This is a genomic window from Chroococcus sp. FPU101 (assembly GCF_017312365.1).
Taxonomy (GTDB): domain Bacteria; phylum Cyanobacteriota; class Cyanobacteriia; order Cyanobacteriales; family Microcystaceae; genus Chroococcus.
Map to the genome: position 1 here is coordinate 115,344 of NZ_BLJI01000005.1, position 57,671 is coordinate 173,014.

The following is a 57,671-nucleotide window of genomic DNA, read 5'->3' on the forward strand; positions in this document are numbered from 1 at the left end:
GATAAGTAGGTAAGATGACTTTACGACAAGGATAATCTTGATATAGTTCTGACCAGTTAATTGATTCTCCTTGTAAATAAAGCTGTGCGATGGTTTGTAAATTATCTAACTGGTTTTCTAAAGTGTAACTAGCCGTTTTCTGTGTTGGGATTTGACCGTAAAAAACATCATTAGTTATCTGTCCATTAATAAATAAATTCAATTTTTGCTGTAATTCTTTTATTGAGGTGGCAATAATACATAAACGGTGTGAAAAATGCGATCGTCCTGTATTCACTGTATAACACATATCAGTAAGAGAATAATTTGGGTGAGAATTGAAATAAACTTGATATTTTCGGGCTAATTCGTTTAAAGCTTTCTCATTTTTTGCCGACAATGTAAAAAGATTTAGAGCAATATCGTTTGTTTCTGTTTCTTGTAATGGTGCTTCTTCGATGACAACATGAGCATTAGTACCGCTAAAACCAAAGGAACTAACCCCCGCAATACGGGATATATTACCGCGTTTCCAAGGGGTAAGCTGAGTGGGAATTGTAAACGGTAAATCGTTCCAATTAATATTCGGGTTTGGGGATTTAAAATGGATTTGAGGGGGAATTTGTTCGTGTTGTAGTGCGAGAATAACTTTGATTAAACTTGCGATACCTGCTGAAGCTTCCGAATGTCCAATATTCGCTTTTACTGCCCCTAATAAGACTAATAGATTTTGTTCAAAAACTGCTCCTAACCCCCCAACTTCGATCGGATCACCTAAAGCCGTTCCCGTCCCATGTGTTTCGATATAATTAACTTGTTCTGGTTCAATTTTGGCATTATTCAACGCTTGTCGTATCACTGCTTGTTGTGCGGGGCCATTGGGGACGGTTAAACCACTACTACGCCCATCTTGATTAATTGCAGAACCTCGAATGACAGCTAGAATATTGTCTTTAGACGCGATCGCATCACTTAAACGTCTTAGAACAATGATGCCACATCCTTCCGATCGTACAAAACCATTAGCCGACGCATCAAAGGTTTTACAACGGCTATCAGGTGACAACATTCGCGCTTTAGAAAAATTAATACTAACTTCGGGTAACAGAATACTATTTACACCACCCGCAAGAGCGAGATCACATTCTCCATTCCGTAAACTCGAAATTGCTAGATGAACCGCTACTAAAGAAGACGAACAAGCGGTATCTACAGCCAGACTGGGGCCTGTTAAACCTAAACTATAAGATAAACGTCCTGCCGCGATACTGTGGGTATTTCCTGTCGTTAAATAGGCATCAATGTCAGTGACATCTCGTTTAAGTAAGCGATGCCAGTTATCATTACCACAAATGCCAATAAACACCCCAGTTTGACTACCATTGAGATTTTCTGGGGCAATACCCGAAGATTCTAACGCTTCCCAACTCACCTCTAAGAGTAGACGTTGCTGAGGATCGAGACTCATCGCTTCTCGTGGTGCAATGCGGAAAAACTGAGCATCAAAATCTTGTAAATTAGATAAAAAGCCACCCTGACGGACATACATCTTACCGAGACTCGCCTGATTTGAATCATAATAGGTTTGGCTGTCCCAACGATCGCTAGGAATATCAGTAATTGCATCACCACTCTTTTCTAAAAGCTGCCAAAATGTTTCAGGATCAGACACACCACCTGGAAAACGGCAACCCATCCCGATAATAGCAATGGGTTCGTGTAAATTTTGTTCTAAACGCTCTATTTTAGCCTGAAGTTGTTGAATCGCTGCGATCGCTCGTTTAACGTTACTAACTTCTTCGATGGGGTTTGAGTTTAAGTTAGATATCATCCCTAATCTACAATTAAAATTTTCCGACAGTTATTAAAATGGAATCAAGATTATCAACAAACTGTCATGGTTAAGCTTAAGATCTATTGTTTGTTCGTTCATCGTCCTTTAAAGTATATAAGATAAAAAACACTGTTAGAGATCTAATAAGAACGTAGGTTTAGTATAAAACCAATGGTCGAGCCGACAAACCCCCCTCGTAGAGAAACCCAACCCTCTTTAGCCACCGACAAGGCAAAATCTCAGATTGATTCTGATCAGTCTATCGCTCAACCTTTAGCTATCAGCAATGGGGGTATTCTGCCCAAAAAACACGATATACCAACGACTTTACCCAAAATCTTGCTACAAGCGGCTTCAACAACAAGAAATTGTTTAATTTATCTAGATCGTCACGGAAAAGTCAAAACCGAGTCTTATCAGGAATTACTCGAAAACGCCTCAAAAATTCTCACACGACTAAGACAAGCAGGTTTACAACCGCAAGATCCAGTTATCCTACAACTCGAAGCAACAGATGAACTTTTAGCTGCTTTCTGGGGATGTATTTTGGGTGGTTTTGTTCCCGTCATTCTCGAAATGGCGACAACTCAACCTGTTAGAGAAAAACTAGATCATCTCTGGACATTTTTAGAACAACCTCTGATTATTTCTGCTCAATCACTGTCATATTCACGTATTTTGAGGATTGATTACTCAGTATCACCAACTACCGACTATTATCAAGCTCAGAGTGATGATATTGCTTTTTTTAATCTGACTTCTGGTAGTACGGGTGTTCCCAAATGTATTCAACTGACCCATCAAAACATAATATCTCGTGCTGTTGGGGCAAATTTACATAATCATCATCTCTCGGATGACATTATTCTCAACTGGCTTCCTTTCGATCATATTGGTAGTATTTCCGACTGGCATATACGCCCCTGTTTACTCGGTTGTACTGCTGTTTATGTCCAAAAAGAATATATCCTCAAACGTCCTCTAAACTGGCTCGATTTAATTAATCAGTACAGAGTTACTCATAGTTGGTCGCCGAACTTTTTCTATGCGTTACTCAATGACCAACTCAAAAATCAATTATCACAATGGGACTTATCCTGTGTGCGTTTTCTACTTACCGCAGGAGAAAATATTACTCAAAATGCGATTCAAGGATGTTTAGCACAACTGCAACCCTATCATTTATCTCAAACCGCCATTAGGCCCGCGTTTGGCATGGCTGAGGTTGGTTCTGGAATTACTTATAATACTAACGAAACTGAAGCGTTTAAATTTCATGTCGAACAAGGGGGAACATTTGCTGATTTAGGAACGCCAATCCCTGGTATTACATTACGAATTGTTAATGAGCAAAATCACGTTTTACGAGAAGGTGAAATAGGTTATTTACAGATAAAAGGAGAAGCAGTTAGTAAAGGCTATTATCAGAACACAGAAGCCAATCAAGCAGCATTTTTAGCGGATGGATGGTTTAAAACAGGCGATTTGGGTTTAATTCGGTTGGGTCACTTGGTGCTGACGGGTCGCAGTAGTGAAATCATTATTATTAATGGGACTAATTATTATAGTCATGAAATTGAAGCGATCGTTTCTCAAGTTGAGGGGGTAGCCGTTTCATATACCGCAGCAGTCGCGGTTACTGAAGATGAGGACGCAACCGAACGGTTAGCCATCTTTTTTAGTAGTGATTTAGAAAATGATCAACCCTTATTAAATCAGATTAGGCGAGTTCTTGTAACACACATGGGTATTAATCCAGATTATCTGATTCGGATTGAGAAAACCGCTATCCCTAAAACCGCCATTGGTAAAATACAGCGTTCTGAACTCGCTCAAAGATTTAAAACAGGTGAATTTAAACAAAATATTGCGTCTCTCGGTCAAAAAGTTAATCTCAGCGAAATTGAACAAGATCTTAAACGCATTTGGCAAGACATTCTACAAAAATCAGAAATTGGTCTGCATGATAACTTTTTTGAATTGGGTGGTACTTCTTTTCTCCTCGTCCAAGTTCAGCAACAAATTCAAGAATATTTAGGACGATCGCTATCAATTGCCAATCTATTTCGCCATCCCACTTTACATACGCTAAAAACGTATTTATATCAACCCCTAAACTCAATTTCAACCAAACCTAAAAAACAAATTATTCAGGGCGATATTGCTGTAATTGGTTTATCCTGCCGTTTTCCTGGGGCGAATAATATCGATCAATTCTGGCAAAATTTATGTAATGGAGTAGAATCGATCCGCTTTTTTGACACCACAGAAATCATAAAATCGGGTGTATCGCCTGAATTGGTTCAAAATCCTGATTATATTAAAGCGAGTCCTATTCTAGATCAAATAGAAAGCTTTGATGCTGAATTTTTCGGATTTTCCGCCAAAGAAGCCGAATTATTAGACCCACAACAACGACTGTTACTCGAATGTGCTTATGAAGCCCTCGAAGATGCCCATCTGAACCCCCAAACCTATACAGGTGAAATCGGTATTTATGCGGGTGCAGCGATGAATACCTATCTATTGAATAATATTTATCCCAACCGTCATCAACTTGACCCCAATGATTCCTTAAATGTCACTACACTTGATTCAATGGGTGGTTTTCAGATGATGGTGGCAAATGACAAAGATTATCTAACCACGCGAGTCTCTTATAAACTCAATCTGACGGGGCCTAGTATCAATGTTCAAACCGCTTGTTCAACTGGACTAGCTGCAATACATCTCGCCGCAATGAGTCTGAAAAATGGTGAATGTGACATCGTTTTAGCAGGAGGTGTATCGGTACAAGTTCCGCAAAAAATCGGCTATCTCTATCAAGAGGGGATGATTCTTTCAAACGATGGTCATTGTCGGGCTTTTGATGCACAGGCCAGTGGTACCATTTTTGGGAGTGGTTGCGGTTTCGTTGTTCTCAAACCCTTAGAAACAGCAATTCAAGATGGCGATCGCATTTATGCCGTACTCAAAGGATCAGCCCTGAGTAATGATGGTGGTACGAAAGTCGGTTATCTGGCACCTAATGGTGATGGACAGGCCCGCGCTGTTGCCCAAGCGCTAGAAAATGCAGGAGTCGATGCAGAAACCATTAGTTATCTAGAAGCACACGGTACTGGTACACTCCTTGGTGATCCCATTGAAGTCGCAGGACTAGAAAAAGCATTTCGTACCTATACTCAGAAAACAGGTTATTGTGCCATTGGTTCAGTAAAAACCAACATCGGACATTTACAAATTGCGTCTGGAATTGCGGGCTTTATTAAAACGGTTCTCGCACTGTATCATCAAAAAATCCCAGCTACACTGCATTTTGAAAAACCTAATCTGAACATCGATTTTAAACAGAGTCCTTTTTATGTCAATACAACGCTACAAGATTGGTCATCAGAAGGGGCTCCGCGTCGCGCTGGTGTAAATTCCTTGGGTATTGGTGGAACTAATGTTCATGTCATCCTCGAAGAAGCCCCAGTAGCCGAAAAGCCCCGCCAAAATCAAGATCGTCCGCTTCATTTGTTGACCCTCTCTGCCAAATCTGACATAGCATTTTGTAATTTAGTCAAGCAATATCAACAATTTTTAACAAAAAATCCGAATATTTCTTTAACGGATCTTTGTTTTAGCGCGAATACAGGACGATCTCAGTACAGCGATCGCATAGCCATTATTGCGGAATCTATCCCAGAGTTACAGAGAAAATTAGCAAACCCTACATCTTATCAGGTTAATAATGTTCCTTCTAAAATCGCTTTTCTGTTCACGGGACAAGGTTCACAATACATTAATATGGGGCGACAACTCTATGAGACGCAACCCCTATTTAGAGAAACGCTTAATTACTGTGCTGAAATTTTGCAACCGTTCCTCAATCAATCTTTACTCGATGTTTTGTATCCACCCTCATTTAAGCAAAATGGTCACGTCTTACCCATCGACCAAACCATCTATACACAGCCTGCTTTATTTGCCATAGAATACGCACTGTTTAAATTATGGCAATCTTGGGGGGTTGTGCCAACTGCGGTAATGGGTCATAGTGTCGGTGAATATGTTGCGGCAACTGTAGCGGGTGTTTTCAGTTTAGAAGATGGACTGAAATTAATTGCAACACGGGCTAAACTGATGCAAGCTTTACCCCAAGATGGTGAAATGGTCGCAGTAATGGCCGATGAATCAATTGTAAAAGAACTGATTCGTCCTGTAACGTCAGAAATTGCCTTTGCTGCGTTGAATGGTTCACAAAATACAGTTATTTCGGGGACACGGAAAACCCTGCAAAAAATCATCGATCTTTTAGCCATTCATGGAATTAAAACCCAGTTTTTGAATACTTCTCATGCGTTTCATTCTCCCTTGATGGAACCGATGATCGCAGAATTTAGGAAAGTGGCGCAAGAAATTCGTTATTTTTCACCGCAAATCGATCTTATTTCTAATGTAACAGGCAATCTGATCACAAATGAAATCGCTACATCAGATTATTGGTGTCGTCAGATAACCAAACCAGTACGGTTTGCTGATGGTTTTAAAGCGTTGTTGCAAGATGGCTATCAGGTGTTTCTCGAATGTGGTAGTAAACCTGTATTACTTGGGATGGGTCGCAGGATTTTAGCAGAAATGACACCAGACACGACTCAAAATTATTTATGTTTACCCAGTTTATCGCCTAATTCAGACTGGGAACAGATGCTAGAGAGTGTTGCCCAACTCTATCTTAAAGGAATGGTGATCGATTGGATTAGTTTTGATCAAGATTATCAGCGTCGTAAAATCAGTTTACCGTCCTATCCATGGCATAGAAAACGCTATTGGATTGATCCACCTTCTAAAATATTGGTTCCCCCTCGTCCATCGTCGAATGTTCATCCATTACTCGGACAACGTTTACCATCAGCCTTAAAGGAAATTATCTTTCAATCTTGTCTCAGTGTAGATACTCTAAGCGGTGACTTGTCGTCGCCAGAATGGTTTAAAGATCATCAAGTGTATCAAGTCCCCGTTTTACCTGCTACAGCATACATCGAAATAGCTTTAGCCGCAGGGTCAAAGGTTTTCAAAACAGCAAATTTGGTTCTAGAACATTTAACTATTTCTAAACCGTTAATCTTTGCTCTCTCAGAGACGCAAACAGTACAAGTTATTCTAAAAAAAGACGACAGACAAGCATCATTTGAAATTTATAGTTCACTTGATCAAGAAAATTGGAAATTACATAGTTTTGGGACAGTTACAACTCATCAAACTTCTTTAGATAAAACAAACATCGATCTTTCTCAACTTCAACAAGAACTCATCCCTGTTTCCGTCGAGACTTTCTATCAACAATGTCAAAAACAAGGATTAAAATATGGTTCTACTTTCCGAGGAATTAAAAAACTTTGGCGACAAAATGGTAAAGCTTTAGGAAAAATTACTTTACTGCTTGACCTAGAATCTTATTTATATCATCCAAGTTTACTTGATGCGTGTTTTCAAGTTATTTTAGCTGCTTTTCCAACTAGGACAAAATCAGAAACTTATTTACCTGTAGCTATCGAACAAGTTTGCTTTTACCGTCCCTTGAGTTCAAACATTTGGAGTTATGTTCAACTGCGTCCCCAAACTGAACAAAATCAAATCATTGCTGACGTACAATTATTTGATGAACAAGGAATAATCGCCCAAATCAAAGGAATTACATCAAAAAGAGCCAATTCACAAACATTACTCGGACAAGACCATAAAATAGATCAAGATTGGTTTTATCAGATTCAATGGCAACCGCAACCCCAAATACCCGTCTATAAATCGAAAAAAGAAGATATACACTGGCTTATTTTTGCGGATTATACAGGAATAGCTCAAGAATTAGCGAATTTGTTGGAATTAAAATCCCAATCTTGTACACTTGTATTTCCCAATGATCTTAACAGACAAAATCCCGAAGAGTATCAGCAATTATTGAACTCATTAGAATCACTAACAGGAGTTATTTATCTTTGGAGTTTAGACCCCGCAGACAGTTTAGAACTTAGCACTCAAAGCACTTTATATTTAGTGCAAGCCTTAGTCAAGCAAAACTACCCAAGAACTCGTTTTTATCTAATCACACGCGGCACACAAGCAGTAACAAATCATCTTCCTAATATAAATGATCTTACAGCTTCTCCTCTGTGGGGAATGGGAAAAACGATCGCACTAGAACACCCAGAATTAAACTGTGTCCGCATTGATCTAGATGCCAAAAATAACGATATTCAGGCTTTGTCTTCTGAAATTAACTCGTTTAGCCAAGAAGATCAAATCGCGTATCGAGATGGTATACGTTATGTCGCTAGATTAGTTCGTTGTTCTTTAAATGAAAAATCAACACAACCTTTACAGTTAGCCATATCTGAAAGAGGAACTATCGATCATTTAACATGGCAACCAAAAGAGCGTCATTCACCTCAATTTGATGAAGTAGAAATTCAAGTTTCAGCAACTGGACTCAATTTTAGAGATTTACTGAATGTGTTAGGACTGTCTTCGGTGGGGGAATTAGGTTTAGAATGTGTCGGTGAAATCGTCGCTATTGGTGAAGGAGTGCGACATTTAAAAATAGGTGATCCTGTAATTGCTGTTGCTACAGGTAGTTTTAGTCAATATGTCACTGCTAATGCAAATATAGTCACTAAAAAACCTGAAAACTTAAATGATTTTGAAGCAGCAACGATTCCAGGTGCTTTTCTTACTGCTTATTATACCCTTCATCATTTGGCTAAACTCAAAGCGGGGGAACGTGTACTTATTCATGCAGCAGCAGGGGGAGTAGGTCTTGCAGCCGTTCAAATTGCACAATACATAGGTGCGGAAGTCTTCGCAACTGCATCAGAGGGGAAATGGGACTATCTAAAAACCCAAGGTGTGAACCATATTATGAATTCTCGTACCCTTGATTTTACTGATGAAGTAATGAAGCTAACTCAAGGAAAAGGAGTCGATGTTGTTCTAAATTGCCTTAGTGGTGAATTTATCCCAAACAGCTTATCTATTCTCTCATCTGGCGGTCGTTTTCTAGAAATTGGTAAACAAGGAATTTGGCAAAGCGAACAAGTCGCACAAATTCGGGCTGATGTATTTTATACAAGCTGTGATTTACTCTCACTTGCGCAACAAAAACCCCATCTTATTCAAAAAATGCTCAAACAATTACTGATCTTGTTTGAAAACGAGCAGCTTCAACCTCTACCTTATCAAGTCTTTTCCTGGGAACAAGCTAGAAATGCGTTTCGTAAAATGCAGCGTTCCGAACATATCGGCAAAATCTTAATTACTCCCCCTAAAGGCACTGTTATTCGCAGTAATAGCACTTATTTGATTACAGGAGGAACAGGAGATCTCGGCTTAAAAGTCGCTCAATGGCTGATTACAAAAGGCGCATCACATCTTATTTTAGTCGGAAGACATCAACCTGCTACACACGTTCAGGAAACTATTACACAACTCACCAGTCTAGGGACAACAATTCAAGTCATACAAGCTGATGTGTCAAATAGTCATGATGTTGCTGAATTCCAAAATATTAAGACATTTCCTCCACTACGAGGAATCATTCATGCAGCAGGTGTTCTTGATGATGGAATTATAGAAAATCAAACTTGGTCGCGTTTTGAGCAGGTATATTTACCTAAAATTCAAGGGGCTTGGAACTTACACCAATTTAGCCAAAATCACTCACTAGATTTCTTTATCATGTTTTCTTCGGCAGCGTCCTTATTAGGGAGTACAGGACAAGCCAATTATACCGCCGCTAATAGCTTTCTCGATAGTTTAGCATTTGCCCGTCGTGGCTTGGGACTTCCTGCTATAAGTATCAATTGGGGAATGTGGGACGGAATGGGTTTATCTGCCAAAAATACTCATATTAGCCAAGGTATATCAGGAATACAAGCGATCGCACCCTCAGACTATTTAACCGTTCTAGAACAAGTTCTGGGTAGTGATTTGACCCAAATTGGTGTCATGTCGATTAATTGGTCAAACATCCAAAATTCTACATTTTTGAGCGAAATTAAACCAACAGCCCATAATGCTATCACTAGCACGTCTGTACAGAGTGTAGAAAAAAACGATTTAATGAAACACGTTTTATTACAAATCGCTACCGTACTTGGTTTAAAATCGATTAATACTATTGATCCAAATCAAGGATTGATCTCACTTGGTCTCGACTCCCTAACCTCAGTTGAACTCAGAAATCGACTCGCGATGACTTTAAATTGTACCTTACCTTCTACGATCGCTTTTGATTACCCAACTGCTACCGATTTAGTCAACTATCTAATGAAAACTTTAGATCCGAAACAGCCTTTAGAAAAATCAGAAATAACAAATTTACAACATCTCTCAGACTCCGAAGCAGAAGACCTACTCAATGAAGTATTAGAGAACCTCAATTATTAATCAATTATGTCAAGTGAACCGATCGCGATCATAGGTATAGGCTGTCGTTTCCCAAAAGCGCCTAACCCCGATGCTTTCTGGCAGTTGATGCGAGATGGCAAAGACGCTATTACTGAAGTTCCTCCCTCGCGTTGGGATCTCAATCTTTATTATCATCCCGACTTCAAAGAACCCAATAAAACTAATACGAAATGGGGTGGCTTTCTCGAACAAGTCGATCAATTTGATCCGCAGTTTTTTGGCATTGCCCCCCGTGAAGTCCCCACCATCGACCCACAACAGCGACTCATCCTTGAAGTTGCCTACGAAGCCCTTGAAGATGCGGGACTGATTCTTGAGCAATTAGCAGGTAGTAGAACAGGTGTATTTATTGGCATTGGGAGTCATGAATATTCAACAATGGTTTGGCATAAATTTCTAAATGATCCCTACAGTACGACGGGAACAGCCAATTGTCTCGCAGCGAATCGTATTTCTTATGTTTTTGATTTTAAAGGGCCTAGTTTAGCAGTCGATACGGCTTGTTCTTCTTCTTTGGTGGCGGTTCATCTCGCTTGTCAAAGTCTAGCCCGTGGAGAATCAACCCTTGCTTTAGCAGGTGGGGTGAATATTCTTTTATTGCCTGGTGGGGTAATTGGTTTTACGAAAGGGGGTTTTCTATCAAGTGATGGTCGTTGCAAGAGTTTTGATGCTGATGCTAATGGTTATGTTCGTAGTGAAGGCGCGGGGGTCGTTGTTCTCAAACCTTTAAAAAATGCCCTTGCTGATGGTGATCCAATTTATGCGACAATACGGGGGACAGCCAGTAACCAAGATGGACGAACTGACGGACTCGCGGCCCCAAATCTTCAATCACAGATCGAAGTTCTTCAAGAAGCTTATCAAAATGCGGGGATCTCTCCAGATCAAGTCCAGTATATCGAAGCACATGGCACTGGAACCAAAATCGGCGATCGTATTGAGTTAGAATCCCTTGGGACTGTACTTTCACAAAATCGTAATCTAAATGATGTCTGTGCGATCGGTTCAGTGAAAACAAATATCGGGCATACTGAAACCGCCGCAGGAATCGCAGGACTGATTAAAGCGGTACTTTGTTTAAAAAATCGCCAAATACCGCCGAATCTTCATTTTAATAAACCTAATACTGCCGTTGATTGGTCTAAACTGCCGATTAAAGTTCAAAAAAACTTAATCCCTTGGAATAATGCTAAAACGCCTCTCATTGCGGGGGTTAATTCCTTTGGTTTTGGGGGAACAAATGCCCATATTGTCATAGAAGAAGCCCCCGTACAGACGCGACATAATGTACAGATGCGTCATGGCGTGTCTCTACCAATTTTAGAACGACCGTTCCATTTACTAACGCTTTCGGCAAAAACTGAACCCGCGTTACGAGAACTTAGCTTAAAGTATCAAGAATATCTAGCGCAACATCCCGTAACATCTATTGCGGATATTTGTTTTACTGCTAATACTCGACGTTCTGTATTTAATCATCGTTTATCGGTCATTGTCGAGTCTAGAGAACAGTTACAAGAAAATTTAGCCGCATTTGTCCAAGGAAATGAAACAACTCAAGGCGCGGAGGTCGCCTCCGCACTTCGTTATTCACAAATTAATGATGGAAATGTAGACAGTCCAATTGTATTTCTGTTTACGGGGCAAGGCTCACAGTATATTAATATGGGGCGACAACTCTACGAAACTCAACCCCTATTTAGACAAACTCTTGATCGTTGTGCAGATATCCTAGAACCCTATCTTGATCAGCCTTTACTTGATATTTTGGCATCTAATGCGATCGATCAAACCATCTATACTCAACCTGCTTTATTTGCCCTTGAATATTCCCTAGCGATGTTATGGATGTCGTGGGGAGTGATGCCATCAGTCGTTTTAGGGCATAGTGTCGGAGAATATGTCGCAGCTTGTCTAGCGGGTGTTTTTAGTTTAGAAGATGGCTTAAAACTAATTGCAGCGCGGGGTCGTCTGATGCAATCTTTAAGCGATGATGGCATGATGTTAGCCGTTCTTGCAAGTGAGACGACAGTACAAGATGCAATTCAATCTTATGTTAAAGAGGTTTCCATTGCTGCGTTTAATGGTTATCAAAGCTTTGTCATTTCAGGCAAGCGCGAGGCTATTCTTACAATTCAAACTAATTTAACGGCAAAAGGAATTAAAACAACTCCGTTAAAAGTGTCTCATGCTTTTCATTCACCTTTAATGGAACCGATATTAGATGATTTTGCTCAAGTGGCCCGTGAAATAAACTATCATCGTCCTCAGTTAAGTCTAATTTCTAATTTAACTGGTGACTTTATTACAGATGAAATTGCTACATCTGAATATTGGTGTTTACATATCAGACAAGCAGTTAAATTTGCCCAAAGTATCGCTACACTGCAAAAACATAACTATAAAATACTACTCGAAATTGGGCCGCAACCGATATTACTCGGAATGAGTCGTACTGCTTCGAGTTCATCATTTGAACCTTTAATGTTACCCAGTTTACGTTCAGGTGTTCTAGACTGGCAACAACTATTACAAAGTTTAAGCGAACTTTATTTAAAAGGATATAAAATTAATGGATTGGGTTTCGATCAAGAATATTCACGTCGTCTAGTTTCTCTCCCGTCTTATCCTTTTCAACGTCAGCGATATTGGGCGCAAAATGCCGAAGATTTTATCGCTACATTTGCCACTCAAGTCCAAAAATCTAATCCCGCTATTCACGCTTTATTGGGACAAAAATTATCAGTTGCTAATAGTACCTCAATTCTATTTCAAACAAAAATTAGTCAAACATCCCCAATTTATTTACAAGACCATTGTTTAGGAAATACACCAGTTTTTCCTGCAGCTGCTTATCTAGAAATGGCAATTGCAGCAAGTTCTAGTCTTTATCCTAAAAATAATATTCAATTAAAAAATGTTAGGATTGAGCAACCATTAACTTTAAGCGAAGATGTTTCTAAAACAATTCAGTTAATTTTAGATCCGATAGAGTCACAATTTAAAGTTTTTAGCGTCAATGAAACTCAAGTTAGTACCCTTCATGCTCAGGGTGATATAATAATTTCCGAAAAGTATCAACAGAAGCCAGTTAATCTTCAAAAAATTAAAAATGAATGTCATCAAGTTTTATCCATTGCTGAACACTATCAAAATTGTCAAAAACAAGGCTTTAATTATGGTAGTTTTTTTCAAGGTATTCAAAAACTTTTATTTAGCAAAGGGCAAGCTTTAGGACTAATTAAACTTTCCGATAACTTACAACAAGAAGCCAAAACTTATCATCTACATCCGGCTTTATTAGATGCGAGTTTTCAAGTTATCGGGGCAATTTTAGAGCAAAAACAAGATATAATATATCTTCCTGTTGGCTTAGAAAGTATTGATTTTTATCGTCCATTAACTAATCTGTTTTGGAGTTTTGGAGAAATAAAACAACAAAATACTACAGAAATCAAAGCCGATATACAATTATTAGATGAATCAGGAAATATTTTAGCTGATATAAAAGGATTTACCTTAAAAGCCGTTAAACATCAATCATTAGAGCGTATTTTTCAAGATAGTCCTAGAAAAGAAGTTACACAAAAATTAGAAAATGCTTTATATCAAATTTCTTGGCACTTCAAACCGAAATCTGAGCTAATTCAAAAATTAGGAAGAAATTGGCTGATTTTTGCGGACGCTCAAGGAATTGGAAATAAATTAGCAGATGTAATCAAAAAACAGGGCAATCATTGTATTTTAGTTAGTATTGGAGATACTTATACTTGCCTTGATGAACAACACTATCAAGTTAATCCTTCAAAAAGTGAAGATTTTAAACGTTTATTCAATCAAATTCAAACTTCTGATTTAAAAATTGTTCACCTGTGGGGTTTAGGTGACGACAAGTCGCCGCTTGATGAATCAACTGATTTAGCTGAATCACAAATTAGAGGTTGTGGAAGTGTATTACATTTAATGCAAGCTTTGAATCAAACAAAAGTCACTCATTTAAACTTAGTTACAAGAAATACCCAAGCGGTAAAAAACGAAACTCAATTACAAGTACAACAATCGACATTATGGGGACTTGCCCGTGTTATTCGTTTAGAATATCCTGATTTATTTTGTCGCACGATAGATTTAGATTTACTCGAAGACAATCTTCAAATCTTACAAGATGAATTATTATATCCTGATAACGAAGAACAAATCGCTTATCGTGAATATATCAGATATGTACCGCGTTTAGTTTCGCAAACTTTAGATACTAGAAAAAATGAATCTTTTCAATTAAAAATATCTCAAACAGGCTCATTAGATAATTTAACACTTGCACCTTTAAAACGTCGTAGTCTAGCACCAGATGAAGTCGAAATTGCTGTCTATGCTGCGGGGGTTAACTTTCGTGATGTTTTAAATGCCCTTGGGATGTTGCAACCCTATCTAGAACAAATGGGGTTTAAAGATGCGTCAGATATTCCGTTTGGGGGTGAATGTGCAGGAAAAATTGTAGCAATAGGAAAAGCCGTTAAAGGGTTACAACTAGGTGATGAAGTCATTGCAGCATTCGCATTAGGTAGTTTAGCCAGTTTTGTCACCGTAAAATCATCTTTTGTTGTACTCAAACCCCAAGAATTAAATTTTGCTGAAGCGGCAACTATTCCCAGTACCTTTCTCACTGCTTATTACGGGTTACATTACTTAGCCAAAATTAAAGCAGGCGATCGTATTTTAATCCATGCAGCCGCAGGAGGAGTAGGACTTTCAGCAGTACAAATCGCTCAAAATATTGGTGCCGAAGTATTTGCCACAGCGAGTTTACCAAAATGGGATTATTTGCGAGGAATGGGAATACAACACGTCATGAATTCTCGCACCCTTGATTTTACTGAAGAGATTATGAGTTTAACAGATAATCAAGGTGTAGATCTTGTTTTAAATAGTCTCAATGGTAATTTTATTCCTCACAGTTTACAAGTTCTCAAAAAAGGTGGGCGGTTTGTCGAAATTGGTAAGATTGGCGTTTGGAACTCTGAACAAGTTAAACAGTATCGGGATGATATTCATTATTTTCTCTTTGATTTACTCGAAATTGCGTATCGCAATCCAAATTTAATTACGACTTTACTTAAGGAATTAATGCAGGAGTTCAAAAACGGTAGCTTAAAACCCCTGCCCCATAAAGTTTTTAAAATAGAAGAATCAGTTAATGCGTTTCGGTATATTGCAGGTGCAAAACACATCGGTAAGGTGATTATTACTTTACCTGAACCCACATCGTCTACACTGAGGATTAAATCTACTTGCACTTATCTAATTACTGGGGGACTCGGTGCGTTAGGTTTCAAGTTGCTCAATGGTTAGTACAAAAAGGTGCAAAACATCTAATTCTTATCAGTCGCAGTGAAGCATCAATCACCGCACAAGAAACCATTCAACAGCTAAAACAAGACGGTATAGAAATTACTGTCCAATACGGCGATATTTCCAAACTAGAAGACGTTAAACGAATTATTTGCAAAAAAAGAGGCAGAAAACAACCGTCACTAGCAGGAATTATTCATGCAGCAGGGATTTTAGATGATGGAATGTTATCTAATCTTACTTGGGACAGATTTAAGAAGGTGATGGAGGCAAAGGTACAAGGTTCTTGGAATCTACATCTAGCCACTCAGGAAATGCCATTAGACTTTTTCGTCTGTTTTTCCTCAATTGTTTCATTGCTCGGCTCTCTAGGCCAATCTAGCTATGTTTCAGCTAATGTTTTTATGGATACCCTAGCTCATTATCGTCGCAGTTTGGGTCTACCTGGGTTGAGTATTAATTGGGGGCCTTGGAGTGAGGCAGGGATGGCAGTTAATCTAGAACAAAATCTCTTAGCAACTAAAGGAATTACAAGTATTTCCCCAGACTTTGGTTTACAAGTTCTAGAAACATTATTAAATCAAAATATTACTCAGTTGGGTGTATTTTTAGTTGATTGGTCAAAATTCTTAACTCAATTGCCATCACAAAAAGACTATTCTTTCTTTGAAGCTTTAAAACCTGTTGTTAATAATCTTCCTGAGAAATCTGTCAAAAAATTAACTGAGTTCCTACAACTGTTTGAAGTTACACCTCAAAATGAACAAAAACAACTCTTATCTGAACATATACGCTATCAACTCGCTAGGGTATTAGGATTTAGTTCAGCCGAACAAATTGACCCATCACAGAATTTCTCTGATTTAGGGATGGATTCTTTAATGGCGGTTGAATTCAAAAATAATTTACAAGTTAGCTTAAATCTTACTCTCTCTAATAATGTCGCAGTTGATTATCCTACCGTAGAGTCATTAACGACTTATATTCTTTCAGAACTCAGGCTAGACGAAACAATAAATATAGAACCTATAGCCGTCACAAAAACTTTCGATACCAATGGTCATAAACCTCCAGTAGAAACTCCACAAATCAAAACTGAAGTTCAAAATATTCCAGAGCAATTTTATAAATTTGAACAATCAAGCGAATATATTGGTTTAAAAACAGATATTAATCGAGCCAATCAGCTGGGCAACCCATTTTTTATAATTCGTGATGGTGTTGCTAAAGATGTAACTACGATTAATGGACGAGAATTGATTCATTATTCAAGTTATAACTACATTGGAATGTCTGGTGATCCAAGGGTACAAGAAGCTGCAAAAGAAGCAATTGATCGCTATGGGACTTCGGTTTCTGCTAGTCGTGTTTTATCGGGAGAAATTGCCTTACACCAAGCATTAGAAAAAGAAATTGCAGATTTTTTAGGAACAGAAGATTGTATCGTTTATATTGGTGGTCATACGACGAATGTAACAACAATTGGTCATTTATTCCGTAGAAATGATCTGATTTTATATGATGCCTTGAGTCATAATAGTATTCGTCAAGGGTGTCAGATGTCGGGGGCGACGTTAATGGAATTTCCCCATAATGATTGGCATTCTTTAGAACAGCTTTTGAGTCAGCATCGTCTAGAGTACGAAAAGGTTTTAATTGTTATTGAAGGAATTTATAGCACTGATGGCGATATTGCTCCTTTACCCCAAATCGTTGAATTAAAGAAACGCTATAAAACCTTTCTAATGGTCGATGAAGCTCATTCTATAGGGGTACTCGGTGTAACAGGTAGAGGAATTGGTGAATATTTTGGCATATCGGCTAATGATGTTGATTTATGGATGGGAACCCTGAGTAAATCTTTTGCCAGTTGTGGGGGATATATTGCGGCTTCGAGAGCGATCGTAGAATACTTAAAATATAGTGCGCCTGGTTTTGTTTTTAGTGTAGGGATGACTCCCGCTAATACTGCATCTGCCATAGCAGCATTACAATTACTTAAAAAAGAGCCAGAACGTGTAGAAAAGTTACGCGATCGTTCTCAGTTATTCCTTTCTCTTGCTCTTGAATATGGTTTCAATACAGGAATAAGCCAGAATACTCCGATTATACCGATTATTATCGGTGAACCTGATGCCTCTGTCGAAGTCTGTAAAGCACTTTTTCAACAAGGAATTAATGTACAGCCAATGGTTTATCCTTCTGTACCTTATGATGCGGCTCGTTTGCGATTTTTTATTACTTCTTCTCACACCGAAAAGCAAATTCGTTTTACTTTAAAAGCTCTAGCCGAAGCAATGATGTTATTATCTATTTGACCTCACCCCCATCTCCTCACCTACTTTTGAGAGGGAAGTCAAGAAATCTCTCATAATGAGAAAAATGCTATCAGAGGCTTTGTTTTTTTGGGTAAACTGGATTTGGTAGCGTTTCGGACAAGATGAAGGAGTAATGCTTTGAGTCACAGTTTTTTACTGGAAGCAGGACGCTGGACAATCGAAGGGAATTGGTTAGAAAGAAATCAATCACCTCTTTCAGTTAAAGGGCGAACCATTATTGTTTGGACAAATGATAATTGGTTTACGATGGTGACCAAATTGGCTTTTATCGGTTCTGAGCGTGAAGAAATCTCATATCAGTATCGAGGTCGCATTGATGGGGATGAGCGACAGTATACTTATGTACTCCAACAAAGTGACTTAGGACAAATTGAGGGTGAGGGATGGGTTGGCAGCAATTCAATTATACAACGTTACTTAGTTTTAAGCGATCGCCAACGTCGCAGTGGTTTTGAAACTTTTTATCGCGTCAATCATCATACTTATCATCTCTCCAGTGGCATTTTATCGGGACATTACCTAACTAGCACGATGGAAGCCGTCTTAGAATTACAGTATTAATGTACTAAATTGAAATCTTCTGTGTAGATTGTTGATTTACGGTCTAAAAAAGGGAATCTTTATACTAAAGTCTTCTAAATAACCAAAACACATCCGCTTTGAAAAACAAAAAGTGTGACTATTCATGGTCAACAGAAGACCCTTTGACCTTATTTCAATCCAAGTCCACTTATTAAAACTATAGTCGCTTAAGCTATGTCGGCAGAATCTAGACATCGTCGCTTACTCGCAAACCGATACCAACTTTTAGAGTTAATTGGTAGTGGTGCCATGGGACAAGTATACCGAGCAGAAGATAAATTACTAGGTGGGGTAACCGTCGCGGTTAAATTCCTCTCTCAAGCCTTGCTAAATAAAAAAATGCGCGAACGTTTTGAACGAGAAGCGACGATTTCTGCCCTGTTAGGTGAACGTAGTATCCATATTGTTCGGGTGCGAGACTATGGAGTAGATGAAAAAGAAATTCCGTTTTATGTTATGGAATTTTTGCAGGGTGAAAGTCTCAGCGAAATTGTCAAATTTCATCCTCTACCCCTATCACGTTTTTTTAATTTAACTCGTCAAATATGTTTTGGCATGGAATGCGCCCACAAAGGAATTATTTTTCAGGGTGAACTGTGTCCCATTATTCATCGAGATATTAAACCGAGTAACATTTTAGTAATTCAAGACTCTGGTTTAGGGGAATTGGTTAAAATCCTCGATTTTGGGATTGCTAAACTGATTCAATCGGGTGAATCACAAACACAGTCTTTTATGGGAACTTTGGCTTATTGTTCTCCAGAACAGATGGAAGGTAAAGAACTCGACAGCCGTTCCGATATTTATAGTCTCGGCATTATGATCTATGAAATGTTAACGGGTGAAATGCCTCTGTTTCCAGATAATTCCTCTTTTGGGGGTTGGTATGAAGTGCATCACTACGCCGAACCGCGACCCATTAACCCATCACTGAAACTCCCACCATCTTTAGAACAATTAATGATGCGTTGTTTGGCTAAAGCACCCTCAGACAGACCGCAGACGATTGGTGAAATTTTACAAACATTAGAACGAATTGAACCACTGAGTAAAGAAACACAACAACCTGTCAAAGAAAAAGTTGTAGCCAAGGATAGCAAAAGTAAATCAACAATTACGCCGACGACAGATACCGCCATCACTCATCTTAATCCTACTGCGGTTAAAGAAGTTTGTCTAAAGTCTATTTGGCCTGCTGATAAACCCCGACAAAAAATTGTTTTTCCGCGTTGTTTAAATACGGGAGAGGGATCTTTTGCTAGTTTGTGGGTGATGTTAGATCAAGAAGATATCGGAAATCGAGTGGCTAGTCTTCGTTACAGTCAATTTCTATATTTGCCTACTCCCCATCCAATGTTACTTTGGATTACTGTTCTCTATCACAAAGAATATGGGCCGAGATGGCTACCCTGTTATTTAGATTTAAAAACTCCTATTGGTCAACGCACAGCCCGTACATTAGGCGAGTCGGGACGCTATTGGATTCTCTTTTTTCCTCTCGATGGTTCTGAACAGTGTTTGAATGTAACGACTGCTTCTATTCCGCCCAATCAAGGTAAAATGCTTCAAGAATGGGCTAATGCTGGACAGATGGCACCGATCGGGAAACCGCAAATTAGCAAGCGAATGTTAAAGCGGGAGTTAGAAAAGCTCAAACCGAAAATTTTAACAAAATTAGAAGCGGGTTTTGCGAATACACCAGAACCAACACCGAGTAAGCATTAGGGAAAAGTTTAAAAACTTCTCCCTGTGATAGCGTTATTTTTTCGGTGAGAAAAAGATCATCGGAAACCAAACTTGGCTTAAAATTGATGTGCCTAAACTGGGTGCTGCTAGGGAGAGAAAAGGATTACGATGTAGCATAGCAAATGCGATCGCACTAATATCGTTTTCGACAGCGACTTTGATAATTTCGAGAATTGGTTCACCTATCCGAACTTCAGTGGCTACTTTTAAGTTAAGTGTTTCTAAATCCTGTTTAATGCTGTTTAATTTGGTTTGAGCTTCCTGTTGTCTGATTTTCAAGAGTTCTTCATCACGCGCTCTATTGTGTAAAACCCAAAGTAACAAACATTCTTGTACTTGATGAGCAGGATGTTTAGTGGCATACTCTTTGATTTGACTGATTAGATATTGTGCAGCATCTCCATCATCGTAAGGAATCAATAAATATCGCCAGAGATGTTGACACCGTAAAGCTAATTCATCATTCATGTAAACAGAAGTCAGTTCAGGCCGCATTAACATCAAAGGAATCTGTGTCGCTTTGGCTAAATCGAGAGTTGGTTCACCAAAAATCTGTTCATTTGTACCATTGATGCTAGGTGGAATCGTGAAGATAACATCAATTGGATATTTTTTGAGTAATTCTAAAATGGCTTCGTAAGAACGCCCCGTGTTGACTTCTATTTTAACATCAATACCGTCAGGAATTTCTTTTAAGGCAGCTTCAAGTTTTTGTCTGGCCTCAACAATTTCAGGATCATGTGTGCTGGGAATACGACCCTGTTTCCACGCGGGAATACTATGAAAAAAAATAATTTGCTTTAAGCCACTTTGCGCTAGTTCTGGAACATATTCGACTAAACGCTGTAAACCATCCGAAAAGTTAGTGCAGATTAAGCCACTCTGAAACATATGTGCTTTCTATACAACAGATTCATACATCTTAACTATAGAAGCAAGCTTCACACTCTGCCACTAATTTTAGATTAACAAAAGAAATTGCGCCCCGTCTCCCCAGCTATTTTCCTTTTTTTGAACTGAGCTAGAGAAGGAGGTCGCCTAGTCATGGCTATCCTTCTACTTAAACCAAGGGCTTTGTTCAATTCCCCATTGATGTTTAATGAAAGATTTGTAAAGATTTTCTCTAACAATCATTTGTTCATAGAGTTTCATGAGAAATTCTTGGGCTTGTTCACGACTCATATGTTGAACTTGTGTTTCAAAAGAACGGATATTGAATTGTTGTTCTAAAGATAATTCCATTGGCTCAGACATGGTATTACTCCTGTGCGTAACAATTTAAGAAAGGGTTAAAACCAAAAGGTCGAGTGGCTGAAAGCTTTTTTCTTCTGGTTAATAAGTAATGTAACAAGAATTTGACAAAGTGTCTACTATGCTATAGAAAGATTTCTGATCTACCTCCAAAGATTTACTAATCTGCTCTCTTATAGTACTCACCTTGATCTCCATCATGCACACAATTACACTTTTAGCAAGAGTTTTTAATATAATTTGTTCAATTTGAACATTATAATAAGTAAATTTACTCATTTACTCTAAGAGACGTAATCTGGCAAACTAGAAATATTTGACGAACCGTGTAAATATTCTGTAATAATCTAAGAAGGCAAGATAAATTCAGGTGAATCCCTAGAAGAGGACTGCCAACAGTAGAGGAATTTACAAAGGAATCAACTTTGTATCGTTTAGAGGAACATTCACATTGACGGCACAAGCCGCTATTGTCAAATATCAGATAGGTCTTCAGAAAAGAAGTCGTGTTAGAAATTGCGACCTGTTTTTTGCTAATCTATTCCTACTGCAACAATATCCACCCTCACAAGATGGATTACTGGTAATTAATCTTGACTACAACACATCAAAGTTTTATCCCAAATTTAATATATGGAGGAATCTACCATGTCTGTTCGCCTGTATGTCGGTAATTTACCCAAAGAACCCATAGAGCGTCAGGCTTTACAAGCCGTCTACGCTGATTTAGGGGATACTGTCACCACCAAAGTAATCAAAGATCGTAAAACGGGTAAATGTCGTGGTTTTGCGTTCGTCACAGTGCCAACCGATGAAATGGCTGATCAATTTATTGAAAAATATAACGGTCAATCATTCATGGATAGCCCCTTAAAAATTGAAAAAGCTTTACCCCGTACGAAAGGTAAAGGTAAAGAAGACGGTGAAGGTGAAGGCGAAGGTGAAGGCGAAGATGTGGCACTTCTTAGCTCAGAGCCTGTTGAAAAGCCCATTAAACAAGACAGACCCAAAGCGGAAAGACCTGCACCCAAATCGGCTAGCAAACGCAATAACAAAAAACGTGGACGTTCTCAAGAGGGAGGCGGCAGCTACAGAAGTACGGGAGATTCTGAAGGATTTCAACCCGATCCGCGTTGGGCTTCTGAACTCGCAAAACTCAAAGAAATGTTAGCGGCTCAGACAACGAATACCTAATATAGGTGTACTCATTAAAAAAAGAACTGATAACTGTATAGTTGCCTAGTGCTTCTTTTCACCACTGATCAGGGATAATGAGTAACGAAAAAAGTTAGGAGCTTTCAATATGGTGGATACTCAAGATCCCGTCGTAACTATGAAACAAGAAGTCGGAAAAGCCGCCGCGCTTCGGGTTCAATCTGACTCAATCGTCGGACTAGGGACGGGATCGACCACAGCCTTCGCAATTCAATATATCGGGGAGAGGCTCTCTACGGGTGAACTGAAAAACATTGTCGGAGTTCCCACTTCTTTTGCTGCAGAAGTCTTAGCAAGAAAATACGGCATTCCTCTAACAACCCTTGATGTTATTGATAAGCTAGATATTGCGATCGATGGTGCTGATGAAGTTGATCCACAAAAAAACCTGATTAAAGGTGGTGGAGCCGCACACACCCGCGAAAAAATTGTCGATTCCTTAGCGGATCTGTTTATTGTTGTGGTGGATAAAAGTAAGCTAGTAACTCAACTCGGTTCAACTTTTGCTTTACCTATAGAAGTATTGCCGATGGCGGCTGTACCTGTTATGCACAAACTAGAGAAGTTAGGGGGAAAACCCGATCTTCGCATGGGTGTCAAAAAGGATGGCCCCGTTGTCACCGATCAAGGAAATTTAGTCATTGATGTAAAATTTGATAGTATTGATGACCCCGCTAGTTTAGAAAAGATCATTAATAATATTCCTGGTGTTTTAGAAAATGGTTTATTTGTCGGTCTTGCTGACATTATCCTCGTCGGTTCGATTGAAAACGGTCAACCCGTAATTCAAGAAATCACTTAGACATTCGATTTAATTTCTCTTTTAGACTTATTTTTCTTTGGGGGTTTGGTTTGCCAAGCCCTTTTTACTAGAATAGATCAAGTGAACCTATCTGAACGCAACACCATGCTAGGAAATTTTCAAGCCAGTCATCTGAGAATTGAACTCAACGCCAGCGAAACTAAAATTAAAGACAGTCTCCTCAAATTTAGCAATCTCCGTCAATGGTTATGGCCTCAAACATTTGAACCCAGTTTACCCGAACAACTTACGACAGGGATGAGTTTTACAAGTTGGGTGGGTGTAATTCCAATTCATCATCAAATAGAAAACGTCAATGATAACTGTCTAAGAATGTTGCTTTCACAGGGCATAGATGGCTATCATGAGTGGTCTTGGGGCGATGGATGGGTACAATCTCGTTTAGAGGGTATCTCACTCCTACCGCTTAATTTAGGGCAAACTTGGAGTTTAACAAAATTGCGTCAGTTCGTCTCCTCCCAATCCTAGCTTATGTCCCTTCGATTTGAAACTGAACGACTGATCATCCGCGATTGGCAACTACCAAAAGATGCAACAGCCGCTTTACAAATTTATGGTCATCCCAATGTCACAAAATTTTTAAGATCAATCCGTCCCGATCTCGCATCAGTTTGTGAATATTTATTCCAAAAACTTGACAAATATCGGCTTCTTAATAATGGTACAAATTGGTGGGCAATTACTGAGAAAAACACAGGCGAGATAGTTGGGTCAATTATTCTTCAATTGTTACCAGATCATCTAGGAAATCCAACATCAGATTATGAAATTGGCTGGCATTTGGGTTATGACTATTGGGGAAGAGGCTATGCAACTGAAGCGGCTCAACGTGTTTTAGAATATAGTTTTCAGGAGTTAAATTTATCAATTATTTATGCAGTGGTTCATCCCGATAATTTAGCCTCAGTCCGCGTCACACAACGTTTAGGTATGTTGCCGATGGGACGAACTAATAAATATCATGGCTGCGAGTTATTACTGTTTGAATTAGAAAAAGCCTTTAATCATTTACTCTGATTTAAAGCTTTGAGCATTTTCGAGGGCTTGTTTATCCTGCAACAAAACTGACAATCTCGACCTAATGTAAATAATAGATGGCGTTATGGGTATTTATAGATTAGGAAACATTGTTTGACGTTGCTTTGGAGAAAAAACCGATGTCACTCGAAGAAGGTATAAAAGCCTTACAAAGGCAAGAATACACTGAAGCGATCGCACTATTAGAAACCTATTGCCAGCAATCAGCCAATGTGCAATCACCTTTTTATATTCAAGGTAAAATGGCGTTAGCGCGGGCTTATCGAGGCAATAATTATAAAGAACAAGCGATTAAGATTGCTCAAGAACTGACAAAGCATAAAGATCGAGAAACCCGTTCTTGGGCTAAAAGTTTTCTATTGATTCTTGATGCCGAAGAGCGACAAAATAGTGTAGTGTCTTCTCATCCGATCGCCCAAATCTCCTCAAAAGCAGGACGTACCACTTCTTACGGTGTTAAGTTAGCCATGCAAGGGATCGGGGGAAATCTAGCTTTAGCATCCAGCATCACCATTTTCTTGCTGTTTGGCATGGTGATGATGCTATGTTTAGCATTATTATTGATACTTAACGATTCAGTCAATCCTGTCACGGGTTTAGGAATTTCCGTTCTTGTCACCCTCGTTTTTAATGCAGTCGTTTTTTTTGTGTCCCCTTGGATTATGGATTTAACACAAAATTGGCTGTATAAAACACGTTGGGTAACTTTGAGCGAAATTAAGCGTTATAGTCCCGAAGCCGTATCGGTAATTCAAAATGTTTGCCGCGAAAAAGGACTGAATACGCCGCGTTTAGGCATTATTGACGATGAAAACCCCACCGCTTTTACTTACGGTTCCTTGCCCAATCAGGCTCGTTTAGTCGTCAGTCAGGGACTTTTTACATATCTTGCTGATGATGAAGTGGCTACAGTGTATGCTCATGAATTAGGGCATATTGTCCATTGGGATTTTGCGATAATGACGATCGCAGCAACATTAGTTCAAATCACTTATCTAATCTATATATTTGCCCGTCAGATCTGTCGCAAAAATGATAATAAAATCGGTGATGTCGTCAATATGGCAGCACTTGGGGCTTATATTTTCTATTTCATCGGCACCTATTTAACACTTTATTTATCACGGACTAGAGAATATTTTGCTGATCATTTTGCTGCCGAAGTCACTGGAAACCCAAATGGTTTATCTCGTGCATTAGTAAAAATTGCCTACGGGATTTTAGAACAACAGAACGCTAATCAACCGATTACACTATTAGAAGGAACTCGCGCCCTCGGAATTTATGATCTCAAAGCCGCCGTTGGTGTAGGAACTGCTTATCGTATTACCAGTGATGCCCGCAGAATTGGACGAGTCTTTTTATGGGATTTGTATAACCCTTGGGGATGGTGGACAGAAATTAATTCAACGCATCCACTAACGGGGAAACGGGTTCGAGCGTTGAGTACCTATGCTGAGCAAATGGACTTACCCACTGAGTTTAATATGGCAGATGTGGTCAAAGAGGGTAAAAATCTAGATCGCTCTAAACTCTATGGCAATTTTGTTTTTGATATTTTTCTGTTTAATGCTCAATTGATTGGTATAGTTTTGGGGCTACTTTCTACATTGATCTTGTTACAATCTGAATCAAATCATGTTCTAGCATGGCTTAGCTTACCATTAATCGGTTTTGGCTTTGGTACACTGATTAAAGTCGCTGTTATGTATCCTAATCTCAACAAAGCGACGGTTACCGATATTTTTACGCTGATGAGTGATCCTTATGCTAGTCCGTTAAGAGGTCGTCCCGTAAAGATCAAAGGTCAAATTATCGGACGCGGGGACGCAGGATATCAATTTGGCTCTGATTTGATGGTACAAGATGCCACAGGGCTAATTTTTACCCGCTATTCCTCTCGTTTGGGTGGCTTAGGTAATTTTCTGTTTGGTTGGACTAAAGTTCAAAAGTTAATTGGTGAAGATGTCCGTATGGTGGGGTGGTTTCGCCGTAGCGTTACCCCTTGGATTGATTGGATTTCAATAACGCACCGAGGGACAACCATTAAAAGCCATCACCGTTTTTGGGAAATAGTCATGGGTATCATTGCTATTATCATTGGCGGGTTGTTGTTATTTAGCGTTCCCCAAGCTTAAAACTTTCTTAAGTTGCGTCCTACAAAACCAGTAATTAAGTTAGCGTAAAAGAAAGAAAACTCATCAACCAAGGATTTATGACTTTAACTGAATTTTCTTATCTGCTGGGTTTACTGGTTCCAGGATTGCTCCTTTCTATTTTGGTTTTGGCTTGTTTTGCTAAAGGGGGTTAATTTTATTTTTAATTTTTAGGCGGTTGGGGAGGAATCGAATCAACATTAGATAACGCCACTTCTAAATCGCGCCGTTGTTCCATTTGACTTAAAAAGTAGCCCGTCATCATCGCACTAGCTAATAAATTTGCGAGATTTTCACGGTCAGTGGTAATTTGTATATTAAATTCTTCTGAAGGCAACATCCCCACGATACCCATAACATTGTTATTAATGATTTGTTTAATCTCAGGACTCGCTGACTGAGCAATATAAGCTAAGGTTTCAGGTTGTTGTCTCTGAAGATATTCCATTAAGGTGTTGTCGTCCTGTTCTTCGGAGATATTGTGCAAGAAATCAGGGTTAAAGCTCATTATATTTCTTAGAATTAGATCAATATTTACTCTAGGTTAACTTACTTGAATTAAAACGGTGAGTAGTTTCATACTATCTTCTGATTACTCATCATTTAAAGATCTTGCTTTGAGTGAATTGACATGATGATGAATGATTAGCCCAATAACTGAGAGATTTGATCGATCTCAAAATATTGATGAAATTTATCGGTTACTTCTAGCCAATAAGAACGCCCATCTATTTGACGACGTTTGCGAATAAATCCTAACTCCACCAATTCTTGTACCTGTTGATAAGCGGTACTGCCTCGAAGCATAATTAAATCGGTTTGCAAAATGGGACTTTTCAGTGCGATCGCGGCTAAGGTTCTCAGACAACCCGTTCCAAGTTCGGCGGGGATCAAGTCTTGCATTAGGTTTTGATAAAGCGAACGCAATTGCAAACTATAACCCGTTGGTGTTTCAATAACTTCTAAAGCACTATCTCGATGGGCATAGTCTGACATCAATTCTATCATCGCATCTTCTACTTCAGAGCGATCGCATCCCGCACATTCGGCAAGTTCGCCTAGAGAAAGAGGTTGACCTTTCAAATAAAGAATAGCTTCAATTTTTGTCGCTAGTCTCATGTTATTTAATCTAAACGGTGTCCAGTCATTTCCACAAAAATATCTTCTAAATTGGACGCTCGACTCATCACACCTGTTTTATCGACAAGAGTTTCTAAATACAAATTCGCTTGCTCCAAAGTAGGAAAAAACTTGTAATCTAAATGATCTTCTACTTGTTTAATCACTAAACCTTCGCCATATTTATGACGAAAATCAGTCAGGGTTCCTAATTTGATCAATTTTCCGCTATCCATAATACCGATCCTACCCTGTTTTCCCGTTCCTTGCTCACCACACAAGAATTCAACTTCTTCCATGTAATGAGTAGTTAATAATATGGTCATTCCCTGACGATTTAAGTCTCGAATGACTTCCCACAAACGACGGCGGTTCTGTGGGTCTAAACCGACGGTAGGCTCATCTAGAAAGAGAATTCGCGGTTGATGTAATAAAGCACGAGCAATTTGTAACCGTCGCTTCATCCCACCTGAAAGGGTTTTTGCTAATACGTCTTTGCGATCGATTAAACTCATATAATCAAGCCACTGATCGATTAAGGATTGTCGCTGGCTATTAGGGATATGGTGCATTCGTCCATGAAATTCCATATTCTCCCAAACCGTCAGTTCACCATCAATACTGATTTGTTGTAATACAACACCTATATTACGTTTTACCTGATCACGATGACGATGAATATCATACCCTGCGACTTGAATCTGTCCTTGTGACGGTTGGGTTAGAGTAATCATCATCCGAATGGTGGTTGATTTTCCCGCACCATTGGGCCCGAGTAAACCAAAAATTTCTCCCTCTTCAATATCAAAAGAAAGATTATCAACCACTGGAACTTGATTATAAAGCTTGTATACGTTTTGAACGGAAATCGCCGCAACCATTATTCTTTTGTTACAAAAATTCACTATTTCTCTAGTCTATCCCAAATCCCTAAATAATTGATAGAGACGAGCCATGACGCGTCTCTACGATCACCCAAAAAGGCAAAAGACCCTAGAGGAATTTTCCTAGAGTCTGTCTTCAAATTGGGTGGTTTTTTAGAGAGCTTAATCTTTAATCTCTTATAAGATAAACCCAGAATTAAATTAAGTTGGTGACGTAACTCACTCAATATTGTTGATATTCTTCACACGTTGAATGATTCAGCGATGAAAAACCCCAACACTTAAAGGCTGGGGATTCTATGATTTTTGTAAATCTATATTTTATTTGACAAATTAATGATTTTATGTATTTCAGGAAAGCCATTCTAAAACAGCTTCATCTTTAGTGTTAGTGTTGCGCGAAGGAGTTTCACGGTTGAACTTCATGTGGATTGAGCGAGTTTGTTCGCCATCTACTGCAACTGCCATAATCGGATAATCGATTAAACCGTCTTGGAAAGACATTTGGAAACGGAAGGTACCATCAGAATTAAGTTTAATCGGACGACCGCCAATTGTTACCGTAGCATCGGGTTCTGTCGCACCATAAACGATTAATTCTGCATCAGCTACTAACCAGAATTTCCGAGGACGTGTGGGAATTGCCGAAGCCGAGAAACCAACACCCGACATCATGCCGACGCCCGAATAACTTAGCTCACCCGAAACAGTAGGAACAGCCCACATACCAACGCCCGAGGGGAAGACGTAGGAACTGAGAACCTCTTGGGGTAGTGCCGATGATGGAACTTGTTGCATCGAACCAAACAGAGAACCTGCAATCCTTTGTGCTTCAACTCCTTGAGCCATTGCAAAGAGATTATCATAAAGCGGATTAGCCATATCTGCTGGTGTCGGTGCCGTGTAGCTTTGTTGACGCTTACTGGGGGGAACAAGTTCGTAAATGGTTTTGCTAACGAGTTCTTCTTGCCAGTTGACGGTTACAAAAACATCTTCAATCCAATCAGAGGGATAAACTGGAGGAATACGAACGGGTGTTGAGCGTCCTAAAATCAGCCAACGACCATCAGCACAACGATAACCGATATCGATGACATAATCACGATCGCTCACAGGGATCGGCATATACCATTCTCTAGCCATTTCATCACAGAGATATTCTTGAACACTGTGAGGGCTTTGATATTCTAAGCTAACATCGGTTACATCATACAGACGTAAAGCCAGTTGTTGACCGCCTTGACGACGTAGATCTTCTTTATGATTATTTGGGATATCCCAGTAAGCATAAGCCCATTGGGGATCTCTAGGCATCAAAACGATACGGCTTTCTCCATATCCTCTGGGCAAATCTCCTAGCCCTTCATCAACTGTCGCTAAAGAACTTCCGATTTCATCATTTTGACCTAACTCAAACTTCGATGCTTCCACTTTTTGCTCCTCTTGAATCGTATCTGTATAAGTTGGGCTAATCATGGGACTCAGCGTTCCCTGCATTTTCATAGCTTGAAGTACAGCTTCTAGTAATTGCGATTTCCGCATTCTGCTGTAACGAGAGATATTGTATTGACTCGCAACTCGACGCAGTTGCCGTAAAGTCATTTCATCTAAAGTTGGGCGTTCTTGTGCCATTTGTACGTAAACTCTCCGATTCTCGCGTTCAGGGCGTCATCTACTCCTGTCAAAAGTAGGTCATTTTGATCACACCAGATCAGATGCCTTGCTGTTGTTTTTCCATTCAGTAGGTTTTTACACTCACTGGGATCAGGAATTACTCTTTATGTAACAAAACTTTTCCCCTAATGGTCAAGGGGTTAAAAGCTTAATTTATCGGCAATTCACGAGTTTAATAGCCACACGGGGATCAATATGTCATGATTTCATAACAAAACTGATGTGACGGAGATCAATTGTTTAAACTCAGAAATTCTATGGACAAGACGATGATCTATCACAAACTTGTTGGTAAAGTTTCTTATAATATTCTTGACTAAGGCAATAAGGGAACACTTGCAAGCTGATATGGCAAACACGGCAAAAATTGAAACTAGAACAGAACCCATGGTACTTAACATGGGGCCGCATCATCCCTCAATGCACGGGGTTTTGCGCTTAATCGTCACTCTTGATGGTGAGGATGTGATTGATTGTGAACCCGTCATTGGTTATTTACATCGTGGGATGGAAAAAATCGCCGAAAGTCGAACAACTGTGATGTATGTCCCCTATGTTAGCCGTTGGGACTATGCAGCAGGGATGTTTAACGAGGCAATTACGGTTAATGCACCCGAAAAGTTAGCGAATATTCCAGTACCGAAGCGGGCGCAGTATATTCGAGTGATTATGCTCGAATTAAACCGTATTGCGAATCATCTACTGTGGTTAGGCCCCTTTATGGCAGACGTTGGCGCGCAAACTCCCTTTTTCTACATTTTCCGCGAACGGGAACTGATTTACGATCTGTGGGAAGCTGCAACGGGCTATCGCATGGTAAATAATAACTATTTCCGTGTTGGTGGGGTAGCAGTTGATTTACCCTATGGATGGGTGGATAAATGTCTCGACTTCTGTGATTACTTTGAACCTAAAGTCGATGAATATGAAAAATTGATCACCAATAATCCGATTTTCCGTCGTCGTGTTGAAGGTGTCGGGACAATCACACGAGATGAAGCGATTAACTGGGGTTGTAGTGGGCCAATGTTACGGGCTTCTGGCGTGAAATGGGACTTACGCAAGGTTGATCGCTACGAATGTTATGATGAGTTAGACTGGGATGTTCAGTGGGAAACGGCTGGAGATTGTTTTGCTCGTTATCTCGTTCGGGTTCGGGAAATGCGCGAATCGGTCAAAATCATCCGACAAGCCATCAAAGCTTTACCTGGTGGACCTTATGAGAATTTAGAAGCCAAGCGGTTAGCAGAAGGCAAAAAATCGGAATGGAATGGCCCAGACTATCAGTACATTGCTAAAAAAGTTCCGCCAACTTTTAAGATTCCTAAAGGTGAACATTATGTACGCCTAGAAAGTGGTAAAGGCGAACTTGGGATTTTTATCATTGGTAATGATGATCTGTTCCCTTGGCGTTGGAAAATTCGCGCCGCCGACTTTAATAATCTGCAAATTTTACCTCACCTTTTAAAAGGCGTAAAAGTAGCCGATATTATGGCGATTTTAGGCAGTATTGATATCATTATGGGTTCGGTTGATCGATAATTTTATTAGGGATTGGATTTACTTCCATTCCCTTAAAATTCTTGTTTTGCTCCCTCAGCGTTTTTTGAGTTAAGCGATCGCCATAAACTAATAAGCGTTCGATCGCATCAATCCGATTTTGCCAAACTTGGACTTGATAAGCATTTTGTTGCTGATGTTCACTCATCCAACTCTCCATAGAAGCGCGAAACTTTTTAAGAGTGCTTTGAGCATAAGCTAAATTAGCAGGTGAGGGATTTTGAGCTAATTGATTTAAGGTTCCAGCCAAATAATCCGCCTGTTGACTCCAATATTTTAGAGTCCCTTCATTCATCGCTAATTGCTGATTAACGATTAAAAAACTCCACTCTTTTTGTAAAGCTTGAAAACGAAGGGCTGCTGCTTGGAACGGTTGACGATAGGGAAGGGGTTCGGGGTTTTGAGGAGAAATAGCCCCCTGAGTCCGATTTAAAATACCCTCTAAATTGGGGGTTAAATTTTCGGCAGCAAAAAGCGCAAAACCTGTGGTTGGCATATTACGGAGTAGTTGCATCTGATCGACGGTTACTGGATCAGGCACTTTGAGTAAGCGAATACCTGGAATAATTAAACTAGCACCCGCCGTCATCGGTTCATACAGCAATTGTGTTCGTTCTTCTAAATTTCCCGTATCCAGAGCATAGGTCATCAGACAAATTAGATCAACCCAATCATTTTGTCCCCAAAGTTCCCAATTTTGTTGAAGTCTGTATAAACGTTCACGTTGGGGTAGGGGAAAAACCGCCGCCGAAATCACAAGATTAGGTTTAATTTGTTTTAAACGAGTTGAAGCGATCGCCACAAAATTAGTTACCTGTTGCGCCCGAAAACTTGTCCAAGAATTCCATAATGGACTATTGGGATCAAGATCAATCGGATCAACTCCCGTTTCTTGTTTAAACAGCCATCTTGAAGAATTACTATAGCCAAAGGTTTCATTCGCTTGTGGTGCTTGAAAGGGATAGCGAATATAGTCAAACTGCACCCCATCAACATCATAGTTTCTTACAATTTCTTCTAGGAGCGATAAAAGATATTGCTGTACTTCGGGATTAGCGGGATCATAAAATGCTTTTTTATAGTCTCGTCCGTAGTCAAAGGGATCGCCCTCTTTATTCGTAATAGCCCAGTCGGGATGAAGCGACAACACTGGGCCTAAATAGTTTTTCGGTTGTCCCATCACTTCATTATGACGTTGATTAGCAGCCGCGAAAATCCATGTCCAGGCGTGAATTTCCATCCCTCTTTCGTGAGCAAGTTTAACAGCAGCTTTTAGAGGGTCCCAACCTTGAGTTAAAGGATTTTGTTCTGGAGCGATCGCACTCGGATAAATCGGGTAACTTGCATTAATCGTCTCAAAAAAAACGACGTTAATTCCAGCAAAAGCCATGCGATCAAATATTTTAGCTAAATCTGCTTCTGATTTTGCTTGTACGATCGTTCCTCGATCTAACCACATCGCCCGTATTTCGGGTTGTGCAAACTGGCGATCGGTTGGATAATTATCCCAGAGTGTTCGTCGTGCATTTAACCAAAGTTCTCTAGCTTGTTCATATTGTTTCGCCTCAACAAGTTGCTGAAAATTGACAAGGGTTTCTTTAGCTTGTTGCACAATTTTTGATGAATGATGATCCCTTGATGTACTGAGATCTGTATTATTTTGTTGTGAAGTTTCAATAATTTTTCTTGACGATAAATCCAAATTACTGTTACTCGCGTTGGCTGCTAGTAATGTACTTTCATAACGAGAAATTAGATCACTCAACTCATCGCTCATTTCAGTAACTTGTTGCTTGGTAAAGCCTTGAGGTTGAGCAGGTTCAAGAAGTCTAACCTGTTCTTGAGGTTGTGGTTCTGTTACGGTCTGGTTTACGAGTGTTTGTGGCTTTTTCGCTGTAGGTGACGCTGTAACAGCAGGTTTTGTATTTCGAGCAATATTAGAGTTTTCTTGACAGGGGACTGCTTGTAACATGGCGTTTACTTCTGGGGTGACACCATGACGCGAGAGAGCCGCCCTTAACCAAGCTGAGTCAAGACTTTCAGGAGAAACTCCATCAACACCCCAACGCCACCCCAAATAAGTAGCTTTGCGGGTGCCAACGACAGCAGGGGGTTTACCTTTGGATAACCAAATTGCTAAAGTTTGGCTGTTTACACCAGTAGGAATAATGACACCACCTGTGAGAGTATTCGATAAACTACGTGGATTAGAAAAATTAGTTTGTCCAGACTCATTAAGCTTAAGAGTAGCCGCCGAACTATTGGCAAAACCCCAATAAGCACCGAAAATCGATTTTAATTTTGTCCGAATTTCAGGCTGAGACAGATTTCCGGTTGGCCCTGTAACAATTACCTGCCCCCCGCGACTCATCCATTGTTGAAGTGCGCTCGCCTGTGAACCATTAATATTTTCGACATTAGGCAAAAACAAAACCTTAAAGTTATTAAGATCCTTTTCTTCTTGCCAATTTACCGTATCTAGAATACAGTAACTAACCCCAACAGACTGCAAGCGTTCTGTGATTGTTGACCATTGTTTCACATTTTCTTGACTTCTGACGACTCCAACAGGAATACCCAGAGCAAGTACAGGTTTTTGCAAAAATTTAAAGGGGCAAAGTGTTAAACAAAAAGTGAGAAAGTGGACAGAAAATAAATTGGCTTTTCTAATTTTTTTCAATTTCGACTTTGACACAAACTTTTTCCTCACCTTGTTTCGCAACCTGTCAAAAATATAATAGCCGTTTATTTTAATACAGGAAACTTTTTTCATAAACGGATTAAGATGTAGCTAAACAATTAGATCGGAAAACGCTTCATCGCTGTAATTGCTGTTCTCGCATTTTCTCTAAGATTTGCTGGTATTCCTTGGATTTGGGGAATTTGCCAGAGTAAATCAACGGTACGTCGCAACAGACGCACTAGATCACCTTCATCCAGATTTGTATTTTCACAAATTTCTTGCCATTGACTGCCCTGTGTCCACTGAGCTACCAAACCTAATAACTGATTTTCTAACCAAACTGGGATTGTAATTTCATAGCGAGTTTGAGCTTGATAAAGTTGACGGCGAATTTCTCGTAAACTGACTGGGTTGGGTTCAGTGCGGCGAAATGTTTCTAAAACTTCTGCGGGTGCGGGATAATTACACCAAGTATCAGGGCGTAATGGTTCTGTAATCACAGCACTCATGGCAGCCGCTAAATCATGAGGTTCTAAATGATCGAGTTGCCCCGACATCAGGGCTAAACCTAACCAAAGCTCATTTTCACCGCGAATCGTTGCTGCGGCTTTGCCTAATTCGGTCGGGTGATAACCGTCTAAAGCGTTAAATTCTCGTAAAATTTCAATCAAATTAAGAAATTCTTCCCAATAATAAGATTTACGAGACTGCTGTTTTTGTAATTGAATTTGGCTTTTGTGGAGTTGTTCGCGCAAACTAAGACGATGATAAAACAATTTCAGCAATCGGCCAGGGTTTTTCCGTTGATTGATTGGATGTTCGTTTAGTTGTGTTTCGACTTGAGCAATTCGTTGCGCTTGTTCTATAAGTTCGACAGGTGTTTCTATAGGACGAGCATAAGCTTCAATTTTTTGACTAATTTGGGCTGTTTCTTCATCCCCTTTGCGGTTACCCCCCAGTTGTTTAAAGTCTAACTGAGAATAGGACAAATGATCTAATGCACGAATTGGCACAGAACCAGAATTAATCGCAGTGACATCGCCATAGGGTGCAAGATACCAACGGTTATCCTCCCCTAAACAGACTAAATCAGGGGCTTGCCCTGCTCCTGAGACGGTGCAAACAAAAATGGATCGAATCGGGTCACTGACTTTAATATACTTGCCTTTGAGATGCAAAATTTGACCTGGTGCTATCTGAGGAAGTTTGCTAATAATTTCCTGTTTAGTCTGGTTAGTCACTTGCTGTTCTAAGATTTTGAACAGACGTTCTTCTTCTCTGAGGCGTTCTTTTAGCTTTTGATAACTGATCACCTGTGTCTGTTCGACTCCCGCTAATTCGATATCCAGTTTAGCAAGTTCAGTGGTAAGAGTTGCGATCGCTTGTTTATCTGGAGTCAGTCTGAGTCGGGCTAAATATTCCGCGAAACTTCTTTCTAATAAATCTTTCGCCTCTTCTAAAGAATGTTTTTGCAGTAGGTTTAACACCATCCCATAAGAGGGTGTAAAACAACTTTGTAAAGGTTCGGGTTTAGCAGTAGCCAAAAAAGCGGCTTCTTTTGCTCCTTCAAAGGGAGTTTGTACGGTAACGACATGGCCTACTTCATCCATACCCCTACGTCCTGCGCGCCCTGCAATTTGCACAAATTCTGAGGGGGTCAACATACTATGACCGTCATCGGTTCGCTTAGAAAGGGCTGAAATTACCGTTGTTCGCGCTGGCATATTAATTCCCGCCGAAAGGGTTGCCGTAGCGAAAACAACTTTAATTAAGCCCACCTCAAACAATTGTTCTACTAATTCTTTCCAAAGCGGTAAAATTCCCGCATGATGGGCGGCAATGCCTCGCGTTAGGGGTTCAAGTTGATCGAGTCTAATGAGTTGAGACACTTCGGCTAAAAATTGCCACAAAGTTAGTGCGACCGAAGAATTTAAGAGTAAAAAGTCAAGCAGTCGCTCTTCTGCTTGGGGCTGATTTGCTAAAAAGGCGGCTAATTTCTCGTATAATTTCGGATTTTCGGGTTCAAACCATTGTAATAAGGCTTCTTGTAGCGGTAGATTTTCCGACAAAAAGAAGACTAAAAGGCGATAATGAATGGCTCTGGTTTCAGCTTCATTAACCAGTGTGATCCCTTTTAATTCTCGCATCGCCTGATCACAACCCCGACGACTAAAAATCACGTAAATGGCAGGCAACATATCTTTAGCGCGAAGTTGTTCAACGACCATCGAGATATTAGGACAGTCTTCTCGTTTGTTGCGTCGTCTTTTGCCGTTATTGCCTTTTTCTTTTAGACGTGGATTAATCTTACTTTGTTTACCATCAAGTAGAGGGAATAGCCCTTCTTTGTTTGTAAAATAAAACCGCAGAGGAACGGGTCGATAATCAGAGTTAATCAGTTCACAGGTGGAAATATGACGACCATTACCCGCAGCAACACGAACTTTGTTGATCCAGTCGGTGAGTTCTTCGGGGTTACCAACAGTAGCAGAAAGCGCGACCAGTTGAATAAATGGAGGACAATAAATAATCGATTCTTCCCAAACGGTACCACGTCCACGATCGCTAATGTAGTGGCATTCATCTAAAACGAGCGTTTCCACATTTTCGAGAGATGTCCCTACTTGACCAATGGGGGTTTCATAGAGCATATTCCGAAAAATCTCGGTTGTCATGACGACTACTGCGGCATCAGGATTATAGACGGTATCGCCAGTAATTAAGCCGACTTCTTCAACACCTATTTTTTCTTGGAAATCTCGAAACTTTTGGTTAGATAAGGCTTTAAGAGGAGTTGTATAAAAAACTCTTTTTTTTCTAGCCAAGGCTCGATAAATCGCATATTCTCCAATCAGGGTTTTTCCTGAGCCTGTCGGAGCGCATACTACAACGGATTTGCCGCGATCTAGGGCGGAGATCGCCTGTTTTTGGAACTCATCTAGTTCAAAGGGAAAAATTAACTTTAGGTCTAACGGTACATTCGTTCCTAAATCATTCACGTAATAGCAACACCGATATCGTTTATTTGATGTATTGGCTCTATTGTATCGAACGACTCCTGTTTACGGTGAGAAGATTGTGAAAATCTCTAAAAATGTATCTAATTTTACTGAAGTTTATCGCTAAAGATCTGGCAATCTTTAAAAGGTAATGTGGTTAAGCTCAATTGTTCCTCTTCTGAATCCATTAAAGTTATAGGGGATTCAATTGGTTGATAAGCTGTCCAAATGACACGATTTAAGGCTCGTCGCATGACACCTACTAAATTTTCCCAAGTGAGTTTTTCATAATTAGTTAATTCGCGTTCTTCTAAGAGTTTTTGTAATTCGTTTAAAGCCACTTTAGCCTTTTGAGAATTAGATTCTATTTCAGATATCAAGGGTGTTGAAGAACGAATCGGATCTCTTTGCACTGCTGCAATACCCTGTCTAACGGCTATTTTGATTTGTTCTTGATATTGTCTTTGTCCTAATAATCTCTGTTGATTTTTTCCTTTTTCACTTGAAGCGTATAAAGGGGGCAAACGGTTTAGAGCAAAAGTAGCTACTTCAATCTGATTTAGATATTGAGCTAATGAAGATGGATAGTGTTTAAGTTGCTTTTTGATTTCAGCATAGACTAACTCTTCTATAATATTTAAGTGTGTATGAGGCGGCTGATGATCAACTTTATTCATTGCTCTGTACTCCGATATACCGCTTTAGCTGTTGGGTCTGAATTCTATAGATTTTTTGGAGTTTATAAGAGTGATTCTACTCTTGACTCCATCTTAATTTATCGAACTATAGTAGAATTGTCGAGATCTTTTCGGTCAATTGATTGATAATTCATCAAATCTTTAAACAAACAAATCAAACTTTATAAAATCTTTATTTATGTCTAATTAATTTAGGACTTGGATAAGTATTTCAAGAAATAACCAACTAAATAGAGAGAACCGCATAAAACAATAGTCGGTTCAGGTTCAGTATTTTCCCCTATGGCTGTATCTAAAGCATTAAAAAGCTCATTAAATGTTTGTACTTGGCTGAGGTTTGGACAAACTGTTTTAGCTAAAATGGCTAATGAATCAGGATTTGCTGTACTGTGATCGGGAACAGGAACTAATGATAATCGATCATGGGGACGTAGGATGGCTCGAAAAATATCTTCGTGATCCTTTGTACTTAGCATTCCCATCACCCAATGGATCGACTGATTTAAAGTGTTAACATATTGTCTTAAAACCACAGCAGCAGCAGGGTTATGTGCGCCATCGACTAATAAACGCTTATTTTTCCATTGAACCCATTGTAAACGCCCTAACCAGCGTGTCTTTTCCATCCCTTGAGAAATTGCTGTATCAGAAATTGACCAGCCGTTTTGTCGTAAAATACCTAATGTAGTCATAGCGATCGCAGAATTCATTAACTGTACTTGACCTAATAAAGGCAATGGATATTCGATTTCTATTAAATTTTCTAATTGATATTTAGCCGTTTGTTCTTGGGTAAGTATTGCAGGTTTTACCCAAATTGTCGGACAGTTTAACGCTTGACTTTTTTCTTCTACGACGCTTTTAGCTTCTGTTGGTAATTGACCAATGACCGCAGGACAATTTAACTTTAGAATACCTGCTTTTTCGGTCGCAATGTTCGCGATCGTCGGGCCTAAATTTTGCCAATGTTCTCGACTAATTGATGTAATAACACTGACTAAAGGATTTTCTAAAACATTGGTTGCATCGAGTCTTCCCCCTAAACCCACTTCCATAATGGCTAGATCTACTTTATTTTGTGCGAAATAGTACCAAGCAGCAGCCGTAATGACTTCAAATTGTGTTGGACTTTCTTCATCGGCAGAAATTACAGATTGAATGGTTTTAAGGATTTCTGCGAGGCTTTCTGTCGTAATGGGTGTTTCATTGATACAAATTCTTTCAGTCCAGTCGATGAGATGTGGCGAAATATACCGACCCACTTTGTAACCCGCTTCGGTCAAAATAGAGGACAGATACGCACAAACGGAACCCTTACCATTCGTACCTGTTACATGAATAATCTTAACCTGATGATGAGGATTTCCTAACGCGCTTAGAAGTCGGTTAATTCTTTCTAACCCAAGATGTACCCCAAAACGTTGAAAGGGTACCAGCAAAGCATCAATATTCGTTGACATCACTATCTATTCAATTTCAGCCACTTCAACACTGTAAACTCGTTGCTTCACTCAAATATATTAAGTAATGTAACAATTATACCGTCATAGCGTCATAGCGTCTTGACAGGCGTAGAAAAAGTCGATAAGTTAAAGAAGCATACCCGGGTAACACCAATTAGAGTGATATGCAAGATAAGCAAAAAGTCACACTATATCTTCCCCCAGGAGTCCATCGTCAACTAAAAATTAGGGCTGCAATAGATGAACAATCAATGTCATCCGTTGTAGAGAGGGCGATCGCCTTCTACCTGAAGTATCCTGAGAAAGTACAAGAAGTAGAAGAAGCGACATACGGTAAAACCCATCAAGTTCATGTTTGTCCAGAATGTGAAGCAGCGATGGTGATGAGAGAAGGAACGCTAGTTTCTTTAAAACATCAGCCCAGTGTCATAACAGACGACTTCCCACTCGAAGTACCAGAACCAGTTTGTACTCAAGGTAACGCGGAAGGAGAAGCGGAGTTAGTTCCCTGCTAAAGCTTTCTTAGTCTAACACCGCAAACGCAAAATCGAACCGTAGAACCATTACACTTAGGTCGATGCCATGAAAGAAGAGCTCAATATCTTAGTTCAAGCTCAATACCCCCTGATTTACCTCGTCACATCTGAAGAGGAACGGGCAGAGCAGGCGATTGCAAAAATAGCTCAAATGAATACACAGCATCGGCGAGTGTATGTGTGGACGGTAACACACGGTATTGTGGAATATGGGCAGCCCAGACAAGCCACGCAGCATAACACAGTTTCTCCCGAAGCAGCGATCGAATGGACAGTCAGACAAAGAGAAGCAGGAATCTATATCTTTAAAGATTTACATCCGTTTATCACGTCTGCTGCTGTCACTCGTTGGCTAAGAGATGCGATCGCAAGTTTTAAAGGAACAGAAAAAATTATCGTCTTGATGTCACCCTATCAAGAAATTCCCATTGAGTTAGAAAAAGATGTTTCTGTCATTGATTTCCCTCTACCTGATTTAACAGAACTCAATCAAGTTTTAACCCAACACTTAGAAAAAAATAAAACTCGTCGCATCACCACAGAAGTACGAGAAAAACTCCTCAAAGCGGCACTAGGTTTAACCAAAGATGAATCTGAAAAAGTTTATCGCAAAGCTTACGTCAAAGCTAGTAAGCTAACCGAAGAAGAAGTCGACATTGTTTTATCAGAGAAAAAACAACTAATCCGACGCAATGGAATCTTAGAATTTATTGAAGAAGACGAAACCCTTGATGCAGTGGGCGGACTCGAAGAATTAAAAAAATGGCTACAGCAGCGTTCTAATGCCTTTACCGAACGCGCTAGAGAATATGGCTTACCCCAGCCCAAAGGGATGCTAATTTTAGGTGTACCAGGCTGTGGTAAGTCTCTCATTGCTAAAACGACATCGCGCCTCTGGGGTTTACCCTTACTGCGGTTAGATATGGGGCGAGTCTATGATGGCTCAATGGTCGGACGTTCTGAGGCTAACCTAAGAAATGCACTCAAAACGGCTGAGTCTGTTTCACCAACGCTACTGTTTATTGATGAACTCGATAAAGCATTTGCAGGAGGAACAGGTTCTGCTGACTCCGATGGCGGTACATCAAGTCGTATCTTTGGTTCTTTCCTCACTTGGATGCAAGAAAAAACCTCACCTGTCTTCGTGATGGCAACGGCTAACCGAATTGAAAGACTTCCAGGGGAATTTTTAAGAAAAGGACGATTTGACGAACTCTTTTTCGTCGATCTGCCCACCCCAGACGAAAGACAAGCTATTTTTAATATTCACCTTAGCAAACGTCGCTCCGACATTACACGCTTCGATTTAGAGCAGTTAGCCAAGGTATCTGATGGATTTTCTGGTGCAGAAATAGAGCAAGCGATCGTAGCTGCCATGTACGAGGCATTCGCTCAAGATCGAGAGTTCACCCAACTCGACATCATCGCAGCGATTAAATCGACCTTGCCCCTATCGCGTACCATGACTGAACAGGTAACAGCCCTCCGTGACTGGGCCCGCCAACGGGCAAGACCTGCTTCATCCTCCGTTGCTGAATATCAGCGAATGGAGTTCTAACAGACTTTCAGCCTGATCCCAACAGGTAGAAAGGCTAGCAATAACGCTAGCAGCACTCACAAAACACCGCTATCATTTCATAAAGGCGGTACTTTTAAACTCTCAAACTCTCAATTGTTGTTGTTCATTGTTGTCTACTGGAGGAAATTCCAATGTCTCATTTCAGCACTTTACGGACTAAAATCACCGATTCCGAAATTCTCAAAGCTTCCTTAAAGGATTTAGGAATTAATGTTAAAACCGAAGCCGATGTTCGTGGTTACAACGGTCAACGCATTCGTGCTGACTTAGTTGCGGTTTTAGAAGGTGAATATGATCTCGGTTGGTCTCGCAATAGCGACGGTTCTTTTGACCTCATCGCTGACCTCTGGGGTGTTGCTAAAAAACACAACCAAACCGAATTGATCAACTCAATCAATCAAAAATATGCTGTTAATAAAACCTTAGCAGAAGTTAAACAGCGCGGTCTAAGCAACGCTAACGTTAAGCTAGTTGTTCAAAACTAAGATTTACAGCGCGTTCCCAAGCCGAGGGGTTGACCAGCATTCCGGTTAACCCTTTTTTCTGTTTACTTAGCTCTGTTTTACGGTTTCTAGCGTGGATGTTCTAGATAAATACGGTATTATTTATCAAGCGATGAAGATAAAAGCCAGATGACGTAGCTCAAAATTGTTTTTTTTAAAGCTTTGGCAGTACTTAAAGATTATAAATGTCACAGGATAAGAAAATTTCCTAAAACTAAAGTCAGTTCTAGATAAATTGACTAATTACCCGCACTGACGTTAAAAAACCTAATTTTTGAATTATTCTAAAAACTCCTGTTTTTGAAAACTTTCATTTTTTGTTGCATGAGCATGATTTGATTAAAATAAAATTCTTATAAAAGGTAGTTTATTAATAAAAATAAATAAAATGAGTTTTCCTATAACTAAACTTATCAATTCAAGTGAAAGGAAGCTACAATCAGTAAGATGGAAGATAGTTAGATTATTGTTAATTACACTATTAATAGAGTTCGATCAACCATTATTAGCTCAAATTATTCCTGATAACACTCTTGGTTCAGAAAATTCTATTGTTAATCCGTTCAACCGATTAAACGATAGGGTCGAGGGTGGCGCACAAAGAGGAGATAATCTCTTTCATAGTTTTTCAGATTTTAATGTTAATGAAGGAAGAGGTGTTTATTTTGCCAATCCTGCTGGCGTGGAAAATATTTTTACCCGTGTGACGGGAAGTAATCGCTCAGATATTTTGGGAAAATTGGGTGTATTAGGAACAGCAAACTTATTATTGCTGAACCCTAATGGTATTTTATTCGGTTCCCATGCCAGTTTAGATATTCAAGGCTCATTTTTAGCGACAACCGCCAATGCAATTTATCTAGGAAACGAAGGATTTTTCAGTGCTTCTCAACCCGATAGCAGTCATTTACTATCCGTTAATCCAGGTGCTTTATTTTTTAATCAAGTTGCCCAACAATCAAGTAATATTAACAGTCAGGCTAATTTATCAGTAGGGAAGGATTTAACCCTTGTAGCCGCAGGTAATCTGAATATCAACGGTAATATCGAGCTAAACAACGGTGGTAATATCTCTTTAGTATCTAAGGGAGATATAACTTTTGCTCCAGCCATTTCTGTGACTTCAACAGGTTCACTTGGTGGAAAAATTACCCTGAACAGTCAAGGAATGATCTTAGTAGATGGCAGCAGTATTACTACTAATAGCAATTCTAGGGTTCTTGAAACAAAAGGTGGAGATATTGAGATCATCGCTCTATCTTTGGAGTTAGATAATAATGCAGAATTACTGACGACTACATCTGGCAAAGCGAATGCGGGTGATCTTTGGATTCAAATCGCTAATCGGATGACACTTGATGGAGAAAGTATTTTAGGTAGTAGTATCGAAATTGATGAAAAAGATAATACTTCTGCAAATACTAAGAGTAGAAGTGGCAATATCTATCTTGAAGCAGGAACACTCATTCTCAAAAACTTCTCTGATATAGACTCCATTTATTCAGGTGTTGGCAACTCTGGCAGTATTTTGCTCAAAGTTGCTGATGAGATTTCTTTAACAGCAGGTTCTTTGATTAGGAGTGATATTTCAGGTCGGGGTAACACGGGAAATATTATAATTGAAGCACCTAATGCAGTTGTTCGCTTTGATGGAAGGAAGATTGTAGAGGATGAAAATGACCTTTTTGTTGAAGCGAGTGGGCTATCTACGATCGTAGGAATAAATGGTGAAGGGGAAGGAAATGCTGGAAAAATTTATATTAATGCTAAGTCTATTTCTTTGACAAATGGTGCAGCGATCATTAGTAGTGTTTTTGGAAAAGGCAATGCTGGCAATATTGATTTGAAAGTGACTGATTCGTTAACAATCAGTGAAGGATCTCGATTGCTATCGTTTATTGGAGGGATTGGAGATGCAGGAGACATTACAGTTGACGCAAATAATGCAAAGGTTATTATCGATGGAATTGCTAACATTACTGAGCAATTTGTAACAGGAATTGAAAAAGTAGATCTCTATAGTGGAATTATTACGGTCATCGCTCGTAATTTATTGACCAATGAAGGGGAGGGGAAAGGAGGAGATATCCAGATTACAGCTAGAACACTTTCTATCACCAATGGGGCGCAAATATTTACTAACAATTTAGTTCGAGGCAGTTCTGGAAATATTTTTATCAACGTCAGTGATTCTCTGCTTATGAATGGAGGTTCCGCGCTGCGTACTGATATCATAGGACAAGGTATTGCTGGAAGCATTACAATCAATGCACCGAACGCTAACTTATTTTTTGATGGAATAGCTGATATTCCTTTTTATAATACTAATGGGGAACTTAGGAATGAGCTTAGTCCTAGTGGAGTGTCTAGTAATATTAGAGCAGCTTTAGGAATTGAAGGAGAAGGAGAAGCCAAAGATATTAACATTACAGCTAAATCTCTTACTTTAAACAACGGTGCGGCGATAACTGCGACAACGATTAGAAATCAAGGTGGGAACATTACTCTTAATTTAAGCGATCGCCTTCTACTTCGTAATCAAAGTAACATTTCAGCCACAGCAGGACTAGCAGAAGAGACAGGGGATGGAGGAAACATTACAATTGATTCACATTTGATCCTTGCTATTCCTAAAGAAAATAGTGACATCACTGCAAATGCTTTTCAAGGAAAAGGTGGTCACATCAATATTAATACTAAAGGGATTTTTGGCATTCAATTTAGAGAAGCGCAAACTCCTCTAAGTGACATCACTGCATCCTCCAGATTTGATGTCCAAGGAACCGTTACTATTACTAATCCCAATGATACTTTAGTAAATCGTTTGGGTAAATTTACTGAAAATATTGTCGATGTTGCTCGTCTAGTCGCTAAAAATGTTTGTAGTGTAACAGCAGGTGAAGTAAGTTCCTTTATCATTAAAGGAAGAGGCGGTTTACCTACTAATCCTAGCGATCCGATGATGCCAAATAGTACAGTAGATTGGGCAACCCGTTCGCAACTTGAGAAGAAACCTGCTGTTAAATTAAAAGAACGCTCAGATAACACACAACCTGTCATTCAACAAGTACAAGGCTGGAAACGGGAAGCTGATGGTACGATCGTTCTAACGGCTGAGGCAATTACGCTCGCTCCTGTCGCTCCTGTCGCTCCTCCTAGCTGTCACTAATATATTCAACTTGTAAATTTATGTCGCATTAACGCGAACTCAGATTAATTTAAAAAAAGTATTTTGGTCAATTTTGCTTCAATCATTACAATATTTAGTTATTTTTCTCACTTATTTAGGACTAGCTCTGGGGCAGTTTCCAGGGTTAAGGATGAATCGAGCAACGATCGCGCTTGTGGGTGCTGCTTTTCTGATTACGCTACAGGTATTTACTCTAGAGGAAGGATGGCGGGCTATTGACGCAAATACAATCGTTTTTTTGCTCAGTATGATGGTGATTAATGCGAATTTAGCCTATTCAGGCTTTTTTCAATTAATTTTATCTTCTCTATTAAAAATTACTCGTAGTCCCTTTGGTTTACTTTGTTTATTAACCTTTGGTAGTGGGATTTTATCCGCATTTTTTCTCAATGATACGATCGCTCTTATTTTGACACCCTTAGTCATTCATTTAACCCAAGCATTAAAATTAAATCCCATTCCTTATTTACTTGCCCTAGCTGCTGCCACCAATTCGGGTTCTGTAGCGACTCTTAGCGGCAACCCACAAAATATTTTAATCGGTTCATTTTCTAATATTAGTTATTTAGATTTTTCTAGAGCTTTACTTCCTGTCGCATTAATCAGTTTAATTATACAAATTGGTTTATTGTGGCTACTTTATCCTGAAGTCCGTTCAAGACAAGAAATCCCAATTATTCCTAAATTTTCATATCGTCTAATCAAACCTTTATTCAGAAAGTCTTTAATCATTACCAGTGGTTTATTAATTGCTTTTGCGGTAGGAGTTCCTTTAGGAATAGCATCATTAACAGCAGCAGCCTTATTACTAATTACTCGCCGAATTAAACCTGAAAAAGTCTTTCAACAAATTGACTGGAATGTTTTAGTTATGTTTTCTGGTTTATTTATCGTGACTCATGCCACACAGAAACTCAGTTTATTTAACGCTTTAACTCTTTTCGCCAACAATTCACTACAATTTCTAGGTGTTACTGTTTTACTTTCTAATTTAATTTCTAATGTGCCTGCTGTTCTTGTTTTAAAGCCATTGATTGCAGAGAATAATACAAATTACTGGTTACTATTAGCAGCAGGTTCAACTTTAGCAGGAAACTTAACCTTATTTGGTTCAGTTGCTAATCTCATTGTCGCCGAAGCAGCAATTATTAAAGGCTATCATCTTAATTTTAGAGAACATTTTAAGTTTGGTTTACCTTTAACTATTATTACTCTTATTTTGGCTTATTTTAATATTTATCAACTATCAAAATAAAAAAAATTTATATCGTTGCTCGTTAGTCCTAGCCTTAGTTGCCTATTTTTTCCCATCCTGACCTAAAACGGGGTTTTTCCAAGTTAATTACAAAGATGAATCAGTTTCAAAATTTCTTGGCTTTTAAGACTTCTGTCGAGTATCTAATTAAAGCTTGCACTTTGCATTGTAGGAGATAGTGAGCAAACCCTGCCTTGAAAAGGCTAGAAACCCATAAGATTGAAATTGCTATTTCTATAAGTATTGAAAATGTATTGAAAATGTATTGAAAATGATATTGTTAAAAAGATAAATATATGCTAGTTTTAGTTTTTAATAAACTTTTAATTAACTAAGTTTAAATTCTGTTATTGATCAGTCAAAAAACTTAACTAGAATCAATTGTGACTCTAAAAGCCTGTTTTAAGGTAAGATTAGTCTGGTGTAGTACACAAGGCTGTTTTAGCAGAAAAATAAGAAAAACAGATTTAATTTTATGGATAAAGTTTTTTTTTATGTTCCTGATGAAACAAAGGTTGAACTCTTTGACAAGACAATAGAAGAGTGTACAATTTGTAATAATTTTACTTGCTGGGTTTTAGCCACATACATTTACTTAAAAAAAGAAGGTTTCCCGTGTGAAATTACTACAAAAATTCCTCAAGAAGGGATTTTGTTGGCTGACAGAGATAGCTTAAATCAGACATTCATCGATTTTGGAGAGGTCATGCTTATCTGTGCCAAAGGAGATCGAGATTTTCATCCTTCAGCAGCTTTACACGTGGTACAAAATTCAATTGAATTTGAAGAATATCAAAATTCGATTTGGCATCCATACTATATACCGCTTTGGCCTCAGACAAAACTAATTCCAAGATTGCCAGAGCGAGGTTCACGAGTAGAAAATATAGCTTATGTGGGTTCAAGAAGTCAGTTAGCTCAAGAATTTCATGATCAGAAATGGTCAGATACTTTAGAAAATTTGGGCTATCAATGGATGCCGCTTTTTAGCCCCACTCAGTGGAACGATTATAGCCAGATAGATGTAGTGATTGCTGTGCGGAATTTTAAGTCCAATAACATTTATAAGTACAAACCTGCCAGTAAATTAATTAATTGTTGGCGTGCTGGAGTGCCTGCGCTTCTTCCTTCAGAATCTGCTTATATGGCAGAAAAAAAATCAGAATTAGATTTTTTAATGATTGACTCAATTGACAGTACTATTAATTCTATAGAAAAGCTGAAAAACAATTCAAATCTTTATCAATCAATCGTTGATAATGGATTTAAACGTATTCAAGAATTTACACCAGAGCATCTGACAAAACAATGGTTAAATTATTTTGATCAATTTGTTTATTCTTATTATGAGAGATGGAAAATCTTATCGAAAAGTGAAAGAAAAGCAATGTTTTTGAGGCGATATGCTTATTTCAAAACTTATGCTTTCCTAAAAAGATTTAATAAAATCTTCAATTATTTTCTTAGGGTATAAATTATATGAATCTAATCTCAACACTCAAAAAACTTCCTCGAAATTCTGTTTATAGTTATTATCTTTGGCTTTTGGCGCAAAAAAAACCAAAATTAAAAACGATTTTTATTAATAGTCATATGCGTTCTGGAAGCACTTTGCTGTCGCATTTACTTAATTCACATCCTAAAATTTATGGAATTGGTGAAACTGGTTTAACTTATCATTCAGAAGCAGACTTAGAATTGATGATGTGTCGAGTTTCTTGGTATTTTCGTAAGATGAGTATTCCCGAAGACTATGTTTTTGATAAACTGCTCCACAACCGTCTTTTAGTCAATAAGGATTTACTAAATCATGAAGATATTTATTATATTTTTTTAGTGAGAAATCCCGAAGATACTTTATTAAGCTTGTCAAAATTATTTACAAATCGAACTTTGCCCGATTTATATCAGTATTATTGTGAGCGCTTATTGATGATGGAAAATGATTTTAAAAATATTAAAAATTATTCTAAAGTTATAATTATAACTTATGAACAGCTGCTCAATGAAACAACTCAAACCTTTGAAACTCTCCAAAGATTTCTTCAGACTAAAGAGCCTTTTGTAGAACAATATAGCTTGACACCGTGGACGGGGAAAAAATATATAGGTGATTCTTCTAAAAATATTAAAGCTGGGTATATTTTGAGAAAAAATAACAAACAAGAGACACTTCAATTTCCTTCTGATTTATTACAAAACGCTTGGAATTATTATCATAAATGGTATGAACTACAATCGCTCACTCAACATAATTCGTTATGACTTGATTAAAAAAATGTAGCCAAACTAGCTCTTAACCTATCTTACTCATTTTTATTTTTTCCTTCAATTCGTAAACGAATCGAATCAATCCCGCTTAAATAACCATCAGCTTCGGCGAGAACTTGTAGGACACTCGAAAATTGACGAAGCGCGATCGGTGTATATTCAATGACATTTGAAGACTGCATAAACGTTTCTAAACCAATACCTGTAGCGAGAGCAAAAGCGGTTCCCCCAAAATATTCCCCAACCATTTTCGGGGTAGAAGAACCCATCAAGATAGTACCAGCCGATTTGACCAGTTCTAGAGTTTCCCAAGGTTCATCAACATATAATGCTAAGTGAGCGGGAGCAAAAAAGTTTGATAATTCTAGGGCTTTTTCTAAAGTTTCAACGACAATAACTAACCCATAATGAGCTAAAGCTTTTTCTGTCGAAATTTGTTGGGAATAATTTTGAACTTCTTGCTGTACCGCTTCAGCAATTTCTAGATGAGTTGTGATTAAAATTGAAGCAGCGTAGGGATGTTGTTCTGCTTGGGCTAATAAATCAACAGCAATTAACCTGGGATCTGCTTGTTGATCCGCAATAATCAATAATTCCCAAGGATGAGTTAATGTATCAATTCTAACTAAATCGCTTACCATTTTTTTCGCCATCGCCACCTCAAAATGACCGCCACCCGTAATGACATCGACTTTGGGGATGGTTTCCGTTCCATAGGCTAAGGCTGCGATCGCCTCAACACCACCAACGCGATAAATATTGTTGACTCCTGCTTCAGTGGCAGCGACTAAAACGCCTGGGTGTATTTTTCCATCCACTCCAGGGGGCGTTACCATAATAATTTGCTGGACTTGTGCGATTTTAGCGGGAATGGCTTGCATTAATACCCAACTTAAGTGAGCCTGATTGCCATCGGGAACATAAATCCCCGCTTTTGTCAAGGGGCGATACCGTTTAGCGATCGCTGTTTCAGCATCTCCAAATTGAACCCAAGATTTAGGGATGCGCTGACGGTGAAAGGCTTCAGCTTTAGCACAAGCTAACTGAATTGATTTTAAGAGATCTTTAGAAACTTGCTGATAAGCTGCATCGAGTTCTGAACCACTAACTTTTAAACTGGATAATGACAGGGCTGTTTTCCCTGAATTAATTAAAGCCTGATCTCCCTGTTGTTGAACCTGATCGAGGACTTCTTTGACTCTAGCTTCTTGGGCTTGTAACCCGATTTCCCCGAAGCGATCGCGAATGCGTCGTAGTTCAGTTTGGGCTTCAACTAACTGAGTAACAATTCGCAGCATGAAGTTTAGAACCCTTTTTTAGTGACGATTGTTCGAGCTTGCATTCATACGCACTCTCGTTTGATCCTACTTCTCTAGCTTACCTATAATTTCAATTGCTTGCCTGTATTTGTTTTGGGTCGATTATTTTGAGTCGATTGTTGCTAAATTAACCTGCTGCCAAAGACTTGTCAAAAATCAACTTTTTCTGTTATGATAGACAACCTGAGTCTAGTTATTCTTAAACCTACCCAAATACCCTTTTCACTGAAACGACTGTGGCTAATATAAAGTCTGCAATAAAACGGATCAAAATAGCAGAGCGTAATCGCTTACGCAATAAATCCTATAAATCGGCTGTTAGAACCTTGATGAAAAAATATCAAAGCGCGGTAGACAGCTACGCGGCTAATCCAACTCCTGAAACGATGGAGTCAGTGCAAGTAGCCATGTCAGCCGCCTACAGCAAAATCGATAAAGCCGTTAAGCGCAATGTACTGCATAAAAATAACGGTGCCAGAAAAAAAGCGAGTTTAGCAAAAGCTCTTTCCAAAGTGACGGTGGCTGCATCTTGAAATTAGTATAAGCTACAATCAAGATAGAAATGTCCATCCCAAAAAAAGGTGACAGGGTAAGAAATCTTGATCGCTGTGACGACAGCCCATAAGGAGCAATGCAATTTATTGATACCCATGTTCATCTCAACTTTAAAACTTTTCAAGATGAGTTAGTCAGTCTCTCGGAACGTTGGCGAGCTTCAGGAGTAATCGCCATTGTTCATTCGTGTGTAGAACCAAAAGAATTTGAGGAGATACAAGCGATCGCAGATCAGTTTCCTGAAATATCCTTTGCTGTTGGTTTACATCCCTTGGATGCTGAGAAATGGACAGCGAATACAGCCGATCAGATTTTCAACTTAGCGAAATCTGATGGGCGTGTTGTCGCAATTGGCGAAATGGGACTCGATTTTTATAAAGCGGACAATCAAGCTTTACAAGAAAAAGTCTTTTTAGCTCAATTAAAAATTGCTCAACAACTAGATAAGCCAGTCATTATCCATTGTCGGGATGCAGCAGCAAGAATGCGACAACTCTTACAACAATTTTTAAGCAACGGAGGAAATGTCACAGGAGTTATGCACTGCTGGAGTGGCACACCAGAAGAAACCCAATGGTTTTTAGACTTGGGTTTCTATATTAGTTTTAGTGGAATTGTCACTTTTAAGAATGCCATTTCGATTCAAGAATCGGCCAAAATGGTACCCGAAGATCGCATCCTTATTGAAACAGATTGTCCTTTTTTAGCTCCTGTGCCAAAAAGAGGAAAACGTAATGAACCTGCTTATGTGCGATATGTAGCCGAGTTTTTAGCTCAGTTACGTGAAGTCAATATCGAAAAGTTAGCACACTTCACTACTGAAAATGCTTATCGTCTTTTTGGACTTCCTTTGGTAACCAAGAGTAACCCAACAAACAATAGCATAATGATTATTTGAGCTTTTTTCTTCTATCAATTTCTTTTAACGTTTCACACACGCACCATAACACATTATAACTAAACGCATGAGCAATCTAAATTACAATCTGCTTCCTGATCTAATTGAAATTCAACGCTCTAGTTTTCGCTGGTTTTTGGAAGAAGGATTAATTGAAGAACTTAATAGCTTTTCTCCAATTACCGATTACACGGGTAAATTAGAATTACATTTTCTCGGTGCTGATTATAAACTCAAAGAGCCGAAATATTCCGTAGAAGAAGCCAAACGACGGGATAGTACATATTCAGTACAAATGTATGTCCCGACACGGTTGCTCAATAAAGAAACAGGCGAAATCAAAGAGCAAAAAGAAGTCTTTATCGGTGACTTACCCCTGATGACAGAACGGGGAACCTTTATTATTAACGGTGCAGAACGAGTCATCGTTAATCAGATTGTGCGTTCTCCTGGGGTTTATTATAAAGCAGAGATCGATAAAAACGGTCGTCGGACTTATTCAGCATCATTAATTCCGAACCGAGGCGCATGGCTGAAATTTGAAACCGATAAAAATGGCTTAGTTTGGGTCAGAATTGATAAAACCCGTAAATTATCCGCCCAAGTTCTACTCAAAGCCATTGGGTTATCAGACTCAGAAATTATGGACTCGCTGCGCCATCCCGATTTCTATCAAAAAACCCTCGATAAAGAAGGCAATCCCACCGAAGAAGAAGCCTTACTAGAGTTATATCGTAAACTCAGACCGGGTGAACCACCAACCGTAAGCGGTGGACAACAACTGCTAGAGTCACGCTTTTTTGATAACAAACGCTATGACTTAGGGCGCGTTGGTCGTTATAAAATCAATCGCAAATTGCGCTCATCGGTACCTGATACAACCAGGATTTTAACACCGGGAGATATTTTAGGCGCGATCGACTACCTGATTAACCTAGAATTCGACGTTGGTTCAACCGACGACATTGACCACTTAGGAAATCGTCGAGTTCGTTCTGTGGGCGAACTACTGCAAAACCAAGTCAGAGTAGGACTTAACCGCCTCGAACGGATTATCAAAGAACGGATGACCGTAAGTGAAGCCGACAGCTTAACACCCGCGTCTCTAGTCAACCCCAAACCGTTAGTCGCCGCGATTAAAGAATTCTTCGGCTCCTCTCAATTGTCGCAATTTATGGATCAAACCAATCCTCTAGCCGAGTTGACCCATAAACGACGTTTGTCAGCCCTTGGCCCTGGCGGTTTAACCAGAGAAAGAGCAGGCTTTGCGGTGCGAGACATTCACCCGTCCCATCATGGTCGGATTTGTCCCGTAGAAACACCAGAAGGCCCGAATGCTGGATTAATTGGCTCGTTGGCGACTTATGCGCGCGTCAATCAGTATGGATTTATTGAAACGCCTTACTATAAAGTCGAAAACGGACGGGTCAGACGAGATTTAGATCCTGTTTATCTAACCGCAGATGAAGAGGATGATGTACGGGTTGCGCCTGGAGATGTCGCCACTGATGAAAAGGGGATCATTTTAGGAGATTTAGTACCTGTCAGATATCGCCAAGATTTCTCGACAACAACACCCGCACAAGTAGATTATGTAGCCGTCTCGCCCGTTCAGATTGTTTCGGTCGCAACTTCAATGATTCCGTTCCTCGAACACGATGACGCTAACCGCGCTCTAATGGGATCGAATATGCAGCGTCAAGCCGTTCCCCTACTGCGTCCTGAGCGTCCTTTGGTCGGAACAGGTTTAGAGGCACAAGCCGCCCGTGACTCAGGGATGGTAATTGTATCACGAACTCACGGAATTATCACTCATGTTGATGCAACTCGCATCACCGTTAAAGTCACCGATGAAAAAGGAGAGCCAGACCCAACGGCATCCCAGATGACTTATCCGATTCAAAAATATCAGCGATCCAACCAAGATACCTGTTTAAATCAACGTCCTCTAGTTTATAACGGGGAACAGGTTGTACCCGGTCAAATTCTTGCCGATGGTTCAGCAACCGAAGGCGGTGAACTGGCACTGGGTCAGAATATTCTGGTCGCTTATATGCCTTGGGAAGGTTATAATTATGAAGACGCGATCTTAATTAGTGAAAGACTGGTCTCTGATGATGTGTACACCAGTATTCACATTGAAAAATACGAAATTGAAGCCCGTCAGACGAAACTGGGGCCTGAAGAAATTACCCGTGAGATTCCCAACGTTGGGGAAGATGCCCTGAGAAACCTTGATGAGCGTGGCATTATTCGCTCAGGGGCTTGGGTCGAAGCGGGTGATATTATCGTCGGTAAAGTCACACCAAAAGGGGAATCGGATCAACCTCCAGAAGAAAAACTGCTACGGGCGATTTTCGGTGAAAAAGCGCGGGATGTTCGGGATAATTCCTTGAGAGTACCGAACGGTGAAAAAGGTCGTGTCGTCGATGTGCGGGTGTTTACTCGTGAACAAGGGGACGAACTTCCACCAGGGGCTAACATGGTTGTTCGGGCTTATGTCGCTCAAAAACGCAAAATCCAAGTCGGCGATAAAATGGCAGGTCGTCACGGTAATAAAGGGATTATTTCGCGGATTCTGCCCCTAGAAGATATGCCCTATCTGCCCGATGGAAGACCTGTAGACATCGTTCTCAATCCGTTAGGGGTTCCGAGTCGGATGAATGTTGGACAGGTGTTTGAGTGCCTTCTAGGATGGGCTGGAGAGAACCTAGGAGTACGGTTCAAGATCACACCGTTTGATGAAATGTATGGCGCAGAAGCCTCAAGGCTTACGGTGCATCGCCTCTTAGAAGATGGCACACAACGCCCAGGGAAACATTGGATTTTTAATCCAGAGCATCCAGGTAAAGTAGTAGTTTACGATGGACGGACGGGAGAACCCTTTGATCGACCAATTACCGTAGGACAAGCGTATATGCTGAAACTGGTTCACTTGGTTGATGATAAGATTCACGCTCGTTCAACAGGGCCCTACTCTTTGGTGACACAGCAACCATTAGGAGGAAAAGCACAACAAGGCGGACAACGTTTTGGAGAAATGGAAGTTTGGGCTTTAGAGGCGTATGGTGCTGCTTATACCCTGCAAGAACTCCTCACCGTAAAATCAGATGATATGCAAGGACGGAATGAGGCTCTTAATGCAATCGTCAAAGGTAAGCCAATTCCACGCCCAGGTACTCCAGAATCCTTTAAAGTTCTAATGCGCGAATTGCAATCACTAGGCTTAGATATTGCGGTTCACAAAGTAGAAAATGCACCAGATGGCACGTCACGGGATGTAGAAGTCGATTTAATGACTGATCTCGGTCGCCGCGCGCCTTCTCGTCCGACTTACGAATCTTTGACTACTGAAGATTTAGAAGCCGAAGAAGTGGAAAGCTAGGAGCAACGTTGTGCAAAGTTTGTACGTGAATAGTTATGATTAACGGACTATTCACGTACCGATAAGTTACTGATTACTGATTATTGATTACTGGTCACTGAATAAACTATGTTCTACAACTATACGGTTGATAAGAATCGCTTAAAAAAATTAATGGCTTGGACATATCAAAATCACGGCTCGGCGCGTTGCGCTCAAATGGCTGATGATTTAAAAGATATGGGTTTTCGTTTTGCCACGAAAGCAGGAGTATCCATTAGCGTCGATGATTTGACGGTTCCTCCCGCTAAACGGAGTATGCTCGATAGTGCAGAACAAGAAATCCGCTTGACAGAACTTCGCTACGCAAAAGGGGAAATTACTGAAGTAGAACGGTTCCAAAAAGTAATTGATACATGGAATAGTACATCAGAAGCCCTCAAAGATGAAGTTATCCGTAACTTCCGTGAAACCGATCCCCTCAACTCGGTTTACATGATGGCGTTCTCGGGAGCGCGGGGCAATATGAGCCAAGTCCGTCAATTAGTCGGAATGCGCGGTCTAATGGCGAATCCTCAAGGGGAAATCATCGATTTACCCATTAAAACGAATTTTCGTGAAGGCTTAACCGTTACTGAATACGTTATTTCTTCCTATGGGGCGCGCAAAGGATTGGTTGATACCGCCCTCAGAACCGCCGACTCTGGATATCTAACACGGCGTTTAGTCGATGTGAGCCAAGATGTAATTGTAAGGGAACACGATTGCGGAACTAAGGCGTTTATTACCGTTAGTCCGATGAAAGACGGGGATCGCATTTTGATTCCGTTATCTGATCGACTATTTGGACGTGTTTTAGCAGAAGATATCGTCGTTGATGGCGAAGTGATTGCCAAACGAAATGATTTTATAGATGCTGAACTCTCCACAACCATTGAAAAAGTGGTTGAGCAGGTTAAAGTGCGATCGCCCCTGACGTGTGAGGCAGTTCGTTCGGTCTGTCAACAATGCTACGGCTGGAGTTTAGCGCATGGTCATTTAGTCGATATGGGCGAAGCAGTTGGGATTATTGCGGCTCAATCGATTGGGGAACCTGGAACCCAGTTAACGATGCGTACCTTCCATACTGGAGGGGTCTTTACAGGAGAAGTCGTCCGTCAGGTGAGATCCAATTTTGACGGGGTCATTCGCTATGGTGAGGGACTCTCGACCCGTCGCATTCGGACACGTCACGGGGAAGAACGCGAACAAGTCGAAGTCAATGCAGAATTCAGCATCATTCCAGACCAAAAAAACAAGGAACCGATCAGCTATTCTTTAACCCCAAGCTCTTTGCTCTTTGTCTCTGATGGCGAAAAAGTTACCCTAGACCAGCTTTTAGCAGAAGTAGCAACGGCTAAATTACAGCGTTCTACCGAAAGAGCGACCAAAGACGTAACAAGCCACCTAGCAGGAGAGGTTCTCTTCTCACAACTGGTTCCTGAAGGCAAAAAAGATCGCCAAGGTAATACAACCCGCATCGCGCAAAGAGGGGGATTACTTTGGGTGCTATCGGGTGATGTTTATAACTTACCACCAGGTGCCGAACCCGTTGTTAAAAATGGAGAAGATGTAGAGGTCGGCTCAGTCTTAGCTGAAACCCGATTGATCTCCAATAGTGGCGGGGTCGTTCGTCTCGAGCCAAATAGCCGCGAAATTGATATCGTTACCGCTTCGGTACTCCTCGATCAAGCACAAGTCAGAGTCGAAAGTAGTGGTGGACGCGAACAGTTCATTATTTACACGGCCGACGGTCAACGCTTCTTATTGAAAACGACCCCCGGAACCAAAGTCCAAAATCATGCGATCGTAGCTGAATTAATCGACGATCGCTATCATACCAATAGTGGTGGCTTGATCCAGTACGGCGGAATTGAAGTCTCGAAGGGCGGTCGCAAACAGGGTTATGAAATCACCAAAGGGGGTACGATCCTTTGGATTCCAGAAGAAACCCACGAAGTCAATAAAGACAGTTCACTCCTACAAGTTGAAGACGGCCAATATGTCGAAGCAGGAGAAGAAGTCGTTAAAGATATCTTTGCTCAGTCGAGTGGAGTCGTCGAAGTTATTCAAAAAAATGAAATCTTACGCGAGATCATCATTAAACCTGGAAAACTCTATCTAGACATCGATCCAGAAATCGCCAAGATTGAAACAGGACAAGTTCTCAACGCAGGAACTCAAATCGGCCCTGAGATTGTTCTAGATGAGCTACGAATGGCTGAATGGGTCGAAACCACAGAAGGCTATGGCTTATTGTTGCGTCCTGTTCAAGAGTTTACCGTTCATGATGAACCCGATGTCCTTTCCCAAGGCACG

At 39.8% G+C, this 57,671-nt stretch carries 34 protein-coding genes (2 of these 34 cut by a window edge); 22 read left to right on the forward strand and 12 right to left on the reverse strand.

Features of this window, described 5'->3' with window-relative positions; all coding sequences use genetic code 11:
- On the reverse strand, positions 1–1,810 hold the 5' portion of the coding sequence (locus CFPU101_RS07690) for a type I polyketide synthase (protein ID WP_206814742.1). Its footprint begins 38 nt before the window's first position; only the first 1,810 of its 1,848 coding nucleotides appear in the window; it begins with the start codon at positions 1,808–1,810; its stop codon lies beyond the left edge, outside the window.
- Between the two features lie 174 nt (positions 1,811–1,984).
- On the opposite strand from CFPU101_RS07690, the gene CFPU101_RS07695 reads away from it, so the two are divergent.
- The 5 genes from CFPU101_RS07695 (at position 1,985) to CFPU101_RS07715 (ending at position 20,259) form a co-directional block, all read left to right on the forward strand.
- Positions 1,985–10,240 carry a type I polyketide synthase gene (locus CFPU101_RS07695; protein WP_206814743.1) on the forward strand — a complete coding sequence of 2,752 codons (8,256 nt, stop codon included), beginning with the start codon at positions 1,985–1,987 and terminating at the stop codon, positions 10,238–10,240.
- A 6-nt stretch (positions 10,241–10,246) separates the two neighbouring features.
- Positions 10,247–15,613: a type I polyketide synthase gene (locus CFPU101_RS07700; protein WP_206814744.1), complete on the forward strand. Its 5,367-nt coding sequence runs from the start codon at positions 10,247–10,249 to the stop codon at positions 15,611–15,613.
- Positions 15,553–17,931 carry an aminotransferase class I/II-fold pyridoxal phosphate-dependent enzyme gene (locus CFPU101_RS07705; protein ID WP_206814745.1) on the forward strand — a complete coding sequence of 793 codons (2,379 nt, stop codon included), beginning with the start codon at positions 15,553–15,555 and terminating at the stop codon, positions 17,929–17,931. The genes CFPU101_RS07700 and CFPU101_RS07705 overlap by 61 nt, the downstream gene beginning before the upstream one ends.
- A 138-nt stretch (positions 17,932–18,069) precedes the next feature.
- Entirely contained in the window at positions 18,070–18,513 is a 444-nt protein-coding gene (locus tag CFPU101_RS07710; protein ID WP_206814746.1) for a hypothetical protein, read from the forward strand.
- A 195-nt stretch (positions 18,514–18,708) separates the two neighbouring features.
- The gene (locus CFPU101_RS07715; protein WP_206814747.1) at positions 18,709–20,259 is read left to right on the forward strand and encodes a serine/threonine-protein kinase; all 1,551 of its coding nucleotides are present in this window, start codon (positions 18,709–18,711) and stop codon (positions 20,257–20,259) included.
- A 33-nt stretch (positions 20,260–20,292) separates the two neighbouring features.
- Here the strand turns inward: CFPU101_RS07715 and CFPU101_RS07720 are convergent, their stop codons facing one another.
- Together CFPU101_RS07720 and CFPU101_RS07725 are read right to left on the reverse strand one after the other, a co-directional pair.
- Positions 20,293–21,171 (reverse strand): universal stress protein, encoded by an 879-nt coding sequence (locus CFPU101_RS07720; protein ID WP_206814748.1) that lies wholly within the window; start codon positions 21,169–21,171, stop codon positions 20,293–20,295.
- Positions 21,172–21,336: 165 nt separating this feature from the next.
- A complete protein-coding gene (locus CFPU101_RS07725) occupies positions 21,337–21,534 on the reverse strand; it encodes an NblA/ycf18 family protein (RefSeq protein ID WP_206814749.1) in 198 nt (65 codons plus the stop codon).
- A 645-nt stretch (positions 21,535–22,179) separates the two neighbouring features.
- Between CFPU101_RS07725 and CFPU101_RS07730 the strand changes: the two genes are divergently transcribed.
- The 5 genes from CFPU101_RS07730 to CFPU101_RS07750 all read left to right on the forward strand — a co-directional run bounded on the left by CFPU101_RS07730 (position 22,180) and on the right by CFPU101_RS07750 (position 26,745).
- The gene (locus CFPU101_RS07730) at positions 22,180–22,725 is read left to right on the forward strand and encodes an RNA-binding protein (RefSeq protein ID WP_206814750.1); all 546 of its coding nucleotides are present in this window, start codon (positions 22,180–22,182) and stop codon (positions 22,723–22,725) included.
- 109 nt (positions 22,726–22,834) lie between these two features.
- Complete coding sequence (gene rpiA, locus CFPU101_RS07735; RefSeq protein ID WP_206814751.1) at positions 22,835–23,548, forward strand: ribose-5-phosphate isomerase RpiA; 714 nt, start codon at positions 22,835–22,837, stop codon at positions 23,546–23,548.
- 105 nt (positions 23,549–23,653) lie between these two features.
- Positions 23,654–24,037, forward strand: a complete 384-nt coding sequence (locus CFPU101_RS07740) for a hypothetical protein (protein WP_206814752.1) — start codon at positions 23,654–23,656, stop codon at positions 24,035–24,037.
- 3 nt (positions 24,038–24,040) lie between these two features.
- On the forward strand, positions 24,041–24,586 hold the full coding sequence (locus CFPU101_RS07745) for a GNAT family N-acetyltransferase (RefSeq protein ID WP_206814753.1): 546 nt from the start codon (positions 24,041–24,043) through the stop codon (positions 24,584–24,586).
- A gap of 140 nt (positions 24,587–24,726) precedes the next feature.
- Positions 24,727–26,745 (forward strand): M48 family metalloprotease, encoded by a 2,019-nt coding sequence (locus CFPU101_RS07750; RefSeq protein ID WP_206814754.1) that lies wholly within the window; start codon positions 24,727–24,729, stop codon positions 26,743–26,745.
- 181 nt (positions 26,746–26,926) lie between these two features.
- Here the strand turns inward: CFPU101_RS07750 and CFPU101_RS07755 are convergent, their stop codons facing one another.
- The 4 genes from CFPU101_RS07755 to CFPU101_RS07770 all read right to left on the reverse strand — a co-directional run bounded on the left by CFPU101_RS07755 (position 26,927) and on the right by CFPU101_RS07770 (position 30,398).
- Positions 26,927–27,271, reverse strand: coding sequence for a DUF760 domain-containing protein (locus tag CFPU101_RS07755; protein ID WP_206814755.1), 345 nt, complete (start codon positions 27,269–27,271; stop codon positions 26,927–26,929).
- Between the two features lie 137 nt (positions 27,272–27,408).
- Positions 27,409–27,882, reverse strand: coding sequence for an SMC-Scp complex subunit ScpB (scpB, locus tag CFPU101_RS07760; protein WP_206814756.1), 474 nt, complete (start codon positions 27,880–27,882; stop codon positions 27,409–27,411).
- A gap of 5 nt (positions 27,883–27,887) precedes the next feature.
- Positions 27,888–28,763, reverse strand: coding sequence for an ABC transporter ATP-binding protein (locus CFPU101_RS07765; RefSeq protein ID WP_206814757.1), 876 nt, complete (start codon positions 28,761–28,763; stop codon positions 27,888–27,890).
- A 354-nt stretch (positions 28,764–29,117) separates the two neighbouring features.
- Positions 29,118–30,398 (reverse strand): DUF4912 domain-containing protein, encoded by a 1,281-nt coding sequence (locus CFPU101_RS07770; RefSeq protein ID WP_206814758.1) that lies wholly within the window; start codon positions 30,396–30,398, stop codon positions 29,118–29,120.
- Between the two features lie 390 nt (positions 30,399–30,788).
- Between CFPU101_RS07770 and CFPU101_RS07775 the strand changes: the two genes are divergently transcribed.
- Positions 30,789–31,982, forward strand: coding sequence for an NAD(P)H-quinone oxidoreductase subunit H (locus CFPU101_RS07775; RefSeq protein WP_206814759.1), 1,194 nt, complete (start codon positions 30,789–30,791; stop codon positions 31,980–31,982).
- On the opposite strand, the gene CFPU101_RS07780 is transcribed toward CFPU101_RS07775, so the two are convergent.
- The 4 genes from CFPU101_RS07780 to CFPU101_RS07795 all read right to left on the reverse strand — a co-directional run bounded on the left by CFPU101_RS07780 (position 31,960) and on the right by CFPU101_RS07795 (position 39,840).
- Entirely contained in the window at positions 31,960–34,680 is a 2,721-nt protein-coding gene (locus CFPU101_RS07780; RefSeq protein WP_374191939.1) for a family 10 glycosylhydrolase, read from the reverse strand. The two genes, CFPU101_RS07775 and CFPU101_RS07780, sit on opposite strands and share 23 nt — an antisense overlap.
- A 119-nt stretch (positions 34,681–34,799) precedes the next feature.
- On the reverse strand, positions 34,800–37,682 hold the full coding sequence (locus CFPU101_RS07785) for an RNA helicase (protein WP_206814761.1): 2,883 nt from the start codon (positions 37,680–37,682) through the stop codon (positions 34,800–34,802).
- Between the two features lie 107 nt (positions 37,683–37,789).
- Entirely contained in the window at positions 37,790–38,359 is a 570-nt protein-coding gene (locus tag CFPU101_RS07790) for a late competence development ComFB family protein (RefSeq protein ID WP_206814762.1), read from the reverse strand.
- Between the two features lie 212 nt (positions 38,360–38,571).
- On the reverse strand, positions 38,572–39,840 hold the full coding sequence (locus CFPU101_RS07795) for a folylpolyglutamate synthase/dihydrofolate synthase family protein (RefSeq protein ID WP_206814763.1): 1,269 nt from the start codon (positions 39,838–39,840) through the stop codon (positions 38,572–38,574).
- Between the two features lie 167 nt (positions 39,841–40,007).
- Between CFPU101_RS07795 and CFPU101_RS07800 the strand changes: the two genes are divergently transcribed.
- The 7 genes from CFPU101_RS07800 (at position 40,008) to CFPU101_RS07830 (ending at position 49,171) form a co-directional block, all read left to right on the forward strand.
- A complete protein-coding gene (locus CFPU101_RS07800) occupies positions 40,008–40,358 on the forward strand; it encodes a hypothetical protein (RefSeq protein WP_206814764.1) in 351 nt (116 codons plus the stop codon).
- A gap of 67 nt (positions 40,359–40,425) precedes the next feature.
- Complete coding sequence (locus CFPU101_RS07805) at positions 40,426–41,937, forward strand: AAA family ATPase (RefSeq protein ID WP_206814765.1); 1,512 nt, start codon at positions 40,426–40,428, stop codon at positions 41,935–41,937.
- A 152-nt stretch (positions 41,938–42,089) separates the two neighbouring features.
- Positions 42,090–42,443, forward strand: a complete 354-nt coding sequence (locus CFPU101_RS07810; RefSeq protein ID WP_206814766.1) for a DUF1257 domain-containing protein — start codon at positions 42,090–42,092, stop codon at positions 42,441–42,443.
- 484 nt (positions 42,444–42,927) lie between these two features.
- Positions 42,928–45,630 carry a filamentous hemagglutinin N-terminal domain-containing protein gene (locus tag CFPU101_RS07815; protein WP_206814767.1) on the forward strand — a complete coding sequence of 901 codons (2,703 nt, stop codon included), beginning with the start codon at positions 42,928–42,930 and terminating at the stop codon, positions 45,628–45,630.
- Between the two features lie 73 nt (positions 45,631–45,703).
- The gene (locus CFPU101_RS07820) at positions 45,704–46,906 is read left to right on the forward strand and encodes an anion transporter (RefSeq protein ID WP_242577814.1); all 1,203 of its coding nucleotides are present in this window, start codon (positions 45,704–45,706) and stop codon (positions 46,904–46,906) included.
- 475 nt (positions 46,907–47,381) lie between these two features.
- Positions 47,382–48,380 carry a glycosyltransferase family 1 protein gene (locus tag CFPU101_RS07825; RefSeq protein WP_206814768.1) on the forward strand — a complete coding sequence of 333 codons (999 nt, stop codon included), beginning with the start codon at positions 47,382–47,384 and terminating at the stop codon, positions 48,378–48,380.
- Positions 48,381–48,385: 5 nt separating this feature from the next.
- On the forward strand, positions 48,386–49,171 hold the full coding sequence (locus CFPU101_RS07830; RefSeq protein WP_206814769.1) for a sulfotransferase: 786 nt from the start codon (positions 48,386–48,388) through the stop codon (positions 49,169–49,171).
- Positions 49,172–49,212: 41 nt separating this feature from the next.
- On the opposite strand, the gene hisD is transcribed toward CFPU101_RS07830, so the two are convergent.
- On the reverse strand, positions 49,213–50,475 hold the full coding sequence (gene hisD / locus CFPU101_RS07835; protein WP_206814770.1) for a histidinol dehydrogenase: 1,263 nt from the start codon (positions 50,473–50,475) through the stop codon (positions 49,213–49,215).
- Positions 50,476–50,732: 257 nt separating this feature from the next.
- Here hisD and rpsT point away from each other — a divergent pair, with 257 nt between their 5' ends.
- The 4 genes from rpsT to CFPU101_RS07855 form a co-directional block, all read left to right on the forward strand.
- Positions 50,733–51,029 (forward strand): 30S ribosomal protein S20, encoded by a 297-nt coding sequence (gene rpsT / locus CFPU101_RS07840; RefSeq protein ID WP_206814771.1) that lies wholly within the window; start codon positions 50,733–50,735, stop codon positions 51,027–51,029.
- A gap of 98 nt (positions 51,030–51,127) precedes the next feature.
- Entirely contained in the window at positions 51,128–51,949 is an 822-nt protein-coding gene (locus CFPU101_RS07845; protein ID WP_206814772.1) for a TatD family hydrolase, read from the forward strand.
- A gap of 67 nt (positions 51,950–52,016) precedes the next feature.
- Complete coding sequence (gene rpoB, locus CFPU101_RS07850; protein ID WP_206814773.1) at positions 52,017–55,334, forward strand: DNA-directed RNA polymerase subunit beta; 3,318 nt, start codon at positions 52,017–52,019, stop codon at positions 55,332–55,334.
- A gap of 108 nt (positions 55,335–55,442) precedes the next feature.
- Positions 55,443–57,671 carry the 5' portion of a DNA-directed RNA polymerase subunit beta' gene (locus CFPU101_RS07855; RefSeq protein WP_206814775.1) on the forward strand. 1,764 nt of this gene lie beyond the right edge of the window, so the window shows 2,229 of its 3,993 coding nt (coding positions 1–2,229); it begins with the start codon at positions 55,443–55,445; the stop codon falls past the right edge of the window.

What these genes read in the sequence shown, in the direction of transcription:
- CFPU101_RS07695 (WP_206814743.1), top strand. Translation starts at nt 1,985, where the DNA reads ATGGTCGAGCCGACAAACCCCCCTCGTAGAGAAACCCAACCCTCTTTA.
- CFPU101_RS07700 (WP_206814744.1), top strand. Translation starts at nt 10,247, where the DNA reads ATGTCAAGTGAACCGATCGCGATCATAGGTATAGGCTGTCGTTTCCCA.
- CFPU101_RS07715 (WP_206814747.1), top strand. Translation starts at nt 18,709, where the DNA reads ATGTCGGCAGAATCTAGACATCGTCGCTTACTCGCAAACCGATACCAA.
- CFPU101_RS07720 (WP_206814748.1), bottom strand. Translation starts at nt 21,171, where the DNA reads ATGTTTCAGAGTGGCTTAATCTGCACTAACTTTTCGGATGGTTTACAG.
- CFPU101_RS07725 (WP_206814749.1), bottom strand. Translation starts at nt 21,534, where the DNA reads ATGTCTGAGCCAATGGAATTATCTTTAGAACAACAATTCAATATCCGT.
- CFPU101_RS07730 (WP_206814750.1), top strand. Translation starts at nt 22,180, where the DNA reads ATGTCTGTTCGCCTGTATGTCGGTAATTTACCCAAAGAACCCATAGAG.
- rpiA (WP_206814751.1), top strand. Translation starts at nt 22,835, where the DNA reads ATGGTGGATACTCAAGATCCCGTCGTAACTATGAAACAAGAAGTCGGA.
- CFPU101_RS07740 (WP_206814752.1), top strand. Translation starts at nt 23,654, where the DNA reads ATGCTAGGAAATTTTCAAGCCAGTCATCTGAGAATTGAACTCAACGCC.
- CFPU101_RS07745 (WP_206814753.1), top strand. Translation starts at nt 24,041, where the DNA reads ATGTCCCTTCGATTTGAAACTGAACGACTGATCATCCGCGATTGGCAA.
- CFPU101_RS07750 (WP_206814754.1), top strand. Translation starts at nt 24,727, where the DNA reads ATGTCACTCGAAGAAGGTATAAAAGCCTTACAAAGGCAAGAATACACT.
- CFPU101_RS07755 (WP_206814755.1), bottom strand. Translation starts at nt 27,271, where the DNA reads ATGAGCTTTAACCCTGATTTCTTGCACAATATCTCCGAAGAACAGGAC.
- scpB (WP_206814756.1), bottom strand. Translation starts at nt 27,882, where the DNA reads ATGAGACTAGCGACAAAAATTGAAGCTATTCTTTATTTGAAAGGTCAA.
- CFPU101_RS07765 (WP_206814757.1), bottom strand. Translation starts at nt 28,763, where the DNA reads ATGGTTGCGGCGATTTCCGTTCAAAACGTATACAAGCTTTATAATCAA.
- CFPU101_RS07770 (WP_206814758.1), bottom strand. Translation starts at nt 30,398, where the DNA reads ATGGCACAAGAACGCCCAACTTTAGATGAAATGACTTTACGGCAACTG.
- CFPU101_RS07775 (WP_206814759.1), top strand. Translation starts at nt 30,789, where the DNA reads ATGGCAAACACGGCAAAAATTGAAACTAGAACAGAACCCATGGTACTT.
- CFPU101_RS07790 (WP_206814762.1), bottom strand. Translation starts at nt 38,359, where the DNA reads ATGAATAAAGTTGATCATCAGCCGCCTCATACACACTTAAATATTATA.
- CFPU101_RS07795 (WP_206814763.1), bottom strand. Translation starts at nt 39,840, where the DNA reads ATGTCAACGAATATTGATGCTTTGCTGGTACCCTTTCAACGTTTTGGG.
- CFPU101_RS07800 (WP_206814764.1), top strand. Translation starts at nt 40,008, where the DNA reads ATGCAAGATAAGCAAAAAGTCACACTATATCTTCCCCCAGGAGTCCAT.
- CFPU101_RS07805 (WP_206814765.1), top strand. Translation starts at nt 40,426, where the DNA reads ATGAAAGAAGAGCTCAATATCTTAGTTCAAGCTCAATACCCCCTGATT.
- CFPU101_RS07810 (WP_206814766.1), top strand. Translation starts at nt 42,090, where the DNA reads ATGTCTCATTTCAGCACTTTACGGACTAAAATCACCGATTCCGAAATT.
- CFPU101_RS07825 (WP_206814768.1), top strand. Translation starts at nt 47,382, where the DNA reads ATGGATAAAGTTTTTTTTTATGTTCCTGATGAAACAAAGGTTGAACTC.
- CFPU101_RS07830 (WP_206814769.1), top strand. Translation starts at nt 48,386, where the DNA reads ATGAATCTAATCTCAACACTCAAAAAACTTCCTCGAAATTCTGTTTAT.
- hisD (WP_206814770.1), bottom strand. Translation starts at nt 50,475, where the DNA reads ATGCTGCGAATTGTTACTCAGTTAGTTGAAGCCCAAACTGAACTACGA.
- CFPU101_RS07845 (WP_206814772.1), top strand. Translation starts at nt 51,128, where the DNA reads ATGCAATTTATTGATACCCATGTTCATCTCAACTTTAAAACTTTTCAA.
- rpoB (WP_206814773.1), top strand. Translation starts at nt 52,017, where the DNA reads ATGAGCAATCTAAATTACAATCTGCTTCCTGATCTAATTGAAATTCAA.